Here is a 57,671-nt window from a genome sequence, read left to right as displayed (position 1 = left end):
TCCACAACTGAAGCGTTGACTGAGTTCAAGTAAGCTTCAACTGTTTTGCTGTCGTCCATGATATACACTTGTGCAAGAAGTGTGTACGCTTGGTCAACTTGAGTGTTGTCAAGCAAGAAGCGATCCATTTTACCTGGGATAATTTTGTCCCAGATTTTTTCTGGTTTGCCTTCTGCTGCCAATTCTGCTTTGATAGCTTCTTCAGCTGCTGCAATCACTTCGTCAGTCAATTGAGCTTTTGAACCATATTGCAAGAGTGGCAATGCTGGTTTGTCAACCATTGCACGGCTTTCGTTGTCTTGCTCGATTTTGTGGTTGATTTGCGCCAACTCATCTTTAACGAATTGCTCATCCAATTCAGTGTAAGAAAGAACAGTTGGTTTCATCGCAGCGATGTGCATTGAGATTTGTTTTGCAAGAGTCTCATCTCCACCGTCGATAACTGAGATAACACCGATACGGCCGCCGTTGTGTTGGTATGCACCAAATGCTTGAGCATCTGTTTTTTCAACCAAAGCAAAGCGACGGAATGAGATTTTCTCACCGATTGTTGCAGTTGCGTTTACGTATGCTTCTTCAAGGGTTTCACCTGAAGGCATAACCAATTTAAGAGCTGCTTCGTTGTCAGCTGGTTTGCCTTCTGCAATTACTTTAGCAGTAGTGTTTACCAATTCAACGAATTGAGCGTTTTTCGCAACAAAGTCTGTTTCAGCGTTAACTTCAACAACTGCTGCTACGTTACCATCAACGTAAACACCTGTCAAACCTTCAGCTGCTACACGGTCAGCTTTCTTAGCTGCCTTAGCCATACCTTTTTCGCGAAGCAATTCAATCGCTTTTTCGATATCGCCTTCTACTTCAACCAATGCTTTTTTCGCGTCCATAACGCCAGCACCTGATTTTTCACGCAATTCTTTAACGAGAGCTGCTGTAATTTCTGCCATGTCTATTCTCCTTGTTTGTATTTATAAAATAGAGGAGCGGGCTCAGCCCTGCCCCTCTAGGATTGTTTTTGTTGTTTGATAAATGATGTAGAATGTACTCGGACTAAAAAGCTAGAATTTAGATATATCTAATGCTTTTCTTAACGTCTTCGTTACTTATTCAATTGTACTCAGGCTAAAATCTTAGTGAAAAAGATAAAAATCCTTGTATGCAAGCATACTGCGTCAGTTTCCTATTTTCATACAGATTTCTAAACGCCTTCGTTACTTATTTTCCTTCTACAACTTCAACCAATTCTTCGATTGATTCTGTAGATGCTGGCTCAGCTGCCAATTCAGCTTCAACTGCTGCTACGCTGTCTTCACCTTGGTTGCCTTCGATGATAGCGTCAGCCATTTTAGCTGTGATCAATTTAACAGCACGGATAGCGTCATCGTTTGCTGGGATGATAACATCGATATCATCTGGATCAGTGTTTGTGTCAACCATCGCTACAACTGGGATACCCAATTTTTTAGCTTCTTTAACAGCGATTTGCTCTTTGTGTGGGTCAACGACGAACATTACGTCTGGAATGCGTGGCATGTCAGCGATACCGCCCAAGAATTTTTCAAGACGAGCACGTTGTTTGTTCAACAATGCTACTTCTTTCTTAGGAAGCACTTCGAAAGTTCCATCTTCTTCCATACGGTTGATTTCTTTCAAACGAGCGATACGTTTTTGGATTGTACCCCAGTTTGTAAGAGTTCCACCCAACCAACGGTGGTTGATGAAGTATTGACCAGCGCGGATAGCTTCGTCTTTAACAGCTTCAGCAGCTTGTTTTTTAGTACCTACAAACAAGATAACTGCGTCGTTTGCTGCAGCGTCACGGATGAATTCGTAAGCTTGGTCAGCCAATTTTACAGTTTGTTGCAAGTCGATAACGTGGATACCGTTACGCTCTGTGAAGATGTACTTAGCCATCTTAGGATTCCAGCGACGAGTTTGGTGACCGAAGTGTACACCAGCCTCAAGAAGTTGTTTCATTGAAATTACTGCCATGAGTATTTCTCCTTTTTGTTTTTTCTCCTCTCCCGAACTTCGACTTGCAGCCCAACCTTTCGGCAACAAGACCACAATTGGTCCGAGATGAGTATTTGTTGCACAGCAACTCCATCATCATACCAAAAAAGCTGATGATTTTCAAGTAAAAATCATCAGCTTTTATTGTGAATCTTAAAAAATCCTACCTTTTCTTCTATTCAAAGTAGGTTTCGGCAACCACCGCATAGGTCCCTGCAACAACATCCATTTTTTCTAACTGACCGTTAGCATTGATCCTGTAAAAACCTGCTGCTGGGGCTACATTAGGATCGGTCCCTTTCATATTTGGACTGCTGTGGTCTTCTCTAACCTCAATGTAAACCAATCCATCGGATGACTGAACATTTGTAACCACGTGTGATAGAAAATCATCTTTCGTAAAAGGTACGCCATATCTTGTAGCTGCATGTGCCTTGGCCCAGTTTGCTGCCTGTTCGACTGTCAAATTCTTGGTGTCTACAGATGTATTAGGAACAGTTGCTGAGCTAGTTTCAGTTGCTACTGTTGAACTTCTACCGAGGACCAAGTTTTCAAAGAAAGCTTGTAATTCCTGGTTCTTAGTTGGTCGGAAATACAAACGCTTCTCTGGGTTGCCTTGATTTTGCTCGGTAATCCAAGCAATCAACTGACTATCTTTAATCGTAAAGAGATACAGATGAGCCAATTGTGATTTTGAAGCTTCAATATCCGAATAGATCCCAACTACTGCTGTTTTTCCTGCCTCTACTTGACCAGTTTCACTCCAAACTAGGTCAGGAGTTTCTCCTAGAAAATCAGGAGTCATTTGCTGCCCTGAGCCACTGAGAACACCTGAGGGCAAGGTCACACCAAAAAAGTTTCCCGTACGATTTGGGCTATAGGATACATAATTTTGGGGAGGCGAGAATGAAGGTCCCCACTGGTCAACCACAAAATTCCTCAAAGCCTCTGCCTTGCCAGCATCCCAAGGACCGACCTGACTACTTGAACTGCTGGACGTAGATGTTGTGGAACTTTTAGTTGATGTACCGGAACTAGTACTTGTCGAGCTAGAGCTAGCCCTTTCTTTAGATGAGGACACTGCCTCCTGCTTCTGATTTCCGCAAGCTGTTAACATACTTGCAAGAACCATCACAACAAAACTTGATGCAATCAAATTCCGCTTCATTTCCTATCTCCTTTTTCACACTAATCATCCACTCGGTAGAAGTTTTTGACTAACGCCTCTAGCACTTATGGAGTTCTGGACATTTGCTTATATCTACATTATCGACAAATGTTCATTTTCCACTTGACCAATTTCACTATTTAAGGTACAATATTCTTTGTTATGGCGGTATAGCCAAGTGGTAAGGCACGGCTCTGCAAAAGCTTGATCGTCGGTTCAAATCCGTCTACCGCCTTTATTATAGGATTTTATCCGAATTTATACAAGTCAAAAGCCCGATTTTTCGGGCTTTTTTGTTTTGTTATTTGGTAAAATTCAGTTAAAACAGAAAAAGTTTTTGGACAAATTTTGGACACCCAAAATATCAACAAACTCCCCATAGCTTGTCGCTATGAGGAGCATGGATATATTACAACTCAGCAATCTGGCTCAAATTAACTTCAGCAATGGTATCATTACCAAACATAGAGATAACCATCTTCACCTTGTTGTTGTCAATCTCTGCCACCTTTCCTTCGTAACCAGAGAAGGCACCTTCGATAATCCGCACAACATCTCCAACTTTGACATCAATATCAAATTCTTGAACGGTTTGCCCCATAGACACCAAGATTTGATGAATTTCTTCTTCCAAAAGTGGAGTTGGTTTTGAACGGTTACCGTGTGAACCCACGAAACCTGTAACGTTTGGCGTGTTACGAACCACAAACCAAGCTTCATCGGTCATAACCATCTCAACCAAAACATAACCAGGGAAACGGTTTTCTTCTACTTCCTTGACCTCACCGTTCTTTTCAACCTGAACAGTCTGAGTTGGAATTTCTACACGAAGGATGTTTTCCAACATGTTATAAGTGTGGGCACGTTGGAGCAAGTTTTCCTTCACTTTATTTTCATATCCTGAGTAGGTCTGTAAAACAAACCAGCCTTTATCAAAACTATCGTACATTGTTACTTCCTTTCTTTGGAAACACGGAATTTTTAGACGCTAAAAAAAGCCCGAAGGCTTTCGCTTTTCCTTATTATATCACTTCCATTTTACAAATGGCAAGTATTTTCTAGAAAAGATTGATCAAGCTCATGATTCCTCGTGACAAAATCAAGTCAAAGAGGTAAACCACCGCTACGAAAAAGGCAGTATATTCCACTACAGACACGAAATCCGTCCAGCTCTGCTTACGAGTTGGCCAAGACGTATCTTTTAAAATGCGGATAATGTCTTTGATAAATTTCATGCGTGACTCCTATCTGGTTTCCTTGTGAACAGTGTATTGTCCACAGTGTTTACAAAATTTATTTACTTCTAACCGTGTTGGCTTGGGATTGCTCGAAAGGCTGATTGAATAGTTTCGAGAACCACAAACAGTACAGGCTAGGCTTGCTTTTTTTAGTGCCATAAAGCCCTCCATCTTTTTCATTCTACCATGTTTTTATGGATTTGACAACTCTCCAAACCAAGACGTGATGTTATCCCACAAGGTTTTTGCTCGTTCTGGTAACTGGGCATCGATTAGATTTTGTTTGGTTTGCTCAATCAAGTTTCTCGCCTGATCTGAAATTTCTTGTACCTGTTCTTGACCAAGGCTTGATTCAGTTTGCGCAGCTTCATCTGGAGCTACTTCTACAATACCATTTTGTGCATAGGCATTTTCTACTTCGAACTGAGTTCCAGCAGTATATGGCAAGATTGAATTGGCTACAGTCTGGAAGACCGACGGAGCCTTCCAGTAGCTACTGCTATCTATATAATGATTTTCATCTGTCTGCTCAAAACCAACCCACTGACTGATGACCAAATCAGGTGTGTAGGCAATATGCCATTGATCATTGACAAGATGGACATCAAAACTCGTTTCGGTTGTTCCTGTTTTCCCAGCAATATAATAATTGGCCGCATCTGCTGTCACTCCCGTACCATTGGTATAGGTTCCAAGCATCATTGCTGTCATCTTATCTGCGACAGAGCGGTCAATCACCTTGGTACTTGTTTCTCGATGCTCTGCTAAAACCTTTCCACTAGCTGTTTCAATACGAGTGATGAGGTGGGCATCCTTCATCACACCCTTATTCGCAAAAGTAGCGTAGGCCTGGGCCATTTGCAGAGGATTAGTCTCCACTCCAGAACCAATTGAAACACCCAAAACTTTCTCGACATTTTCCATATCAAGTCCAAACTTTTGTCCATACTCGAAGGCTTTGTCAATCCCCAAGGTGTTCACTATATAAGCTACTGGTAAATTGTAAGAGAGAGCCAAAGCTTGATACATTGGAATGGTATCAGAAGTCGAATAATCATAGTTATGCAAGGTGTAATCGCCGTAGGTTTCTGTATGGTTATCCAGAGCCATATCAATCGACCAGCCCGCCGCTACTGCTGGAGCATAGGCAACCAGAGGCTTGATTGTTGAACCAGGACTGCGCTTGGCTTGTGTTGCAAAGTTGAAAGTCCGAAAGACCGCATCCTCTGAACTGTTAACTCGACCAACCAAGGCGCGAACTCCACCAGTCCTAGGGTCAAGAGCTACGCTGGCAGCCTGAGCATGGGTACCATCAAAACTTGATGTTGGGAACATAGTCTCATCATTAAAAATCACCTGCATGCTGGCTTGAGAATTTTGATCCATCTCTGTGTAAATCCTATAGCCGTTATTAATAATGTCTGATTCTTTCAGTCCGTATCGCTCAATCGCCTCAGCAATCACAGCATCAAAATAGGATGGATAGGAATAATTGCTTTGTTTCCCTGTATAGGTATCTGAAAGCTGACTGGCTAGGTCTACTTGGAAACCTGCATCTGCAGTCGCTTGATCAATATAACCAGCATTGACCATGTTTTGCAGGACTGTATCCCGACGATTAACTGCATTTTCTAGAGAATAATAAGGATTATAAATCTCAGGTCCCTTGAGCATACCTGCTATGACGGCCGCTTGCTCAAGAGTAAGATCACTGGCTGGAATACCGAAGTATTTTTGGCTTGCATCTTCCACTCCCCAGACCCCGTTCCCAAAATAGGCGTTATTGAGATACATGGTCAGGATTTCTTGCTTGCTGTACTTTTTATTGATTTCCAGAGCCAAAAAGAATTCTCGAGCCTTTCGACTGATGGTCTGATCCTGAGTTAGAAAGGCATTTTTTGCCAATTGCTGGGTAATAGTTGAACCACCTCCAGACCGACCTAACGTCAAGGCAGCCAAAATTGTACGCTGGTAATTAATGCCTGAATTTTTGTAGAAGCTCCGATCTTCTGTAGCGATGACGGCATTCTCTAAATTATCGGAGACAGCATCCAGCTCTACATAGGTCCCCTTCTGACCTGACAATGTCCCAGCTTCCGCACCATCTTTATCGTAAATAATCGTTGTAGCTTTTAGCGCCTGCTGTAAATCACCAACATTAGCTGTCTTTGCAAGGAAAAATAGATAGCCACCTACTATAAGAACTGTCAGGACCATTAAAATGATTAAAATTTTAGTCAGTTGGTAACGGCGCCAAAATTTACGAATCGGCTCCGGAATACGTGATTTTTTCTTTGGTTTATCAACAGAGCCACGATTTCCCCTGCGGCGACGGCTAGGTCTGTCTTCATGATCAATTTGGAAATCTTCTGGAACTTCAATCGGCTGATGTTGCAAATCGTCCATACTTTACCTCTTTCTAGTGAATTTTGTACCATTATACACCATTTCGTAAAAACTAGCAGAAAAAAGCCTGCGATAACTTGTGATAACAGACAGGGAATTTTTTCCAAAAATATGATAAAATAGGGTCATTCTGAACAAAGAAGAGGATTCCCATGACACAAGTATATGACATTACCATCATCGGTGGCGGACCTGTCGGTCTCTTCGCCGCCTTCTACGCCCACCTCCGTCAAGCCAAGGTCAAAATCATTGACTCCCTGCCCCAACTGGGTGGCCAGCCTGCCATTCTCTATCCTGAAAAGGCCATTTTGGACATTCCGGCCTTTCCAAGCCTGACGGGACAGGAATTGACCGACAACCTTCTTGCCCAACTAGCTCCATTTGACACCACCATCTGCCTCAATGAAACCCTGACTGCTATTGAACCTGGGGAAATCATTACCCTAACAACCAACAAGGGCAGCCACCAGACCAAGACCCTGATCATCGCCATGGGTGGCGGTGCCTTCAAGCCGCGTCCGCTAGAGATTGACGGTGCCGACAGCTTTGACAACGTCCACTACCACGTGTCCAACATCCAGCAGTATGCCGACAAGGACATCGTCGTCTTGGGTGGCGGTGACTCTGCGGTCGATTGGTCCCTGGCCTTTGAAAAAATCGCCAAGACCACCCAGATCGTCCACCGTCGCGACAACTTCCGAGCCCTCGAGCACAGCGTGGAAGAACTCAAGCAGTCCAGCGTTACCATTCACACACCTTTTGTCCCTAAAGGACTTTCTGGAGAAAATGGCAGAGCTGCTGCTATTGATTTTGACAAGGTTAAGAGCGAGGATAAGCTCACCCTGTCTTTCGACCACCTCTTTGTCAACTACGGTTTCAAATCATCTGTCGGTACGCTGAAAGAATGGGGATTGGAACTCAATCGCCACCGCATCGTGGTCAACAGCAAACAAGAAACCTCTGTCCCTGGTATCTATGCTATCGGTGACTGTTGCTTCTACGAGGGCAAGGTTGACCTGATTGCAACTGGACTGGGCGAAGCTCCAACCGCTGTTAACAATGCCATGAACTACCTCAATCCAAATGAAAAAGTGCAACCCAAGCACTCGACCAGCCTATAAGATGAAAATTGACATTCGCATTCCCCAAGCCTTTCCTCAACTGACTGTCAAGGAAGTCTTGGAAGATTATTTTCTCATTCCTAGAAAAATCCGCCACTTCCTCCGCACCAAGAAGCATGTCCGTGTCAACGGTGAGCTGATTAACTGGCAGAGCCCGATTACCGCAGGTGACCTACTGGAATTGACCTTTGACCAGGAAGATTATCCTGAAAAAAGTATACCTCTAGGACAGGCGGACTTGGTGGAGGAACTCTATCAGGATGAGCATTTGATTATCGTCAACAAGCCTGAAGGCATGAAAACCCACGGCAATGAGCCGACGGAAATCGCCCTGCTCAACCATGTATCCGCCTATGTCGGCCAGACCTGCTATGTGGTCCACAGGCTGGATATGGAAACCAGCGGAGCCATTCTCTTCGCCAAAAATCCCTTTATCCTGCCCATCCTCAATCGGCTTTTGGAGGACAAGGTCATCTACCGTGACTACCTAGCCCTCTGCCAAGGCCAGCTAAAAAAGACAGACTGGACCATTACCGATAAAGTCGGACGGGACCGACACGACCGCAGAAAGCGGGTGGTCGATAACCGCAAGGGGCAGACAGCTCTTACCCAGGTCCGCCGCTTGAAGACCCTTGGCAAAAGTAGTCTAGTTTCCTGTCGTCTCCTGACAGGAAGGACTCACCAAATCCGAGTTCATCTAGCCCACCACGGTCATGCTCTAATCGGCGACCCGCTTTACAGTCGAGTCGCTGCCCCTCGCCTCATGCTCCACGCCCAAAAACTCAGCCTGACCCACCCGCTGACCTTAAAAGAAATCAGTGTAGAAGCACGGTCGGAGACTTTTGATAGAATAGTAAAAAAGAGCTGAAAACCAGCTCTTTTCTTCATATCCATTACTCAAATATATTCCCCAACTCTACATCAACTCGGTTTTCCTTGACATTGATGTCCGTCACGGCTAAGAGGGATTTGTAGTTTGCTACGTTGCGGTCCCCTTTTTGGTTTTCCGCAAAGACAGCTACGCCAACCAAGGTTGAGTCAAATTCAGAGAGTAGACTGATCATACCATTGATGGTACCACCATTTTTCAAGAAGTCATCAACGATCAAGACACGGCTTCCTGCCTTCAAACTACGCTTAGACAGGAACATCTTTTCGATACGGTCGCTAGATCCTGACACATAGTTGACAGAAACAGTTGAACCTTCTGTGATTTTCAAATCACGACGCACAATCACAAACGGTACATTAAGGACATTGGCAACAGCATTAGCCAAAGGGACCCCCTTAGTCGCAACTGTCATGACCGCATCAATCTTTTCATCTTTGAAAGCATCTGCAATGATACGACCGACATTTTTCAAAATATGCGGTGTAGACAACAAGTCAGATGAATAGATATAACCGCCTGGCAAGATACGATTACTTTCGGCCATCTGATCACGAAGGGCCTGTGCAATTTCGACAGACTCTGTCTTAGAGATCGATGGAGTAAAAACAACTCCTCCACTGGCACCAGTAATGGTTTCAATATGCCCGATAGAGCTTTCCTCAAAAGCCTTTTTAATGATGGCAATATCCTCTGAGATAGATGACTTGGCAGATTCATACTTTTCCGCAAAGGTATTCAAACTAGTTAATTCATAAGGGTGGTTGATGAGGTAATTGGAAATGACAACCATACGCTCACTTCTTCTTAATTTCATAAAATCATCCTCTTTCACTTTTTTCTATTATATCACAACAAACTACAAAAAGCGAACTTTTTTGATTAAAAAGTCCGTCTTTTTCGTATTTTGTTTTCTAGTCACCTGTACCATTTGGGAATATGTAAATAAAAACCTTCGTACCATTCCGAAATAGCAACTGATTGCTTAATCATCAGTGGAATTTGTTCGGAATCTTGATGTTCTGCCCAAGAAAGTGCGCCTAGACTGTTTACTGTTAAGTATAGAGCTAAAAGTCTCCAAAATTCCTCTGGAATAGTGCCGTCAAAATAGGCATCTACCTGACCACGCGCAAAGGCTGGAGACAAATCTGCCGTGAAAATCAAACGGTTGAATTCTTCCCAGGGGTCCCCTATGTCGTAGCGATCAAAGTCTAATATTTTCAGTTTCCCATCCGCACCCAGTAGGAAGTTACCTGTGTGAAAATCTCCATGATGGTAGGCAATTGGTCTTCCTGCCAGCAAGTGACGGTTGGCTTGAACAAAGTCTATCATAGCAGAACCATTTGGGTAGGAATGACTAGCTGCTTGGTAGGCAGCTAATTTATTGTCAATCTTAGCCTGATAAAAACTGTTCCAGTCCCGTTGACTTTGGTCAATCGGTAGGGCATGCAAGGTTCGCAAAAACTGCCCTGACTGACAGCCCAAATCATATAAGACAGAATCAGACAAACTAGAAGCCACTTCATTCATATCCTGACCTTCTACCCATTCATAGAGGGTGTAGACTGACAAGTCATCCGCCCAAAAACTTAGTGGCTCTGCCACAGGCAAGTCTTGTCCAAACAAGCTTTGAACCAATCGAAATTCTGCTTGCTTGGTCTCATAGGCTGTCCGCTCGGCTATTCGCAAAAGCCCATAGCGACCATCTTCTAGCTGAACCTGGTACTTTTGGTCCGCGGACCAGCCTTTGGTGAGGGGCTGTCGAGACACTATCCTAACTGCCATCAGTCGATATTGGGTTTATAGAAGGCGCGGTTGTCCATGGCGAAAATGCGATTGGTCATCTCGCCTGGGCCGACCTTGTCCAAGGCCGATAGCATCATCATCATTTCCGCATCAATATTGTCAATCATGTGGAGGATTTCCGCCTCCATAATCTGCGGACGGACGGGACTGCCATACTCCAGCAAACCGTGGTGGCTGAGGATAACGTGGCGAAGAACAGTCACTTCCTCCAGACTGTCGTCGATACCCAATTCCATCAGGATCTTGGTAATCTCTTCATCAATCAAGGAAATGTGCCCAATCAAATTGCCACGGACAGTGTAGCCAGTATTGTCTGGACCAGTCAATTCGATAACCTTGGCTAGGTCATGGAGCATAATCCCTGCGAAAAGCAGGCTCTTGTTGAGCTGAGGATAAATATCACCAATTTTATCAGCCAATCGGACCATGGTCGCTGTATGGAAGGACAAGCCTGAATAGAAGGCGTGGTGGTTGGTCTTGGCAGCTGGGTAGGAATAAAATTCCTTGTCGTACTTGCTGTAAAGAGCACGCACAATCCGCTGCCATGTGGCATTTTCGATGCGGAAAATCATCTGGCTCAAATAGTCCTTGGTGTCCTTGACATCAACAGGCGGCTTTTCCTTGAAATCCGCAGGGTCACTCGGCTCGCCTGCCTTTGGTAAACGAAGAACCAGTTGATTGACCTGGGGGGTGTTGTTGTAAACCTCACGGCGTCCCTGCATGTGAACAACTGTCCCAGCAGTAAAGTCCTTGATTTTCCCTGGTTGGGCATCCCAGACCTTGCCTTCAATCTCGCCCGTATCATCTTGGAAGGTCAGAGCTAGGTAGTCTTTACCAGCTCGTGTTTGACGGACTTCAGCAGTCTTGATCAGATAGAATCCTTCGAAGAATTCATCTTTTTTCATTTGGTTAATTTTCATTATCTTCCTCATCTAATGGGGACAGGCCAAGCAGTCCCTTGGTTTGGTCATCTTCGTACAGGTCAATGGTACGAAGACTACGCTCGATAGCGTTGGTGCGAGTTGTTAGGAGTTTGTCAATATTGCTGCTGGCTTGATTGAGTTGTTTCTGAGCCTTAAGCAAGAGGTCAGAAAACTTGCCAAATTCCAGCTTGACATTGCCCAAGACTTTGGAAATATCATCGGCCGACCGTTGAATGTTGAGGGTCTTAAAGCCGACGGAGAGGGAATTGAGCAAGGCAGACAGGGTGGTCGGGCCTGCTACTACGATATTTTCCTGACGGCGAAGCTCATCAAAGAAAATGGGATTGCGGACCACTTCCGAATAGAGTCCCTCAGTTGGCAAAAACAACACGCCAAAGTTAGTGGTTTCAGGCGGATTGAGGTACTTGCTCTGAATATCTTTGGCAAAACGTTTAATAGCCGCCAAAAGATTTTTCCGATGGAGGTCAATCTGGTCCTTGTCCCCACTTTCGTAAGCATCTTCCAAGCGATAATAGTCCGCCAACGGAAACTTGGAGTCAATCGGCAGATAGATATAGTCTCCCTCGGTCCGTCCTGGTAGCTTGACCGCATACTCCACGCGCTCATTCGAGCCTGAAACCGTGGCAAACTCTCGCTCATATTGGCTAGGTGTCAAAATATCCTCGATAATCTGTCCCAGCTGCAATTCACCCATGATGCCACGGGTTTTGGTGCCAGACAGGACCTTGTTCAGACTACCCACATCACGCGCCACCGTCTGCATTTCACCCAGACCACGATTGACCGATTCCAACTGCTTGGACACCGTTTCAAAGGAGGCTTGTAGGCGGGTTTGCAGGGTTTTCTCCAGCTTTTCCTCAACCGTCTGCCGCATTTCTTCCAGGCGTTTTTCATTAGACTCCTGAATGGCCTGCAAACGGCGGTCGGTGGCATCTCGCGTTTCCAAGTGGCTCTTATTCAGCTCTTGGCGAATGTCAGTTAGCTGTTGGTAAAGCTCCGTGCGGAGTCTTTCCACTTCCTGATGAATGGCCTGCTGCTGCTTGAGGGTTGCGTTTTCTAGTTGATAGCTGAGCTGGTCAGACAAGTTGTCAGCTGTGTCTTCGGCTTGATCTTGCAAAAGCAGGGCCAAGCTCTGCCATTTTCCATAAAGAAAAACTAAGGCAAGCAAGACCAGTATCAGCAAAATAAGTAGTACAATATCCATCTAATCCTTGTCCTTACTGTAGATCAGGACCACGTAACCCTGATCCAGTTGAATGTCTATGTCTCTATCTATAAATTCGTTAGAAGCATAGCATTTTTTGAAAAAATAATTGCTGGCATCCAGTGGGTACTTGGCATGACGAATGGTCAGGCGGCTTTGGTCCGACGGTATAAAGGAAATATACTTCATACCAGCAATCGGTGACAAACAGTGCTGACCTGCAGGTCGAAAACGGACGATGTTCTGCCTGTCCACCAATTCAATCTGCTCCATAAAGGCAACCAAGTCGGGTTCAGCAGCCAGAAAGAGATTGGCCATCATATGATCCATGCGACCACCCAAAGCACCGTATATGCGTACCTGAGCCTGCGGATAAACCTTGAAGACCTCCTTTAAAGCCAGCTCCAAGTCTGTATCATCTTTTTCAGCAGGAGCTTGCAAAAAACGCTCTGCTAGATCCTTTATCCGCCCTAATTCTTCAGGTGTCACCGAGTCAAAATCACCGATAGCCCAGTCAAGAGGCAGAGAATGGTCCAGAAGACGAAGAGAGCCTGCATCTACCCCCACATAGAGGTCGGCAGGCTCAGGAAGGCAGTCAAAGGAACCGCCTGCAATGACAGCAATCTTAATCATTGAGGACGGCTCTCAATTTGGCAATGTTGGCATCCAAGTCTCCTTTGAAGAGATAGGAACCAGCCACAAAGACATTGGCACCCGCATTTTTAGCTGAATGAATGGTCTTATCGTCAATTCCGCCGTCCACTTCGATGTCAAAGCTCAAGCCTTTGTCTTCACGAAGTTTGACCAAGGCCTCAATCTTCTCAGTCACTTCTGGAATGTAGGCCTGTCCACCAAAACCTGGGTTGACCGTCATGAGCAGAACCTGATCCACCAAGTTGAGCACAGGCTCAATGGTCACAAGAGGAGTGCCTGGATTGATGACCACACCCACCTTCATACCAGCAGCACGAATTTTTTGGAGGGTCCCATGCAAGTGAACCGTTGCTTCTGCGTGAATGGTTAAAATATCTGCACCCGCACGGGCAAAGGTCTCAATATGATTTTCAGGATTGGACACCATGAGATGGCAATCAAAAACCAGCTTGCTATGAGGACGCATGGCCGCTACCACATCCGCCCCAAAGCTAATATTTGGCACGAAATGACCGTCCATGACATCAATGTGCACATACTCCACACCTGTCTTTTCTAGACGCTTGAGCTCTTTTTCAAAATTTGCATAATCTGCCGCCAAAATAGACGGCGCAATCTTATAATGTGACATAGAGAACCAACTTTCTATTTGAATTTCTTACTTACCTTGGTATAGGTTTCACGCTGATTTTGGATTTCGCTGAGGAATTGGAGATAATTATCAAAGCGACTTTGGGAAATGGCAGAGCTGGCAACAGCTTCTTTGACTGCACAATCCGGCTCATGGGTATGGGTACAGGTCCTAAATTTGCAGTCCTGGCTGCTTTCCGCAATCTCTGGGAAACAATCTGTCAGAGCCTCAGCCTCCTTGACTTCATAGTCTAGGGATGAAAAACCTGGCGTATCCGCAATTTTCCCACCGAAGACATTGTAGAAACTGACCGCACGAGTGGTATGGCGACCCCGCCCCAGACTATCTGAAATTGCCCCTGTTTCCAAGGCTAATTCTGGTGCAATGCGATTGAGAAGAGTCGATTTGCCAACCCCTGTCTGCCCCATAAAGACCGTCACCTTATCCTGCAATAATGGCGTCAATTCCTCCAAACTATAGACAAATGGATAGCCAATTTTCTCATAGATAGCCTTGAAGGCATCCATCTCCGCCCGATCTTCCACCAAGTCCATCTTAGAGATATAAATAATGGGATCCATGTCCTTCTGTTCCAAAAGCACTAGGAAACGATCCAGTAGATTGGCATTAAAATCAGGTTCCTTGGCCGACATGATAACCACCGCCTGATCGATATTGACGATAGGAGGTCGAACCAAACTATTTTTCCGCTCATGAATCTTTAAAATATAGCCTTCTGAATTTTCCTCCGCAGAAAAGTCCACAAAATCACCCACGTAGGGCGTTTGGCCTTTCTTACGAAAATTTCCTCTAGCTCTGGTTTGATAAACCTGTCCATCCGCCTCGACATAGTAAAAACCAGCCAAGGCCTTGATAATTCTTCCTTGCAATGAAGACTCCTTTGTGTGTACTTGTTCCTATTATACCAAATTTCCTAGGAAAAAGGGAGCAAAGCCAAATCCTGCACAGCTAGTATTTTCTTGCCAATGGAAATATATACAATAGAAAAAGCCCTCAAACGAGAGCTTCCTTGGTATACATAGATGGACTAGTCTCTTTTGCGTGATGTGGCAGCTAATCCCAGACCTGAAAGGCCGAACAAGACGCCCCCTAAGACTAGGAGCATAGAGCTGCTATCACCTGTTTTTGGCAAGGTTTTGGCAACAGGTTGTGATACTTCCTGTGGTTTAACAGCAGTAGTGCTTGGAGCGGACTTGTCTACCGTTTTCTTATCAGTTGCTGCCACTACTTGAACCTTGCCAGCTGTCTGGTCAGTTAAGGACGAGGCATCTGTTAGCTGTTCAACTGGTTTGTCTGTCGGAGTTTCAGCTGGTTGTTCGACTGGTTGTTCAGCTGGCTGTTCGGCTGGTTGTTCAACTGGCTGCTCAACTGGAACTTCAGCTGGTTGTTCAACTGGCTGGTCAGCTGGTTGTTCAGTTGGCTGTTCAGTTGGTTGTTCAGCTGGGGTTTCAACTGGTTGTTCGGCTGGTTGTTCAACTGGCTGGTCAACCGCAACCTTATCATAAAGAATCTCTGCAACAAACAGAGAGCTTGACCCGGTAGCAACCTCGTCATAAGTATAAGTATACTTATTGTCGGCTCTTGCAATATACCCATCTACTGCGATCGGTGTAAGCGTGATAGATTCACCTGGATTTACGACCGCATTGTCTAGTAAAAGGTCATCACCACCAGCCACCCTGTGAGCAACAGTAAAAATTACTGGATCTTTGGTTGTTGGAGCAGCGTCTTTAATCATCCAGAACTGTACCCATACAAAGCCAGCAGAGTTTAGGGTCTTTAAGGCTTGATCGTAGGTGAGTTCATGAGTTGGATTAGTGTATTGATCTAACTTCCATCCCTCAACTTTTGGTGCGGAGATTGTCTTTGTCTCCCCTGGGTTGATGGTAATATAATAATGGGACAATGGACCATCAGATCCAGAGATTGCAATTACTGCTACCGAAATTGGCTGTTGCTGATTTGTTTCAGCATAAACAATATTTTGAAAAGCTGGAACAGCTACGGGTGCTATAACTCCGCCAAGGAGTGTAGTGCAAGCAAGGGTTATACCGATTTTTTTTGTGACTATTTTTTCATGTTTTTCCAACTTCCTTTTTCATTTTTATCCAAAAAAACCTGCTACAATAGGGTTTGTACCTGTTTTAGTTAAGGGTCGTTTGGTAAAACAATCAAAGTTGTCAATAGAAAATATTCAAAATGCTGATTTGACGGGTTTTTCAAGCCTTATCAAGTTGGCATTTTTTTGATTTTTCTATGTTTTAGTTAACGACCGTTTGCTAAAACACATATATTCGCTTACAGTTTATCATTTTCTCCTGTTTCTGTCAAAGAATTATGTGCTTTTTGACGACGAAATGGGGTATTATTTCGTTTTAAGACTTGATAGATGGTCGCTGTTGAGATATTGAGCTGCTTGACCATGTCTCGAACGGTTGTTTCTTCTACCACATAGCTCTGAATCACTTGTTTTTCCTTTGATTTTGAAATACCCTTATTGCCCAATTTTACACCACGTTCTCTGGCCTTACGCAGACCATCTTTTGTACGGTCAGAAATAGCTTGGAGTTCCCATTCTGCCACATAGCCTAGCATGAGGCAGAAGAATCGGCCTGTCAGCGAGTCTGTTTCGATTTGTTCGCGGAGGGATTGCAGGCGGATATGATGGCTGGTCAAGTCTGAGATGATAGCAGACAGATGGAGCATCTTTCTGGTTAGGCGGTCTAGCTTATAGACTACAAATCTGGTCTCTATCCCGCTTTCAGCACAGGCTTTGGCTAGCTTGATAGCTTTTTGAAGTTGTGGGCGGTCTTGATGACCTCCCGATTCCTTTTCCATGTAGAGTCTGTCACAGAAGTGTAGGGCTTCTTTTTGCACTTCTAGCCCCAGTTCTTGCCGATTGTCCCTCGAACTCACACGAGCGTAGCCAATGACGACAGCACCTTTTTCTTGGTATTGCTTGATGATTTTCTTCACATTTTTCTCCTTGTTCTACTATTGTAGCGGGGGTTGGTATAAAAGGTCTGATGAACATGTGATCATGGTTTGATAATCATTCCATTTTCCCCTAGCCAAGTCAAGAAAAAAATAGTATAATAAAAAACAAGCGGAGGTGGTGGAACGGCAGACACGCATGCTTCAGGCGCATGTGCCCATCGGGTGTGAGGGTTCAAATCCCTTCCTCCGCATTATTTATAAAGGATTACCCCAAGTCAAAGTTGATGACTTGGGGTCATTTTTATATCTTCTCACGCATACTCAATGAAAATCAAAATCAGACTAGCTCCAAAAGTTTGGGGAACCTTTGGAGATTGGAAATAGAGCGAACGTAGTTCATTTCTACTTATGCAGATAGAACCCTGTTACTATTTTGTTTCAAGGTAACAGGCTGAAAGGCTCCGCTGGAGCCTTTCACTTATCAAATCAAGGCAACAACGTCTGATTTTGATTTTCGAAGAGTATTAATTGCTCTCCCCAATCGGTACCACCCCATCATAACGAGAAAGGACATCATCGGACACACGGTGGGAAATATGAATGAGCGTCTTATCAGCTAGTGAGGTAAGGTAATTTTCAATCACTGCATAGGTTTCCTGATCCAAGGCAGACAGACTTTCATCCAGCAACAAGATATCCTTATCTTGCAGCAAGGCACGGATCAAGAGCAGGCGTTGCTTTTGTCCGCCAGACAGTCCGCTATCATCACTAATTTCCTCGCTCAAAGAAACATAACTTGGGAAACGACTGTCAAGGTTCATGGTCTTAATGAGGGACATCATCCTATCGTCTGGAACCTCCCGTCCCATGGTCAAGTTGTAAAGAACAGTATCATGGAAAAGGGCTCCCTCTTGTGGCAGATAGGCAATCTTGTCTTGAATGGCTTGGTAGGATAAGTCTGAAAGAGAGGTTTTATCAACGTAAATATCCCCTGCTTGCAGTTGGCTATTCTTGGTCAAAATCAGAGCCAAGGAAGATTTGCCAGAACCACTTTCCCCAAGAATTAAATACTTCTTGCCACGTTCAAACGCTACGGTCAGGTCTTCAAAGACCTGCTTCTCACCGATAGCATAACTAGCCTTGACCAGTTGAATACTCTGGAAAGCTGAAGCAAGTTCCTGTCCCTTCGTTTCTTGACCCAAAGTAGATAGCTCAAACTCTTTCTTCAATTCCTTAACGGCATGCCTGTCCAAAAAGGCTGCCGCAATGCTATTTATGGGATCCACCAACTGCTCTGAAATGGTCAGAATAGCCGTCAAACCTCCGATGGTCAAGGCCCCAGAAAAGACTTGAAAACCACCGATAAAGATAATCGAAAGCGTGGTCAGATAAAAGACCAAACCGACTAAGAGCCGCATGGTTACTGTCGTTCGATTGGCCTGATTGACCTTGTCATTGACTGCTTGATAGCAATCGTTCAGACCATCTAAAACTTGCTGTCTTTGGCGGCTATTTTTCACTTGCAAATAACTCAGAAAGACATCTGAAACCCTTGTATTATAGACCTGCTGACTGTCCGAAATCGCTTCCTGATTGAGCCTTCTCCGTTTTTTAAACAAATAGGGAATCACAACTGGCAAGAATGAGATCAGAATCAAGAAAATAGCGGTCAGACCATCCAAGCTAAGAAGGGCCAAACTGGCAATGCCAAAGGTACAAGCACCTTGAAAAATCGTAAAGAAAGCGTCGTAATAATCTTCTTTCACCGTCTCCAAATCATTATTGAGCTGGGAAATATAGGCCCCTGCCCCCTGCTCAACAAACAGTCTAAAAGGTAAATCAAACATTTTCCCAATAAAGGTCGCCTGCAATTGGAAACCTACTTGATTGAGATAGCTGACATTGGCAATCTGACGAATGTATTCAAAAATCAGCATGACAAGGACAGTTAGCCCCATCAGCACAAAATAGGATACAAAGGCCTGTCTATCTCCAGCTGCAATAGCATCAATAATATAGCGATATTGGTACAGAAAGCCAACATTGAGCAGGGCTACTGCAAAAATACAAGATAAGGTTAGCCAAAAATTCCTCTTTTTCATTTCTTCTCCACCGTTTGATAGATTTCTAAGCAAACATTTGGTCGCTTTCATCTATATTATAGAATAGGAATTGGAGACGATTTTATTCGTCCCCTATATGCAACTATTTCTCGTTCACTATTTTTTCAAGTATCGTTTCATACCAATCTGCTATATTCTGGCTATCGACCGCTCGTAAAAGTCCAATACACTTTCTCATCTCCAAAATAGCATTAGAAGTTCCGGTATTTTGATAATCATAAAAAGCCTTACCAAATTTAAACAAAATGCGTTCAAAAATTTCTGTCTCGTCGAAAAGCAAACCTTCGATAGTCTTTTCAAGAAAGATTGCGTCGGCAAGTTCCTTATGTTGAACGCTGACTAGATAAGCACTAAGTAAAATTTGAGAAACTGCCAATCGATGTTGTTTCATTTCACGGTAAAACTGTGTACGACCAACTAGTTCCCTGCAAAAAAGCATCATAGTCTGGTGTTCTAATTCATCCATGGTATTGGCAAATAGCAAGAGCTCGTAATAACTCCAGTTGTCCACTTGAAATAAGTAATCCGTTAAAAAGGCTGTATCTTCTTTCGAAACAACTACTGTCTTATCTAAGTCGCTCAGTTTATACGCGATTAAAATAGCATTCAACCGATGAAACTCCCTACGAGAATCTCTTTCTGCTTTTGCTAATTGTTCAGACAAGATTTTCTTTATGGTTACAACATCTCTGATATAGATGGATTGTTTTAGTTGTTCCAAAATTCTAGTCAGCTCATCTTTTTTGAAATCCTGACTGGCATACACGAACTCGTCCACATCCACATTCATTTCTGCCAACACACCAAATAATTTACTAACAGTATTGTCGGATTCCCCATTTTCAAACCGAGAAAGTTGAGAAGTAGAAATATGTCCCTTGGCGACCTCCGCCAAACTCTTCCCCTTTCCCTCTCTTATCAATTTTAATGTCCTACCAAAACGATTCATGCATCACCTCTACACTCACGATTAAAAAATCATTTGTAAACATAATTATTATACCACAACTCCCCATGTTTGTGTCCATTTTCACATAAAGAAAAAGAAGCTAGGCATAAAGTCCAGCCTCGCTTCTCAGAGTTCGTGTCAACATCTCAGCGCAGTGGTTGATTGGGTTTAACAGTCCAGTGGACTGTTAAAGGTTGGAGATAGGATTTGCAAAGCAAATCACAACAGGTCGTGTTGCACACTCCAAATCTGACCATTACGACTGTTGCGAACAAAGTTCGCTTTATTTCCAACCTCAAAAGGTTCACTGAACCTTTTTGTAACGAACCTTGTTCGCTATATCTCCAACCTCCAACAGTCACTACTCTGACTGTTTTGTAGCGAACAAAGTTCGCTCTATTTCCAACCTCAAACTGTCTCCCAGACAGTTTGAGCTATGCGGGGGTGGGACTAAAACGGTCTGGGAATAGACCGTTTTAGATCGACAACTTGAAATGAAGACTTGTTGATGAACTCTTTTTTGACTAGTCGAGTTCTTATACGAAAACTAAAAAGAATGCAAAAATTCCCTCCCTATGATATAATCAAAGCGAAAAAATTTTTATGTTAGGCTACTAGCTCGTCCCTAGTAGTCTTTTTCTGTACTAAAAATTCAGAATACCTTATCTGCTCTTTTAAAAGGATATAGCCATTGATTCGCTCTTCCAGCAACTCAATCTGCTTCTGATAAAAATCATAAATCTCTAAGGACTGCTTTAACATGAAGCGATGATGGTCAGAGAAATAACCATCCAAGGCTTCCAGAAGCTGCGACACTTTCTTCTTCAAGCTGGTATAAACTGATCGATGGACAATGCGTGGTGTGATAGGCGTCCCATCAACCAGTAGCTGAAGGAGATTACGTCCAGATAGTCCCATTATATCTTCAATATAGGTTGTTAGCTTGATACCACCTGACTGAAGAATTTTATGGATACGATTGGTTTCGCGATTGCGACTTTCCACATAATGTTTTCGCTGTCTGGTCAACTCCCTCAATTCTTGAATGGTTTCATCGGGAACGAAACTCCGAGGAAGCAGACCAATCCGTGTTAATTTAGCAATCCAGTGAGCATCCTTCTTGTCGGTTTTCTGACCTGGAATAGCCTTCATGTGGGCTGGTTGAGCCAGTATCAGCTCGAAGTCATCACATAGAGCATGCCAGACAGGTCGCCAATAAACACCTGTGCTTTCCATACCAACAGCTTCCACACGAAATTGACTGAGAAAATCGTGGCAAGCACGTAGGCCTTTAGTCGTTGTATCAAATGTAGCCATCTCACGCTTTGGACGAGTTGAGGTGAGTGGTCCATGTAGGATACAGACGACATTATTGGCTTGATGGACATCAATACCTGCACAAGATTGATAGAGAACATCCATGACAATTCCCTCCTTCTTAAAAATTAGAGAGCTTATCTACCGAATTTTAGTCGTATTTTTATACTCATGCCTATCGCATATTTTGGGGTGCTCGTCAGTAGAGTGGATCAGTTTTTCCCTCGATGACTAACATCATTAACTCGTCAACCACAAAGCCCTCACTAAGATTATACACCTAGTGAGGGCTTTATGTTCGTTTTCATTATTCTGTGGGTGAGGGCGGAGCCATCATGGATGTCTTTCCCACTCCCTATTTTTATTCTGTCGTTTCAGTCGCTACTTTGAAAAAATCTTTGTATTTCAAAAGGTAGCCTTTTCCTGTGGATAGGTCGTATTGGACCAGTTTGAGTTCTTCTGCCGCTTTTGCATCACGCTCAGCCTGACCTACACGGTCCTTATGAAGCACTTCTGTCAAGAGGGCATAGTAAGGACTGACCTTGTTGTTGGTCGTCTCCAGCATCAGTGCATTCATGTCGCTAGAATTGACCAAATCATAATGGTAGTCTTCTGTTTCAAAATTACTCCACACGAAATAATCTGTCTTATATTGCAGACTTGGGTCCGTCACGAAAGCAGACTCTGGATACAAACCTGGTAGGTGGTCACCATAAAAAACAACGGTCACTTTCTTATCCAAGGTCTTAAGCTGATCCAGAAAATCTCTGGTTGCCTGATCCGTAAAGGATAGAAGACGAACATAGCTGGTCAAGTTTTCATTTTCCTCAGTCGTGAAGCCCTCACCCGATGCTGTAATACTTGCAGGCTCAGCTGAGTTCCACTGCACATGGTTCTGCATGGTAATAGCCGACACAAAGCTGGTATCAGCAGAACGTACCTGATCCAAAATCAAGTCATAGGTCTTCTTGTCACTGACAAAATTCCCCTGATAATCCTCAGCCGTCACAGTAAGAGGATACTTAGCACTATTGAGAGTGTAGAATTGCTCAATCCCCAGCTGCTTATAGATAGAATTTCGGTTGTAACTGGTATCGTAGTAAGGATGGATGGCGATACGATTATCTGCTGGATAGAGGTCGCTGATACTTGGCAACTTCTTCATATTTGGTGCTACATCCAAATAGACTGACGAAATAGAAGAATTATAATTGTAAAATGGCAAACCACTATAAACCTGAAACTCAATATTGGCAGTCCCACCACCATAGTGGTCACTCTTCATCAAGCCACTGGTAGTCTGACTCATGATGTACTCAATATTTGGAAGGACATTCTGGCTAAGGGTCACACCCGGAATCCGACGCGGGTCAGCCAAACTCTCACTAAGAATGTAGATTACCGTCTGGTCAGTCAATTGACCTGTCCGTTCTGCATTGATTTCCTCAGCCAAGGCGGTGTACTTCTTCACAATAGCCTTCATGGTCTTCTCAGAGTAATTCTCAGGCATTTCCATACTGGTCTTGCTGAGTTGCTGTAACCAGAGGAATGAAAGAGTGCGATAACGAGCCACAAAGGCGTAGCCCTTCCAATCTACGTTCCGCCAGTTATTGACCTGAGAAAGAATAGGAATCCAACCAGCAATCTTGTGGTCTTTTTCATTGCGAATTGCCCAGCCCATTCCTAAAATCAAGGATACGATAACTGAAACTCCTGCCAGCCGTTTCCAGATAGAAGCGACAATCCTTCCTTGGAAGTACTTCTTGTGAATACGTCGGTAGATAAACACAAGGAGGACTATAAAGACGAGCGATACCAAGACAACACGTAGACTGATGAAGCTGAGAATCATCCCCAAGTTCCCGACCCATTTGAAATCATTGGGGGTCAATGGCTCCGAACGATAGCGAAATTTGAGGAAATTGGCCGCTATCAAGGTCACATTTAAACCAGCAATGACAGCAACCGACAAGATTTGACGGTTGATGACCAAGCTGATGATAATGTTTAGGAAAAAGAGGCAGGCAATCTGGAAGACAATAGCCCCTGGAAAGAGATGACGTGTGAAATAAGAACCCGTTCCGCCAGCCATAGAAGCCTGATAACCAATATGCGACAACATAGCCAGTGCCAAACTGATAAAGAGCATGCTGTGAACGTTGGTCCGATTGGCCTTAAACTCTACAAATGCCTTATGAAGATAGCGAAGAAAAATGTAAGTCCCTATAAAATGAATAGGTGCAAACAGCGGTGTCTGGCTGAAAAACTCTATATAAGAACCTTTCTCAACCAAACTCTCATAATGACTATCTTTCCAGTAAGATATAGCGAGTGGACTGAGAGAAAGCAAACTGGTCAAGAACAAATAGCCATCCGGTACCAAGTGATTGGCTGACCACTGGCTTAATTTTTCTCGAATTCCCGTCTTCTTCCGCCATAAAAATGCCAACAATACGGGAAGAGCCAACATCAATAGAAGCTCGAATTGAAAGAGATTATTCCGGAAAATATTCCAGGGTTGATACTTCTTGGCATTGAGCCGATAAACCAGGTTAACAAGATATAGAAAACCTAGAAAATAGCCGACATACTTGGCAAAGTTTTTTGTCTTTACAAACTTCTCGTATGTATCAAGCAAGACCAATACATAAAACGTAAAAATAGAATAGGCAAGTAAGGGCAGGGGGATAAACCAGAGCGGGAAAGATACTCCACTTAGCAATAGAGCCCGCCCCATCGCCAGCAAAACGGTCATAATCATAACCAGAATAAATTGCTTGCTTGCCTTTGGATTGATTTGTTTCATAACATTTCTCTCTTAGGAAAGATTTGATTTTCGGTAAATAAAGCCGTAGTACATCGACCAGACTAGCCATCCAGTCAAGCTAATCGCGATAACTGGCAATAACCACCACTGTTGCTTGTAGGATAGAATTAGGGTATTTTGCCCCGGTTGGCTGGTAACTGTTGGCACACCGATTGTGGAAAGAATCATATCTTCTCTATCTAAAACGGTATCATTCAAAACAAGCTGACTATCTTGGTAAACAATAACTGGTACCGCAGTTTCTTCTGCTTCTGACGCCGTCCAAGTCACCACCAGCTGATTGCCATCAACTTCTTTGATAAAGTCTTGATTTGGTAAAATCACTTGGTCACGATAGGTAAAATAGGTATTGTCCGACTCTTCATTGGTCATATGTTCCGTTCTATCTGACAAGTCTGGTACATAGTCTGGCGTTGATTTCTGAGCAATGTGGATAAATTCGCCCAAGTATTTAGAATGGAAAGAAGCTCGTAACTCTTCCGTTGTACCGTACAAGGTCGTATGAATTCGTTTTTGCAGGAAGGTATCGCTATAGTAATGCCCATTGATTTCCTTATAACTTTCATTCCAGAGGAAACCAACCGAAACAAGCAAAGAAATAACAGTCAAACCTGAAAAGATTTTCTGCATTTTTTCTGACAAGCCTGAAACCTGTACCCCCACAACTGCCAACAACAAGGCATTGGCATAGAGGAAGAAACGGAAAGGAAATTGAATCAATTCGACGAGTGTAATTCCTTTCCCTGCAAACAACTGCCAAGGGAAGAGGTTGGTTGATAAGATCAAAAACACTGCGTAGGTCAGAGCAAGACCAGCCAGAACCAGCGATTGTTTCTTCCAGTTTTTCACCAAGAAATAGAGATAGATTCCAAAGAAAATTGGCAAGGGATAGGGATAGTACAAGAAAGCTGTTTTGAGCCATGTTACGGTATTAAGGACAAATTTCTTATTAACAAACGGTGGCACCAAGGTGTTGGTCGCGTTGATATAAACAAGCGGCAACCAAATGTTGATGGTCAGAAGCAAGAAAATTCCTACCGAAAGGGCTACTTGCCCAATAATCTTCATTTTTTGGTCTGATTTCCACCAACCAATAAGGAAGAGAACACCATAGGCAATGACTAAGAACAAGGTCGATAGCATATGGACCTGTAACATAAGACCCACAGCTCCTGCCATGAGGAAAATGGGTACTTTTTTCGTCTGCAAGAAACGGACTGCAGGGATTAAACAAAGCGGAAAGAGAGCCACTCCCCAGCTGGTAAATCCTTGGGTTGCCCACCAATACTGGATGGAGTAGGTCGTTACAAAGAACATAGACAGGAGAATAGAGTGGGCATATTTGACCTTGACCTCACGCATGAGGAGATAGAGGGAGGTCGCACTCAGAGTTCCCAAAAGAAGATTGGACAAAATCTGATAGCGGAACCAGGTCCCACTCAAGAGTACCAAAGCTCCCTGTAGATAGGCAAAATAAGGCCCGTAGAGAGCATTGACAATCCGTCCTGACTGCTGATAACCATACAAACTGATAATGTAGGAGAAATTCCCCTCCTTCATCTGCATAGCTGCATCATAGAAACGATTGTAGTGGAAAATCAAGTCCGCACCTGTCACCATGCCATTAGTTAGCAAGTGGGGAACCAATAATAATAAAGAAAAGCCCACAAATAGGCCAATGGCAACTAGATGGGGATGCTTTTTTAACATATTTTTGAACATAAGGATACCTTCATAAAAAAAGAGGGAAACCCTCTCTTGTTTTTGTAAATATTCTGCCAATTTGCAGATAATATTTTTCAAAAGTTAGTCACATTTCAGTATAGCAAGCTTTCTCCCCACTGTCAACGAACAAGATAGATAGAAAATTGTTTTATGGAAAATAAAGATTGACCAAAATTCACAAAGTATGTTCTAGCCTTACCCAAAAACTGGAAATTAGACTGAGACAAAGAAATAAGGTATCTCCATTATACGACGTTATACAAAGAAAAGCCCTTGGAAACTTGTGTTCCAAGGACTTTGTCTTCAATCTTAAAGCTAATACTTTTTTTAAAATTTTTCTTTAATGTCAGCTTTTAGCTTGTCAAATTTTTCTTTAATGTCAGCTTTTAGCTTGTCAAATTTTTCATGACGGGCTTCTTTTTTATCCGCAATTAAACGTGCTTTAGCCTGATGAGCTAGATCTTTTTGGATTTTGAGGGCTGATTCTACTTCTGCTGAAACAGTCGCAACATCCCATCTTTCAATAATAGTCTGATATTTCTCAAAAATACCATTTAAAACAGATTCATCATTTTCTTGCACAAGTGCAATAATAGCGACTTCCCCGTTAGTCAATTTTTCACTAACGGTTGTAATTAGCTCCGATTTAGCCAATTCTTTATCTAAACCAATAGAAGCTCCAATCGTTCCACCAGCTACAAAACCAAAGAGAACTCCAAGCGGTCCACCTAAAATTCCAATGAGACTGCCTATGAGACCGCCTTCGAAATAATCGCTCCCTACAGAATTCATTAAATCAAAGCTGTCCTTCACTTTAACGATTCCATCCTCAGCTTTCACAATTGAAACTTGGGCTAATTTTGTATTTTCAGTTTGACCAAATTGTTTTAATTCTGAAAATGCTTGAAAAGCCTCACTTTCAACATGAAAAATTGAAACAACGATATTTTCCATAACGTATACTTCCTTTCCTATTTAAATAAATGGATTGGGTCCATGCCCTGTGTATAACGACCTATACAACAGTTATTATAACACATTACCGTACTATATACAATACAAAGTACCAAATAAAGATTGATTGCAGATTTCTCCACAATCAATTCTTTTTATAAGCCAACTTCCTGGAGGCTGTCAGACAAACGCGCGAAGTCAGCCATGGAAAGTGCTTCTCCACGGACACTGGCTTCCAGCTCTGCCATGCCAAGTGCCTGCGTCAGCTTGTCCTTAACTTCTTCGGACTTACCGAAATGGTTGGTCAGGTTGTTCCATAAGGTCTTGCGGCGGTGCACAAAGCTAGCCTTGGACACCCGGAAGAAGAAATCTTCGTCCTTGACGCTCACCAGGGGTTGCTCGCGGCGGACCATTTTGAGAATGGCGGAGTCCACGTTTGGTGCAGGCACAAAGACGGTGCGAGGCACGATGAAGGCCACCTTGGCAGTCATGTAGTACTGGACCGCAATAGACAGGCTACCGTAAGCCTTGGTGTTTGGCTCGGCAGAAATGCGGTCGGCCACCTCCCGCTGCATCATGACCACGAACTCGCTGAAGGGAATCTTGCTCTCAATCAGATGCATGAGGATGGGGGTGGTGATGTAGTAGGGCAGGTTGGCCACGACCTTGATAGGCAGGTCAGGATTTTTGAAATTCTGAATCTGGGTCTGCAGGTCGGTCTTCAAGATGTCTTGGTTGACCACAGTTACATTGTCAAAGCGACCCAAGGTGTCCGCCAAAATCGGAATCAAGCGATCATCAATCTCAAAGGCCATGACCTCAGCAGCACTCTCTGCCAAAAACTCGGTCAAGGCTCCGATTCCAGGACCAATCTCGATGACATTGACATTCTGGTCAATCTCAGCCGTGTCCACAATCTTCTGTAAAATATTAGTATCGGTCAAAAAGTTCTGACCGAAGGATTTCTTAAAGGTAAACCCGTGGCGTTCAAGGACGGCACGAGTAACGTTTTTGTCTGCGATTCTCATGTGTGTTCTTTCTAATTTTCAAGCTCAACTAAAAGTTGTTGTTTCAGCTGTTCTAATTTTTTATCTGAAGGTCGTTTTTCATCAGCGTACATTTCTTCAAAAGGAAGCCACCAAACTGGACCCTTACCTTTGTGTCCATGATTTCCTAAGTCCCCCGACCTTCTTGGAAAAAGATGCCAGTGCAAATGACTTTCGCCATTCCCTAGACTTTCAATATTCATTTTTTCTGCAGAAAAAGCTACGCTGACAGCCTGCGATACATCTGCCATTTCAGACAGATGCTGTTTGCGAAAATTTCGTGGCAAATCGTGAAGTTCTATCACATGCTCCTTACAGAGAAAGAGGGTATATCCTTTGAAATACTGGTGGTCACCGATAACAACATAGCCCGTTTCCAATTCTTTGACAAAGTAAAGATTAGTCCCTGATTTAATCATTTCGATTCGTTCACAAATTAGACACATTATTGGCCTCCGTTTTCTATTCTTACATCTCACTCAGATGCTTTGTGACGCTAAACTTCCGCATGGTTGCCACCATTTCTAGTTTCTTCTCCAAAAAGTTCGTGTTGAGTTTTTTCTTTTGAGCTTCTCTAGGCAGGTACATATAGAGGCATTGACTGCCTCTGCGGAGTTCCTCATCACCAAAGTTTTGAGTTAGCAGCTCCTTTAATTTTTCGATATGCAACTCATCGTTGGTAAAAACCAAATGAATGCGAGAATGATCGTAAGCCTGACCAAAAGGATTTTCAATAACAGCTTGTGCCAACTACATCTGATTTTTGATAATAATTGCTAAATCTGCACCAATTTTTTCTTTAATCGTTTGATGAATAAGCTGACTGAGCTTCTCATCTGGCAAGTCTGTTTCACAAACAACATTTCCACTTTGAATATAGGTTTGAACAGAAGTTAAACCAACTTCCGTCAAAATTTCCGCCAGATAGGACATCTTAGGAATTTTATTCTTGCCAACAGGGGTAACACCTCGAAGGAGGACGACTTTTTTCATTTGTTAATCCCCCTCACCCATAATGATCCTTTAAAGACAAAATATACAGCTTATCTGCTTCTACCATATAAATCAACCGATTCTCCGCATCAATCCGTCTCGACCAGGCTCCTTGATAATCATACTTCAAAGGTTCTGGCTTGGCAATGCCTTCAAAAGGATGTCGTTGCATATCCTTGATAATCTTATTGATTCGCTTGAGTGTTTTCTTATCCTGACCCTGCCAATAAAGATAGTCTTCCCAAGCATCCTCTGTAAAATGGATTCCCATGCTAGTCCGCCTCTATCAGATTGCGTTCTTGGGTTTGCCCCGCTTTGACTTGAGCCATACCACGCAAAACTTTTTGAGACAGATAAGTGTTCCGAGCAACAGCGAGGGTTTCTTGTAAACTATCCCACTCACTCTTTGAGAGTACAACAATATCTTCCTCTGGATTTTTATTAACCACGACCAAAGGCTCAAACTCGTCATTGACCTTTTTCATGTAGTCCTTTAAGTGATTTCGAAAATGGGAATATACAATAGCTTCCATAAGCAATACCTCTCATCATTTCTAGGCCTACTATAGCATAGAAAAAAAGAGTTGTCAAACTTATTGTACAACTCTTTAACGATTCTCCACCTTCCATTCGCCGTCTTCAAACCAGTAAAAATTCTCTGTCAGCTGTGGCTGTTCAAAGATTTCCAGCATGGTTTCAAAACCGTCTGCCAGCTGAACATTCTTCAAATCCTCACGTTCAATCCAGAACACTTCTCCCTCATCTGAAGATTGGATAGAGCCTGTAAAATGGCTGGTTTTGTAGCAAAATACCAGATAACGATAGTTGTCAGTCGGATCCGTCCAGTTTTGAATGCCACAGAGTTCGAGATTGGATATTGTCAAACCTGTTTCTTCTTTGACCTCACGAATGACGGAGGAAACAATGCTCTCGCCACGTTCAACATGGCCCCCAGGAAAAGTCACACCAGGCCACTTTTCAGACTTCCTATCCTGGACCAACACCCTCTGACCGTCTGTAATCATACACATATTGGTTAGGATGACTTGTTCTCGTCTAGACATTCCCTATCTCCCCAAATCATCAAAATAATAGAGATTCAAAAATTCTTCCTCAGTAACTGGACATTCAAAATTGTAAAACCAGCGATAGACTTCCAAGGCTGGTCCATCAAACTCTACCTTGTCGTCCATTTCTTGCACACCGGCAATATGAAACAAACGGCTCTGCTTCCAAATCCCATCCGCATTAACATAACCATCTTCGACCAGATCACGCAAATAGTCAAGTAGCGCTTCCGTGTTAACCTGCTCATCCTCCCAAACAAGGACATCAGCCGGCAGCAAGTAGATCACTTCTTCATAAGATGAATAATTTTCATAAGAAGGTTCAAACTCGTTTTTAACCAAACACTTAACAGCGTAGACCCTATCCATGATAGCTCTCCATAGCCTCCTCAACTTCCGCCAGACTTATCCCAAACAGCTCCAAGCGTTTGAGTAGTTGCTTGCCGTTGCAGTAGCCGATGCGGAGCTGTTCTCCCAGATGCTCCCTCCGCTTGCGACTGTCGCCACCCATAAACAAGCCTAGGCGCATCAGATCGGACTTGGTGATGTCAAAATTATTTTCATCATCGTAGTAACCACGCACGCCTGCGAGGGCTTTTTCCAAGTCCTCAAAGCTGGCGTGCTCAATGCCCAAGGACCGCCCTTTTGTTTTGGACTGGGGCCTGGCCTCGTCCCGCTGTAAAAAGGCGTGTTTGACCGTGGGAATAGCCTGCATAATCATCTTCCGAATCCGCTCCCCATTGTAGTCTGGGTCAGTAAAGACAATAACGCCCCGCAGGTTATGGAGTTTCTCAATGCGTTCCAAGTCATCGTCTGATATGGCAGAGCCTCTGGTTTCGTAGGTATCCACCTCGTAAAATCGTTTTAGGTTTGCTGTATCATCCTTGCCTTCAACAACGAGGATTTCCTGTATCTTAATTTTCTGTGTCAATTCTGAACAAGCTCCTTGCATTCTCGTAGGTCGCTTTCGCCACTTCTTCGACCGACTGGTTGCGAAGCTGGGCCAGCATATCCACCACATATCTGGTGTAGCCGGTGCGATTTTCCCGACCACGCTTAGGAACTGGGGCCAGGTAGGGCGCATCTGTTTCGACCAGGATTTTTTCTAGGGGCAATGCTTGCGCCGCTTCCTGAAGTTCGACGGCTTTCTTGAAGGTCACCACTCCCGAGAAGGAAATGTGCATGCCCAAGTCCATAAAGGCCTGAGCCTCCTCCAGCGTGCCAGAGAAGGAATGCATGATGCCTCCACGCGGACCGACACCGACTTCCTTGATAATCTGGTAAGTATCTTCCAAAGCATCGCGAGTATGAACCACAAAGGGCAAATCCAACTGCTTGGCCAATTCCATCTGTCGCTTGAAAACACGAGCCTGGGTATCCTTATCCGCCGTCATCCAGTAGTAGTCCAGCCCAATCTCCCCCAGGGCAATGACCTTGGGATGTTTGAGTGCCTCAAGCAAGTAGCTTTCTACTTCCTCATCATAGGTGCCAGCCTCTGTCGGATGCCAGCCCAATGTCAGATAAATTTCAGGGTGCTGGTCAGCCAGTTCCATAGCCCTGTCAATGGTTGCTCGGTCAAAACCGACTACATTGTGGAGGGTGACCCCCATTTCCTTGGCAAAGTCTAATTCCTCTTGAACCCGACCGTCAAACTGCTCTACGTTGAGGTGGGTGTGGGTATCAAATATCTGTATCATGGTTCTATTGTACCATATTTCAAGTCATTCTTTTCCAACGAAAAAACCAGCAGACTCGAGTTTCTGCTGGTTTTAGTTGTATTCTTATGCTACTGTAAGAACTTTACGTCCCTTACGGCGACGAGCTGCTAACACGCGACGGCCGTTTTTAGTTGCCATACGGCTACGGAAACCGTGTTTGCGTGCGCGACGGATTTTACTTGGTTGAAAAGTACGTTTCACGATGAATACCTCCTCTTAGATTCTTGTATTCGTTTAGCCGGCTAGTTTTGATCAGTTACTAAACATACCAAACTATTTTATATAAATTCTGGGGGTTTGTCAAGCTACTTCATAATTATTTTTTAATCCCCAAATTAAATCTAAGTCTCTTGTAAGCATCTCAAGCACTTACTCTTCTCTTTTTTTCTGTACAAATGACGCCAGTGTTGCCAAAGCCAATCCCAACACAGTCGCTACTACGCCTGTCTGTGCAGCTGTATTTGGCAAAGCATTCACCTTTCTGGCTCTTGTAACTTTTGAATCAACATGGTTGGTTTGTTCAACTGTAGCATTAGTTGGTTGAGCAGACGCTTCCTCTCTCCTATTTGCATCCAATTGCCCACCATTACCTAGGCTACCAACTAAGACGCTATCAACTGAGCCAACTGGGCTAGTGTTATTACCAGAAACTGAAGCCGTATCACCGGCACTTGTGCTACCTTCACCAATTTCTGGACTTGCGCTATTACCTGAAACTGAAGCCGTATCACCGGCACTTGTGCTACCTTCACCAGTTTCTGGACTAGTGTTATTGCCTGTTCCTGAAGTTGTGCCACTTGGTTGAGGCTTTTCATCATTTCCTTCATAGACAATAGCATAGTTAGAGAAATGGCTTACTTTGAAAGATACCAGATTGAAAGTTTTATCCCACTCGTATTCCAACTCTTCTACTGCACCTGTTTGTGGTAAGTAGTAAATCACCTTGGTCACCTTACGATTTGGTGAAACAGGTAGGGTAACAAAGGCACCTTTACTGGACTGGATTTGGACAAATTGACCATCTTTATCAAGCGTCTTGATGTCAAACATATCCACATCTTCACGTTTGAAACTCTCAGGTAATTTTTCAAAAACAGTAGCATCCTCTACCTTGACAACTTGAATGCTACTTACTGCACTAACATCTGCCTCTGAGAAACTTACATAAACATCCTCAACTTGACCAGATAGAACCTTAGTCGTACCGTTCGCATTCTCCGTAGGTTGGCCCCCATCTTCTTCTATCGCCATCGCAAATACATAGAGACCCTTACTGTCCTTACTTCCCTTCACTAATCGACGACCATCTTCTAAGACTGGTTTTAATTCTGTCAATTCTCCCGTAGAAGGCAAGTAGTAATAAAGACGATCTCCCTCTCTCAATTCATATTCTGATAAGACCCAATCAGCATTTACTGTCGGTAGATTATTTCCTTGACGGTCATAGAATTGAATTTTATTTACACCTAAACGACGGTTTTGCAACTCTTTTGGCAACCGCCCTAGCGAGCCATAGACCCAACTACGCCCAATCGAACCAATCTGTGTCCGTTCCTCTCCTGATAGAAGGAAATTGGATTTGAAGACCTTATCTCCGCTGATTTCCAAGGTCCAATTTGGAAGATTGGTAATCTCTTCTTTCCAGCCATCAAAATAAATTTCCGCACGTTTTAAAGAATAGCTACCAATGTGGTTTTCTGTCACAGAATCAAACAGAGAACCTGTAAGCCAGCCTGTCACAACAGGATTTGATGAATCGGAATAGTCCTGTTCCACAGATAAATGGTAGTCAAAGGAATTTCCAAAATTTCCCGAAGTTGGTCGAATATCAAAGTCCAACTGAGTTGTTCCAGACGAGATTAGACTAGAATTTGAAGTTTTTACTTTTATAGCACCATTTTCACCAACATAAATCTTGTCAGATTTTTTTAACTCCAATAAATTTGGCAGGCTATAGGCCGGATTCTCAATCTGGAATAAATAACCTCCAAAAGCTAAATGATAATCATCATAGGCTCCCGAACCCAGACGATTTAGGTTCAGGTAACCATGCATATAATCTTTGACCGTAAAGGTAATATCTACCTCACCTGTTTCCCACTGGTCTGTACTGAAATAAAAACTATCTCTTTCATCAAATTCAAAGGCAGTACCACCTAAAGCTTGTACATTGAACACCCTATCGAATTCCAAAGAAACCGTTTCTGTATAACTCTGCTCACTCTTTTTCTTTTTCAGCTCTGCCAAGTACTCGGGGCTTATTTTCACCTTATAGACCAACTGATCTCCCACTTGGAGCTTATGCAAGACCCTATTGTGATAAAAGCGCCCCGAATCATCGGGAAGAGCGTTGATGGAGTGGCTCCAGGATGGGTCAAGAGCAGCAAGTTCATTTCGACTACCATCGGTACCAATATGGGTTAGGGAGGTAATTTCAATGTGCTTATAGTCTTCATCTAGGACTGTCACTGTCGGCATCAGTTGGGCCAACTTATTCCTATTGGCTTCACTAATGTCTACTTGCTTCTTCCAATCTTTTGCAGAGAAATAACCATAACTGGTATCAAATTCCAGTTTCTTCTCACCAGCCTCTGAAAACTTCTCTGCAATATGAAGTATGGAACGTCCTGTCTTTTTACCCGCCTTATCATACTCGGCACCAAAAAAGCCATAAGAAAAGTCTTGTAGCATAACCCCATGAGAAACTTCTGGCAGGCTGTCATAAATCAGGGTATAAACAACATTTTCCCCTTTTTTCACGGTCGTCTTATCAACCTTAACCTCTACTAGATTTGGCTCTACAAATTGCGTATTCGTTTCAGCATAAGGTTTAATCACAATATCTGACAGATTGTTTATCTTCTCAAGACTAGCTGCATCCAATTCGTAGGGTTTGCTTTCCAAATCTGTCAAACCGATTTCCAGGCGATAGGTTCCAGCAGGTACTTCTCTAAAATAAGCATAGGCTATTTGGGTAGTTTCTGGGATGCTTGTATCAATTTCAGTACCAATAAAATCACCATTAGACCGATAATGTGGACGCTTCTCAATCGTTGCTGTTTCAACATAGGCCTCTCCGCTATCTTTATTGATTAGCTTATGAGTAACGACTGCTGGTTGCTCAACTTGCTCAAAAGTAATTTCCAGACCGACGTTCGCCTTCCTGTACTCCTGTTCATCCTCTGCATTCACAGCAATATCCGCTATGATTGGAGCAGCTTGTTCGGAAGTTTCTATGATCAGTGTTCTTTCCTCTGGCACACTTCTCTCTGTTGGCACCCCAGCTTGCTCTCCCTCTAGTTCAGAAAGACCTGCCTCGACTTCCGTCTGTGGTGCAACTTCTACAGGAGTTGGAGGTTCGGTCTGGTCAGAACCTGTTTGTCCTTCTTCACCTACAGTTGGTGCTTCGGTCACTACAGAGCTATTCTTAAGCTCGGTAACAATAGGTTCTGGACTGGTCTCTTCTGCGTGGACAGACAAGACTTGCCCCATCGTCACCGTACCTACAGCCATCGTCGCAGCCCCCATCAACAACATCAATTTTCGCTGACGTTTATAGGCATACTTGTATTTCTTTTTTCTTTTCATATATTGCTCCCTCTTTATTGTTTGGTTTCACCTATCCCGTCTACTCCTTTCTAGTGGACAGGTATTTTCATCTATTATTATATATACCCCCCGAAAATGCAAGAAATTATCGGCTACCAAGCAAAAATTTTTGTAAAAAACGAACAAGAAAAAGCCAGCTCCCTATCACAAAGAAACTGGCTAGCAAATGATAGTCATTTCGTCCATCGTTGATTACTTGGTTTCCTTATTTCCAACTTCAAATAGTGTCATCATTATTTGAACTCCCCTTACCTGATTTTGCAGAAGTGACTTGTTCCACTCTTTTATCTCCCCAGTCCATTGACTGGGCAAGTAATCCGAGGGATTGTTTCAAATCAATAACTAAAAATAAGAAAGCATAGCGGAAACCATTTGTTGGAAGGAAGATATTCTGGAACAGGCAACATCTTTATCTGGTTCAACGACACAAGAAGAGTTGTGAGATACAAGATTCTAAAATTGTTTGAATAGACTGGACCTTGGGAAAACTCCTTTTTGACTTTAGCCTATCACTTTATTGAAAAAAGACCCTATCCAATAAATATTGGAGTAGGGTCCTTAACTTAATGGTATTGAGGCTCAGCCTCTTTTTAATCATGATTTCCTTCAATATCCACTACGACGTAGCGATTCGGTTCACTACCTTCTGAATAGCTTGTCAAGCCATCCATTTTAGAAATAATACGGTGGATAATTTTACGCTCACTGCTAGACATTGGATCCGTATGGTAGGCTTCTTGTTCAGCCAAGACACGCTCCGCCAATTTTTGTGCATAGCCTTGAAGTACTTCTGCACGGTGTTCTACATAGTCATTCACATTGATAGTGATGTAGAAATTGCGCTCATAACGGTTGTATAGGAAGTTCTGAGCCAATAGTTGCAAGGCTTTTAAGACCTTACCATGATAGCCGATGACACGTCCTGGTTCATTGGTATCCACTTGGATATTGATTGTACGGCGATTATGACTTGTATCAATACGCGCTTCAACATCCATATCATCCAGAATTTCTTGTACATAAGCTGTCACTTCTGAAACAACTTGTTCAATATCATACTGAGGCTCAATCTTAATATCTAAATCAGCAAAATTATCTGCTTGATTTTCTGAGACGACTTCTTGATTTACGTCTTCCTTAGCAGATGTTGTTGCATCTGTAGTAGTTAGTAAATCTTCTGAAAGAATTTCAATCCGACCTGTTTCTTCCAAAATCGTTGTCGCTTCTTTTTCATTTTTCAAAATCTGCGCTTTAATATCATCATCAAGCGTTTGACCAGACTTTTCAAATTCTTTCACCGCTGCAACAACTTTTCCTAGGTCAATCGTAGCCTCTGAAACGCTTTTTACTGGTTCATTGAGGTCATTAATTTCACTTGGAACGCCACGAACTGCTTTCTGATTAGCCTTAACAACCGTTGTTTCATTGATGACATCAATATCCACAATCGCTGGCTTTTTACCGAAACCAAGGAAACCTTTTTTCTCACGCGCAACCACAGTAATATGTGCTTTTTTTCGAGGAATATTTAGCTCTACCAAGCCATTCTGGATGGCCTCTTCAACACTTGCTCCTGTAAATTTCATCTTCTCTCTCCTAGTTTTCCTATTTCTTTTTCTGTGCTTTTTTCTGTGCCCGTCGAATTTTTGCCTGACGTTCTTTTTCCGCATCAATTTTCGCTTGACGCTCTGCTATTATTTTAAACGGATTATTGAACACCAAGGTTTGAGCAACCTGATAGGCATTTGACACTGTCCAATACAAAGCCACCCCACTAGCAGCTGCCACAGCAAAGAAAAAGATCATCACGGGCATGACATAGGTCATAATTGTCATAGCCATATTCTTCTCAATTGCTGATTTATTGGTCAACCATGAGCTAAGGAATGTAAACACTGCAGCCAGAATCGGCAAAATAAAGAACGGATCCGGCTCCCCAAGATTTAACCAAAGGAAGTGACCTACTTTCAAGGCTTCAACACGTGTCAGAGCTTGAAAGAGGGCCAAAAGGATTGGCATTTGAATAAAGAGCGGAATCATGGACGCTCTCATGCTGACGCCATTCTCTTTGTAGAGAGCTTGCGTTGCTTCATAGAGCTGCTGGCGACTTTCCATATCCGTTCCTGGATACTCCGCTTGCAACTTTTTCAGCTGAGGTTGAAGCTCCTGCATCTTCCGTGAGGAATTCATCTGTATTTGGAACAAGGGCAACAGAAGGGTTCGAATTAAAATGGTAAAAAGTATAATACCGATTCCAATTTGACCGTTGATAGATAGGAACTGAATAATGCTGGCAAACCAGTAAATTAATCTATCCCACGCATCTGTAGATTGACTGGTCACTGGCCCTGTTCCGCAGGCTGTTAAAACAATTAGAGATACTACCAGTAGACCTGCCCATTTAACTTTCTTTTTCAATCACAACACCTTCCTGATATAGTTTAGCTAGTTTCAAAACATGGATGAGGTTTTGCTTCATTTCTTGATAGGACAATTCCTCTACACCTTTTCGAGCAATGATAACAAAGTCATCTGCTACCAGTTGATGTTGGCATTCAATTAAGATGTGACGAATCCTGCGCTTAATTTTATTTCGCATGACAGCGTTTCCCAATTTTTTGCTAACAGATAAGCCTACTCGGAAATGCTTCTGCGCTTTAGGTAATCGGTAGACAACAAACCTCCGATTGGCGACATTGTTTCCTTTTGTAAAAATGTCATTAAAATCTCGTTCACGCTTGACACGATAGCTTTTTTTCAAACTGCCACTCCATCTTTCAAAATTACTTCTATTATACCATAAAATTCAAAAAAGCCAATAAACATACCGTTTAGAGGCCTTTCGAAGCGATTATTTGTGCTTTTGCTTGCTGAATTTGCCAACGAATGGATTCAAATCCAGTTCCACCTAGCGAATTTCTGCGCGAAACTGCCGTTTCCGATTCTAAAGCTGTATAAATATCCGGTCCAATAATCGATGAAATTTCCTGATAACGTTCCAAAGGAACATCCTGTAAATAATAGCCTGCCTTGCTACATTCCAAGACCAGTTTTCCAACAATCTCATGCGCTTGGCGGAAGGGCATACCCTTGTTTGCTAGATAGTCTGCCAATTCAGTCGCATTTGAAAAGTCCTTCTCTGTCGATTGAGCCATCCTTTCCTTATGGACTGTCATAGATTGCAACATCCCTGCCAAAATATCGATAGATACTAAAATCGTTTCCGCACTATCAAACATGCCTTCCTTGTCTTCTTGCAAGTCCTTATTATAGGTTAAAGGTAGGGATTTCATGACTGTCAGTAGGCCAACTAAGTTCCCATAAACTCTACCTGTTTTTCCCCGAATCAATTCTGCCATATCTGGATTTTTCTTCTGAGGCATGATGGAAGAACCTGTTGAAAAGGTATCAGATAAGGTGACAAATTGGTATTCATGTGAACACCAGTTGATGATTTCTTCACACAAACGTGACATGTGCATCATGAGGATACTGGCATTTGACAGAAATTCCAAGATAAAATCACGGTCAGACACAGCATCAAGAGAATTACTATAGGGCTTAGCAAATCCCATCAAATCAGACGTCATCTGACGGTCAATCGGAAAGGTTGTCCCTGCCAAGGCCGCCGCACCAAGTGGGGAGATATCAGTGTGTTGCATGTTGAATGCAAAGCGCTCACTGTCGCGGCTGAACATGTTGTAATAGGCTAACAAGTGCTGAGCAAAACTAATAGGCTGGGCATGTTGCAAGTGAGTATAGCCGGGCATGATTGTTTCCACATGCTCCTGTGCAAGGTCTAGTAAAACCTGACGTAGATTGGTCAGTTTATCTACAGCTTGAAAGAGGGTGTCCTTCAGATAAAGGTGCATATCCGTCGCTACCTGATCATTACGAGAACGGGCTGTGTGGAGTTTACCTGCAACTGGACCTATTTTCTCGGTCAATAGACTTTCGATATTCATGTGAATGTCTTCGTTACGAACATCAAACACTAACTTGCCAGCCTCATACTCCTCTAGCAATTCTTCCAAACCAGCTTGAATGACCTGAGCTTCTTCTTGATTGATAATCCCTGTGGCTCCGAGCATCTTGACATGGGCTAAAGAACCCTGAATATCATACTTGGCCAGTTTTTGATCAAATCGGATGGAAGCTCCGAATTCTTCTACCCATTCCTCAAGACTGGCTTCAAAGCGACCACCCCATAATTTCTTTGCTTCCATACATTCCTACTTTCTAGTCTTTTTTATGAATTTCTGCATTGACCTTGGTTGGTAATCCCCAAAGCTTGATGAAACCAACTGCTGCATCTTGGTCAAAGGTATCTGCACTGGTATAGGTTGCCAAATCTTCGTCATAAAGTGAATTTGGAGATTTCCGAGCAACCACTTTGGCTGATCCCTTATACAATTTCACTTTTGCGGTGCCATTAACAACTGCCTGGGTCTGAGCAAGATAAGCTTTTAAGGCATCTGTTGCTGGATTGAACCACAAACCATTGTAAATCAAGTTAGAGAGTTCATTTGAAACAATCGGTTTAAAATGCGATACTTCGCGCACCAAGGTCAAATCTTCAATTTCCTTATGAGCAGTCAAAAGGGTAATGGCTCCTGGACACTCATAAATTTCACGCGATTTGATTCCGACCAAACGATTTTCCACATGGTCAATCCGACCTACACCATGCTTACCAGCAATGACATTGAGTTTTTGGATGAGATTTGCCAGGCTGAGCTTTTCTCCATTTACAGTAACGGGTACGCCCGCCTGAAACTCAATATCGACATACTCAGGAGTATCTGGTGCATTTTCTGGTGCAGTTGTAATACCAAAAGCATCTTCTGGCGCTTCATTCCATGGATTTTCCAAGACTCCACACTCATTGGCACGGCCCCAAAGATTTTGGTCAACGGAATAAGGACTATCCAAATCTGCTGGGACTGGTACACCATTTTCCTTGGCGAAGACGATTTCTTCTTCACGCGCCCACTTCCATTCACGGACAGGAGCTACGACCTTGAGGGTTGGGTCCAAGGCTGCAATGGCTACCTCAAACCGCACCTGGTCATTTCCCTTACCAGTACAACCGTGGGCGATAGTGGTTGCTCCTGTCTTATGGGCCATTTCCACCAACTTTTTGGAAATCAAGGGACGGCTGAGAGCCGATACCAGCGGATATTTTTGCTCATAATAGGCATGAGCTTGCAGGGCTGGTAGGACATATTCTTGAGCGAATTCTTCTTTCACATCCAACACATGGGACTCAATGGCACCAATGGACAGTGCTTTATCATGAATGAATTCAAGATCTTTCCCCTCACCTACATCCATACAAACCGCAATCACATCATAATCTTTTTTCAACCAAGCAATCGCAACTGAAGTGTCTAATCCACCAGAATAGGCTAAAATCAATTTTTCTTTTGTCATAAGCATTCTCATTTCTACTGTTTTTTTATAAAACTTAGTGACTATTATAGTGTATTTTTATACTTTTTGCAACATAATTATACACATTTTTAAAAATTTTTTGTATATTTTCAACCTTGATTTGAAAAGGAACAAAAGAAAAAACTGACCGAAGTCAGCTTTTAGCTCAATAATTCTTGAATTTTTGCGATGTCCAAACATCCGCAAGATACTTGTCTAACACTTCCAGATTTGCTATAATGAATAACCAATCTAAAAAAAGGAGCAAAACATGGAAACTTGGAACGCCTACACAGCCGACGGTCACTTGACCGACCATATCCTCACACGCGGAGAAGCCATTCCCGACGGCCTCTACCACCTAGTCGTCGAGTGCATCATCCGCCACCGCGACGGCAGCACCCTCTTCATGAAACGCGACAGCACCAAGCCCTCCTACCCTGACTATTATGAAGCGACAGCAGGAGGCTCGGCCTTGTTTGGAGAAATAGCAGAGCAGGCCATTTTACGCGAAGTCCGCGAGGAAACTGGCATTGAGCTGACAGCTGACCAACTCCGCCACCATACACATTTTGTTGCCCATGACGACCAGTGCATTTTCCACTGCTACTGGGCCGAAACCAATTGGGACAAATCGACCATCCAGCTCCAAGTCGACGAAACCAGCAATTATATCTGGATCCCACAAGAAGACTTAAAAGACTTCCTAGAAACTGAACTGGTTATTCCAAGGCAGAAGGTCTATGTGGAGAGGTTGTTTTTAGAAAGCTAAATTCCCCTAACAGACAAATCCCCGCCGTCACAGGACAGCGGGGATACTTTTATTTCAAACCTGCAACTAGGTCAGTAATATCAGCTGGTCGAGTACGACAGCAGCCTCCAACTACCTTGGCACCCAGTTCGTGCCATTCAAGTGTGTTGTCCAGAAGAGAATGGCTGTCGTCTGCTTTTTCCTTCCAAGTTTGAGTGGCTCCATCATAGACTTCTCCAGAATTTGGATAGGTCACAAATGGTTTATCCGTTTTTTCTCTCAACTGACTGAGAAAGGCTGGATAGAGCGAGGGAGCCGTACAGTTAAGACCAACCGCCAAAATCTGCTCACTACCGTTAACCAGCTCTGCTATTTTTTCAATAGACGTTCCGTCAGAAATCGACTGACCGTCCTGTGATGTGAAGCTGATATAGGCTTCGACATTTGGGAAATCATCTGCCAGCAACTCTACCAAGGCCTGTGTTTCGAGAACATTTGGAATGGTTTCCAAGGCCAAGAGTTCTGCCCCCTGTTCTAAGAGGAGTTCCATCCGACGACGATGAAAAGCCTTCAACTCCTCCAAACTGATGTTGCCATAATCACCTGTGTACTCCGAACCATTGGCTAGATAGGCCGCATAAGGACCAACGTCACCTGAAATGAGAGGATAGGTTCGTTGTACTTTTTCAGCTTCAGACAATTCGGCCCAAACCTCGTCACGCGCCTCTTTCGCCAAATCGACCGTCAAGCGAATGAGTTCTTCAGCCTCTGCTTGTGACAAACCAGCTTCCGCCAAACCTTCAAAAGTTGCCTGATAGGTTGATGTCGTGACCAAATCCGCACCTGCACGAATATAATCCTTGTGAATATCCTTGATGTACTGGGGATTTTCCAAAAGATATTTGGCTGACCAGAGCTTACCTGATACATCATGACCTCGAAATTCCAATTCCGTCCCAAGAGCACCGTGTAAAATGATGTATTCCTTTTGTTCTAATAATTCCTTAAAACGACCCATAATCTCCTCCTACCACTTTTTAAAGCGGATATAGTGATAAATATAGCAGCCAATCATGAATGGCACACCAAAGTAAAGACCAGCACGCTGCGAAGGATCCCAGCCGATTCCGATGATAGAAATAACCAGCAAAACAACTGTAATCCAAGGCAAAGTCGGTGAAAATGGTGTCTTATATTCCAATTCATCTTCACTGTGAGTTTTCAAAAATTCACGACGGAAACCGATTTGTGCCAATGGAATGGCCAACCAAGCAATCACAACTGCAAAACCAGCGATAGAAACCAGGGCCAGGAAGATGGTATCTTCTGCATAAATTGACGCAATCAAAGCAATCACAACACCAATCATGGACAAGATCATGCCACGCATTGGAACACCGTGTTTATTAATTTTTACCAATTCCTTGCTAATCATGCCTTCATTTGCCAAAGACCAAAGCATACGGCTTGAAGCGTATAGCCCTGATGTAGAGGCCGATAAAATAGCCGTCAAGATAATAAAGTTCATAATATCTGCAGCATAAGGGAAGCCAATCTTGTCCAAGACAAGTACGAATGGCGCTTCTGTCACACCTGCTTCTGACATAGGAAGTAGAGCTGCCAAAACAACAATTGTCAAGACAAAGAAGATAACCAAAAGACCAATTGTTGATTTAATAGCTTGCGGTACAGCTTTTTGGGGATTATCTGTCTCCCCTGCCGCAATTCCGATCATTTCCACACCTGAAAAGGCATAGTTTACAGAGAGCATAACGGAAATCAACCCAACTAGGCCGTTAGGAAGTAAGCCTTGTGCTGTAATATTAGTAAAGAGCGGCGCAGCATTGGTTCCCTCAAATGGCAAAATACCAAAAATAGCCAAAGTCCCAAGCACGATAAAGGCTGCTATGGCATAGACCTTGATAGACGAGAGTGCATCCTCTGCCTTGGCAAACCAACCAACAAATAGGGTGTTCAAACCAAAGACAATCACTGCAAAAATCGTCGCAAAAATCCAAATCGGTACACTAGGAAACCAGCGTTGCATGAGTTGAGCTGCTCCGACGAACTGAGAAGCTAGAGCAACGACCCAGCAAAGCCAATACATCCAGGCCACCATGAAACCAGTACCTGGACTGATAAACTTGGTCGCATAAGTATGGAAAGATCCAGTCACCGGCATTGCAACCGACAATTCACCCAAAGAGAACATGACCAAGTAAACCATGACAGCTCCGAAAAGATAAGCCGCAACAGCTCCAAAAGGCCCAGCCTGTGCAATGGTATAGCCTGAACTCAGGAACAAACCTGTCCCGATAACCCCGCCGATGGACAACATCTGCAAATGGCGACTGTTCATCTCTCGATTAAAAGTACCCTGATTTTCAAAATTATGATTTTCCATACACTCTCCTAAATTCTTGTGATTATTCTATCATATCATGGATTTTCAGAAAATCGTTATACCGTTTTCAAGCTTATTTCTATAGTTTTAAGCTATAACAAATCCCCACCGCCATATGACAGTGGGGATTATTTATCTTACAAACTCTTCAACATATTCTCAATATGCTGAATTGATTTTTCACGGCCGAGATAGAGAATTTAATAATCCCGTAACTTTTTAATTTCTTGATATATGTCCTTTCGGAATTTTCCAAGAGATGCATTTTTTATATCCTCTTCAAAAATCACATCACCATAAATCATTCTATCTATCTCGTCATCTGTTAGGGATAATTATACTCCATTGCAGTGCCCAATTTGGAACCTGGCAAGACGGCCTGATTGCAACACGTTGCATTGTCAAATAAATCTGATGAATCAAGTCTAGTCATGTTTATACTTAAAGTTGATAAGGAATTAAATCTCAACTTTCTCAAAATACGGATATGCTGATGTCATAACAAAAAAATGTTTAGCTAAAAGTCGAAACATTGAAACTAGCTTTTCTGAGTCAAGTGTTATGTTTGATTGTTAACAATTCTTTGCTTAGAATTAGCTGAATTACAGTTCCAAATTATATAGATCCTACAAACTTTTAACATAAACTATTCTTATTTTACCTAATAGTCCGAATTAACCAAAATAAATCCCTAAATTTACTGCCTATAACTATGATAACGACTAATACTAAATTTCCAAATAATCTTATAAACAAGTAAAAAGATGATATAGCCAGCAGAAATAGTCCCTAAATCTGCTAAGAAAGGTAACGATTTTGTTATTGACATCAGTGGGAAATATCCAATAAATGCATATGGAATGAACCATAATAATTTTGATAACCAGCCAGGATAAATACTATTTGGATAGCGAGTTGTTTCATCCAGTCTCCAAACAATAAAGTTAATGGAATACACATCTTTGATAAAAAATGTTAATGAGTTAACAAAAAGGTGGATTGCTGCGTAACATAAAATACTACCTATTAGTAAAAGGATGATTTTCAGTATAAACCAAGCAGATAACGTTTCAAATTCTGTAAGCAGTGCCATCCAAAATATTATCAGACCAATACAAAACTCACCAATACTTTCAAAATCTATCTTTGAAAAAATGATGAGTAATAGAGTGTTTACTGGCCTAAGTAATAAGACATCAAATGTTCCTTCTCTGACATAATCTCCAATAAATAAGGTGTTGATGAAAATGAAATTCCAGCCAGCTCTGGCCATTGTTACAAATCCAAACAAGAGTACTAACTCATTTGTAGACCATCCAGGAAAATTTGATAGATTATCTAAAAATACTTTTAAAACATAGATTGAGATAACAGTGTTCACGCTATAGCCTATTATTCCAATGACGGCATCTTCTCTATATTGGATATACCTCTTCCATTGAAGTTTCATAAAATGAATATACAAGTAAAAATATCTTGTCATCACTAACCTCCATAATAGTTCATCACTTTAAATAGCTTCTTCTGATACATAGAAATAAATAAAGCCAGAAGGAGAACCCAAAACATCTGTAAGCACAATTGTTGTAAAACATATTGGGCTGGTAATAAAGCCGATAAAATAGATGAAGGAACTGATAACATAGCATAGAAAGGAGTTAAAACAATAAGTTTTTGCAACATTTCTGGAAAAAAGCTAATAGGTAATACTGATCCACCGAAAAGCATCAACAAGGCATCGTAAAATTCTAAAACACCTAAAATCTGATTAAAACGGATAGATAAAAGTCCTAAGAGATAGCCAAATAAAAACGAAATCAATAGACCTAATAGAGCCGACATGATAAATGATAGCACCATTTCAGGAACAAGAGATATTCCTGTAACGAATGAATAAAAGACAAGAGCAAACGTCAAGGGAGTGACTACAAAAATCAAATCATAAACAAATGAACCTACTTGTCTAAAAAAATGCATCCCCATAAAACTATGGGATCTTAAAAAATAGACTGCCGTATCACCTTTTTGAATCATCTCTGAAATAATGGAGGCGGTACGATGATCTGGAAAAAGAATGAACATCATCCTAGAAATTACTGCATATAGAACGAGTTGAGATGATGTGTTTTCAGTGACTACACTGGTCCAAACCGAAATCTGAATGGCTACAACCAAAAAGGCACCAAGAATTGTCAAAATAGTACTCACCCTATATGATTTTCGTCTCTTAAATTCTGCTATTGTATAAGCTAATACATTCACCTTGATGTCTCCTTATCCAATAATAATATATCCGCTAAACTTGCATCTGTAATATGATAATCTCTGATTTTTTGGTCTTTGACAAACTCTTGAAGTAAATCTAATTTCTCTTCTTCAATCAACATTTCAGTCATTGAAGCATTTTGCTGGATACTGACAGCAAACTCTCTTGCCTCATCTTGTGCAAGAAAACCAGGTATTATCACTTTTCTAAGTTTTCTCCCCTCCTTAAAATCAGAAATAGTCCCTTGGTATTTCAATCTCTGCCCATCTATTAGATACATTTGGCGAGTTATTTTTTCAACATCATCAAGTTCATGCGAGGCAAGAAGAATAGTTGTACCCTCTGTTTGATTGATTTCTCTTAGAAAATGAACAATAATTCGCTTAGAAACAATATCAAGACCTACTGTTGGCTCATCTAGAAATACAATCTTTGGTTTATGTAGAAAACAAGCAATAAATTCGCCTCTCATTCTCTGACCGAAAGAAAGTTCTCTAATTGGACGACTACAAAAATCCCTTACTTCCATCAAATCTATTAAATAATCCAACCATTGATTATTTTTGGGATTATTACCATAGATACGGCAAAGCATTTCAAAGGATTCTAACAGACTCAAATCCCACCATAATTGTGTTTTTTGACCGAAAACAACTCCAATCTCACGTACATTCTGTTTGCGACACAAGAAAGAATCCTGTCCAAAAAGATAAGCAGTGCCATTCGTTGGTCTAATCAACCCAGTCATTATCTTGATGAGTGTCGATTTTCCTGCACCATTTAGTCCAATTAGACTGACACAATCTCCTTGATTAAGTGTTAAAGAAATATCATTTAGGACGTATTTTCGTGTATCCTCTCTTTTAAAAAAGCTTTTAAAAGTAATTTTACCAACTTGATAAGCATGTGAAATACTTTCTAACCTAACGATTTCCATAAATAATCTCCTTCAAACTCAAAACTGAATATCTCAAATAAAATAAATAAAACATCCGACACTGAAAAATACAATCCTTCTCTTTTAAAAAGTCTTAAAAATTCTAGTAAACTATTGTTATTTTCTTCATCTTTCCTATCTCTTTATTACATTTATTTCCCATTATAACCTAAACTGTAATTTTTTTAAAGCACAATAAAAGGAGTTGAATTTTTATCCAACTTCCTTATTACTTATTTTTTACAAACTCTTCAACATATTCTCAATATGCTGGATAGATTTTTCACGGCCGAGTAGGTAAATGGTATTTGGCAACTCTGGTCCATGCATTTCACCTGAAACGGCGATACGGATTGGCATGAAGAGGTTTTTGCCCTTGATACCTGTTTCTTTTTGAACAGCCTTGATTTGTGGGAAGATGTTATCTGGTTGGAAATCTTCGTCCGTCATGGCTTCCAATTTTTCCTTAAGAGCATTGAGGACAGTCGGAACTGTTTCGCCTGCCATCACTTCTTTTTCCTCGTCTGTCAATTCTGGGAAGTCAGAGAAGAAAAGGTCTGTCAAACCAACGATTTCATCCGCAGATGATAGTTGTGGCTTGTAAAGTTCCACCAATTTTTCTGCCTTGTCTGTCAAGCGACCAGCTTCTTCCAAGAATGGCTTAGCAAGATTGAAAACAGTCTCCAAATCAGCATTTTTGATGTACTCATTGCTCATCCAGTCCATTTTCTTCTGGTCAAAGGCAGCTGGTGACTTGCTGAGACGATTTTCATCAAAGAGTTGGATAAATTGCTCACGAGAGAAGATTTCCTCTTCACCACCAGGGTTCCAACCCAAGAGACCGATAAAGTTGAAGACAGCTTCAGGCATGTAACCCTTACGACGGTAATCTTCGATAAACTGAAGGGTGTTGGTGTCACGTTTGGACAGTTTTTTACCAGTCTCTGAGTTGATAATCAAAGTCATGTGACCAAATTCTGGTGCTTCCCATCCTAGTGCTTCATAGACCATGAGTTGCTTAGGTGTGTTGGCAATGTGGTCGTCCCCGCGGATAACGTGCGAGATTTCCATCAAATGATCGTCAATAACCACGGCAAAGTTGTAGGTTGGGTAACCGTCACGTTTCTGGATAACCCAGTCACCACCGATGTTGCCACCTTCAAACTCAATCTCACCCTTAACCATGTCATTCCACTTGTAGATACCAGCTTCGTTGACAGCCAAGCGGACAGTTGGGACAATGCCAGCCGCCTCACGCTCTGCGATGTAGGCAGTTTTTTCATCCTCAGACATGCCAAGGTATTCGTTGATGTAGCGAGGTGTTTCGCCTGCAGCTTCCTGACGCTCACGCTCCGCCGCCAACTCTTCTTCGGTCACATAAGACTTGTAGGCCTTGCCTTCTGCCAAGAGCTCATCCACATACTTCTGGTAAATATCCAAACGCTCTGATTGACGGTATTGCTCATGAGTTTCTGGACTCTCATCCCAGTCAATACCCAACCAACGCAGGTTTTCTAGCTGAGAACGCTCGCCGTCTTCCACATGGCGTTTGCGGTCTGTGTCTTCGATACGAATAAGGAAAGTACCGCCGTGATGACGGGCAAAAAGATAGTTGAACAATGCTGTACGGGCATTTCCGATATGCAACAGTCCTGTCGGACTTGGTGCGTAACGCACACGAATTGGTTTAGTCATGTTTCTCTCCTGTAAAATTTTCATACTCAATGAAAATCGAAATCAGACTAGGCGATGCAGACGAAGATAGAACTGAAGTTCATCAAGTCAAGTCAACGACGTCTGAATTTGATTTTCGAAGAGTAGCAATCAAGAACATTATAGCATAGATAAGCATAAGAAGATAGAAAAATCAGCCTAAGCAGACTGATTTTGAGGTGTTTTTTGGTTGCGTGCCAGCCAGTAGAGGACGTATAGGACCAAGATGCCAGTTGCCGTTAGGAAAAATCCGCTAATCTGATTGACAGTCAAGATTAAGACCAAACCCGAAACCAGTAGTCGAGTAAAGGCTTGACCTAGCATAAAATAGGTCGATACCGCTCCGCCGATGGTCGCCAACTGCTCCTCTGGCATAGAATTGACAAACTTAGCGTTAAACTTAGGTCCACTAGCTCCTGAACTAATCCCCATTGTAGTAAGGAAGAAGAAAATAATTGGCAGTTGATGTAGCAACATTCCGACAAAAACGCCAAGAAGAGAGAAAGTGGCTGCCACTTCTAGCGTCACCATGCTGGTCTTTTTGAAAAGGGTAAAGACCAAGGTCGAGCCCAGAATATGTCCGATAAAGAAGATCAGAATGGTCAGGGCAAGGGTTGTTTCAACATTGAGGAAGACGAGACCTGGGTCTTCGCTAATCAGCAGGACCAGAATAGGATAGAGAATAGCTCCGCAGGCATTGATAAGAGGGCTGGTAATCAGGACCAGGCGGAACTCGGGAATCTTGCGAAGCTCCACGATTGCTTGCTTGAAAGAAACTAGAATGCCCGATCCCTTGGTTTTTTGCTCAGTCTGGCTCGGCTGCTCTGCTATTTTCAAAGGCTGCTCCGTCAGGAGTTTGCGAAAGGCTGGCGTCAGCAGCTGCATGATGAGAAGGGAGGCTAAAAAGGTGCCGGCGTTGAGAAAGGCTAGGTTTTGGTAGGAGAGGAGGCCGACCAAGAGGGCAGAGAGGGCCTGAAAGGCGATGTTGAGGAGGCTGGTCACGGTCTGGCGAAAGGCCGAGTACTGCTCCCGTTCTTCTTTGGGCGCTACGCGTAATCCCAGAGGTGTATAGAGGCCGTTTTCATAGAAGCCAGCGAAGTCTGCAAAGACATTGAAGCTTGCGGCCACCACGACAATCCAGAGGGCTGGCTCAAAGCCCATGCAGAAGCCGAGGATGAGGTAGAGTACAACACGAAAGAGCAGGGTCAACTTAATGGTACCGATTTTGTTGACCGTCTTGTCTGCCAGATAGCCTGTAAAGAGTCCCATAAAGCTAGGGAAAATTTCCGAGAAGGTCACAATCGCCAGAGCCAGACGGCTGTTGGGCACCAGCAAAACATAGTTCATCAAGGCCAGATAATAGACCACATCGCCAAAATTGGACAACATATCCGCAGTCAGTACCCATAGGTAGGTAGCATTTTTCAAAATCTTTCTCATGATAATCCCTTTCTTTTGAGCAATTTCCAGAATATTCTGACTTTTTATCCTGCAGAGGAGCCTGAATAGACTGCTCTCTGTTCACTCTAGGTGTAATAGATATTCAAAGTGGAGAAGGCCATATCTCCTGTGATATGTAGCATCTTTTCTCCCATACCAGTTGCATAGTTATTGACAGCAGACATGGAACTATCTAGCTCCACGACCGCCTGCCAATTTGCCGGCAGATAAAGATCAACCGATGAGAAAGCTGCATCGATATGAAATTCAGCCTTATCTCCCAGAATAATCGCCTGATCAAAGTAAACTGTACTAGAGCCGAAGGCTACTTCCACACTATCATGGAGAAAATTATCGTCATGAATATAGCGAGTTGAAGAGCCAAAAGCCGTTTCCCGTCCCTTGTCGCCAATCACCCCTGTGACAGCTCCATGAGTCAGTCTGCGCTTCCTTGGTTTAAAAATTAGTTTCAGGCCAAGGCACAGCAGGACAAGTGACAGAACCATATTCCAGGTCCCGAACTTCACCCAATCATAAACTGAGTTCACCGCTATAAAAGCCAGACCGAAACAAAAGACACTGGCAAGCCAATCCAGCTTCACCAAGCGGTGAAAACCAGTCACAAAGGTTAAAACAAACCAGACTGTTGTCCAAAATGGCAGAGCCAAATGCAAACCCAGTGAATCCCTAACTAGGACCAATCCTGCCAAGACCAGCAGAGCAATTCCTAAACCATATTTTTTCATCTTCCTACCTCATTTCCTGTAACTTTTCTTTAAGCAAGTGGTAATAGTGCCGCGACACATGAACTTCCTTGTGGGTCTTGTAGAAGGCAATCCGACTGGTACCCGAGAAGGACTTGTCCAGCGAATAGACCGCTTTACTGTTGACAATGGTTGACTTGGCCACTCGACAAAAGTAGATTGGCAAGTATTCTTCCAGCTCATAGAGCTTCATCTTGACCTCATAGGCATCGTCGCCTGTATGGGCATAAATTTTGGTCCCATCCGTTTCAAAGAAAAGTATGTCACCCAATGAAAGAAAATACTCACTACTCCCCTTGTAAAAGACAAGCGAGGGACGGCTAACTTGTTGCAAAGCTTGCTGAATCTGTTCAATCTCTGGTCCCAGCTGACTGGTTCGGATAACAACTTCAACCTGATCTAAGCTGTCATCAAATTCAATCCTAACTTTCATAGCTCCCTCCTTTTTGATAGGTCTATTATACCAATTCCAACCACAATTACAAGGGCATTTCAGTAAGTGGTAAAATTAGACAGGTAAGTGGTAAACATCAGACATATAAAAAACCAGCCGTAGCTGGTTGAGTCTTAAAAAATGGCATCAAGAAGTGACGTACTTCCACCACCACCGTCACCACCTGCACCGACAATATGATTGCCAATGACCTGAGCAAAGGTCTCAATGTTCAAACTCTGTACATAGATTTCTCCATAACCAGTAAAGGTATTAACGATTCCTTCACCTGTACCGATAGATTGGAGAAAACCATTTTCCATATGGATATTGTAGTCCAAATCACGACTCCAAGCAACCACATGAGCATTGTCAATGGTGATACTTCCACCATCCAAAGTTAGCTTCTTAATAGAACCAAACGCATTCGCCAAAAGTGTGCCATGCCCCTCTGTAGTCATCACAAAGAGTCCACCCTGACCGCCAAAGAAAGCTTTCCCAACACTCTGGCGTTCCATTTTATATTGAGCAGAACCATCAAGAGCAAGGAAGGCACCATCATTTAGTCGATATTGCTCTGCACCAAGTTCCAAGGCAATAACCTGACCTGGCGTTGAAGGCGCAAGTGCAATTTTTCCATCGTTACTATTGGAAATGGCTTGCGTGATAAACATAGATTCGCCTGATACCATTGACCGACCGATGGCCCCCATCAATTTACCAAAACCTGAACCACCACGCGCATTGAGCTTGGTATTCAAGGTCACACTCGGCGTATGGTAGACCATGCTCCCTTGTTGAATATAAGCTGATTCACCAGCTTCTAAGGCAATTTCCACCAAAGGAAACTGCATATTGCTATCAATCGTGTATTTCATACGGTTGTCTGACATAGTTGCCTCCTATTTTTTACGAAAGGTCCTGTTAACCACAGGATAGCCATAATAAACCTAGAACAAGCTAAAATAAACCAAGCATCATTTATCTCTCTGCTTGTTCTGTTGTGATAATACAATTTTATCTCATTCAAAAAAACTTGTCAAGGATTTCTCGGCCATTCAGATAAAATTTACAGGAAAAACCGAACTTCCTGAGCCTTCCTATATAACTTCTGTCATACGACCCGTATCCACATCATAAACCGCACCAAAAATTTCAACGTCGTCAGGTATGAGCGGAGATTGTTTCAGGAGGGCGATATCTTCCCGCACGCTTTCTTCAATGTCTGTAAAAGGAAGAAAGTCCTGACCAGCCACATCCACTCCCAAATCCCGCTTGAGTTGGGCCGCAAAGTCCTCATTGGTAAAGGTCTGTGCACCGCAGTCTGTATGGTGGAGGACAACGATTTCCCTTGTGCCGAGTTGCTGCTGAGAAATGACTAGCGAGCGAATCATGTCCTCCGTCACGCGCCCACCCGCATTCCGCAGAATGTGAGCATCCCCCAGAGCCAAGCCCAAGGCCTGCGCCACGTGAAGCCGTGAGTCCATACAGGTCACGATAGCCACCTTGGTCTTTGGACGAAGAGGCAAATGGTAATCACCATGTAGGTCAACATAGGCCTTGTTGGCCTTCATAAAGTTTTGAAAATAAGACATAGGACCTCCTTGTCTGATAAGAATTTCTGAATTTTTCAGAAATAGGTTAGACCTAGCTTATCACATTCCCGACTATTTGTCGCAAAAAGAGGAGTAATAAAAAGCTTAGCATCACTTCTCAGAGTTCGTGTCAACATCTCAGCGCAGTGGTTGATTGGCAGATTTGTTCGTGCTCAACACTCCAAATCTGACCTAATCAACTGTGCGGGGGTGGGAAGACGAACTCTTTTTACCTGTCAAGTTCTTTCCCACTCCCCCGAATATTTTCGTCACTTAAACACTTTCTGTAAGACTTCGCCAATGGTGGTCACGCCGATAACAGTGATTTCCTTTGGTACCTTGATTCCTGTCAGGGAATTTTTAGGGGCATAGACCTTGGTAAAGCCTAGTTTGGCGGCTTCGTTAATCCGTTGTTCAATCCGATTGACGCGACGGATTTCCCCTGTCAGACCGATTTCGCCTATAAAGCACTCTTGTGGGTTGGTTGGCTTGTCCTTGTAACTGGAGGCAAGGGCAACTGCGACCGCTAGGTCAATGGCTGGTTCATCCAGTTTGACCCCGCCTGCTGACTTAAGGTAGGCATCTTGGTTTTGGAGGAGCAGGCCTGCCCGTTTTTCCAAAACCGCCATAATCAAGCTGGCACGGTTGAAATCCAGTCCTGTCGTGGTCCGCTTGGCATTGCCAAACATGGTCGGCGTCACCAGAGCCTGCACTTCCGCAAGGATTGGGCGGGTGCCCTCCATGGTCACGACAATCGCAGAGCCAGTCGCCCCGTCCAGACGCTCTTCCAGAAAGACCTCACTTGGATTGAGGACTTCGACCAAGCCCTGCGACTGCATTTCAAAAATGCCGATTTCATTGGTGGAGCCAAAGCGGTTTTTGACCGCCCGCAAGATACGGAAGGTGTGCTGCCGCTCGCCCTCAAAATAAAGAACGGTATCCACCATGTGCTCCAAGGTCCGCGGTCCAGCCAGGGTTCCTTCCTTGGTCATGTGGCCGACGATAAAGGTTGCGATATTGTTGGTCTTGGCAATCTGCATGAGTTCATTGGTCACTTCACGGACCTGACTGACAGAGCCTTGCACGCTAGAGATGTCAGGACTCATAATGGTCTGGATAGAGTCGATAATCAGGAAATCTGGCTTGATTTTCTCAATCTCGGTCCGAATGCTCTGCATATTGGTCTCCGCATAGAGATAGAACTCGCTGTCAATGTCGCCCAAACGCTCGGCACGGAGCTTAATCTGCTGGGCAGACTCTTCCCCCGACACGTAGAGAACGGTGCCAATAGTCGAAAGTTGGGTCGATACTTGCAGGAGCAAGGTGGACTTGCCAATCCCTGGATCGCCTCCAATCAGGACCAAACTCCCCGGTACCACACCGCCACCGAGGACGCGGTTGAACTCCTCCATGTTGGTCTTGGTGCGGGCCACTTGAATAGAGGAAACTTCATTGAGTTTCATGGGACGGGTCTTCTCACCTGTCAGGCTGACCCGCTCGTTCTTGACTTCAGCGACTTCCACTTCCTCGACAAAGCTAGACCAGGAGCCACAGTTGGGGCAACGGCCCAGATACTTGGGCGAGTGGTATTCGCAGGATTGACAGACAAAGGTTGTTTTTTTCTTAGCGATGATGATTTCCTCCTATAGAGTGTATTCTAGGATTTCGCAGTAGGCTATAGTTTCTTTGGGAACAAACTGGCGTATCAGCATACCGTGACAGACGATAACGATTCGGTCATAGGCTTTGTATTTTTCAAGAGCCTGTAAAAATCGCTCTCTCATCTCCGCAGCAGTCTCATAGCGAACAGGTGAAGACTCAGGCACCGCTCCGCCATTTTCCCAAAATAATCGATGAGCCAAGACGGCCTCATCTTGACTGGCATTTTGCCCCGTCAGGTCTGGTCGCCACTCATGAAAAAAGGGTTCGACCAGAAGAGGTAGTTGCTGGGCCTGAGCAATGTAGGTCGCAGTCTCCAAGGCCCGTGTGACGCTTGAAGCAATGACTACTTGAGCTTGGGAAAAGATAGGATTACTAGCAATTTCCTGAGCTAAAGTCCGCCCCTTTTCAGTTAAAGGAGCCAAATCCCGTCCAAAACCCGCATACAGTCGAGGGTTGTCATGTCGGTCAAACATACTGTAGTCAGGCTCGGAATGTCGTACAAAGAGAATCTGCATAGTAGTCTATTTCCCCGTCGATCCAAATCCACCTGTCCGAACGCCGTCGGCCTGATCGCCGTCAGCCAAGAGGAAGGGGGCAAAAACAGCCTGCACAATTCGCTCGCCAGCTTCCACCACGACAGTTTCCTCGGTGATGTTTCGCATCTGGGCAAAGATATGACCTTCATTGGCTGGATTGCCGTAGTAGTCGCCGTCGATGACTCCGACTGAGTTAATCAGGACCAATCCTTTCTTGCGAGGGTTGGACGAACGGTCGTAGAGATAGAGGACCTCATTGGCCTGCATATAGGCCTTGACACCCGTTGGAACCAGCTTAATCTCACCTGGCTCCAAGCTAACCGTCTCCGCAGCTTTCAAGTCGTAGCCTGCTGCATGGGCTGTCTCACGTTTTGGCAATAAGTTTTCATCAGTAAACTGGCTAACCAGTTCGAATCCACGGATTTTCATATTTTTCCTTTCGAATGCTTATTTTGAGGATAAATCTTCTAGTAATTTTTCAAAATCAGAATTTATCTTTTGGGTTTTATTAAAAATTGCATATTCTGACCGAGCTTTCTCCTTGGCTGACTGCCTTGTAATTTGACCATCCCCCTCTAAAAGTTCATAATCTTGAAAGGCTAAAAATCGATCAATGCTATCTGCCAAATCTTGCATGGTCTGAGTTTTTCCTTGCTCAATTTGTCGCTCCAGATAGTCAAAGTAGCCCGAAATACTACGTTCCAGCGAACGAATTTCCTTTTCGTTCAGATAATTTTTAGCCACAAGAGCGTCCGATTGCAAAATACGTCCGTCAGGAGAGTGCTTCCAGGTTACCAACCCCATGTTCGCTTTGGTGTGGTCTGCCTTTTCATAAATAATTTCTGCAGCTGTTTTACCTGTAATCGCATAATGAAATTTATTTTGCACATGAGCATAGAATTGCTTAGTCATCAAGCTATTAGCGTCATAATCAATCGCAATCTCTGCAAAAATATCTGTGATTTGTAACCAAATTCGTCGTTCACTAGCACGGATAGAACGAACTCGTTCTAAGAGCTCACGGAAATAATCTTTTTCCAACAGGTTTTCGCCTTGCTTCAAACGCTCATCATCCATTGCAAAACCTTTAATCATGTATTCTCGAAGCACAGTTGTTGCCCACTGCCTAAACTTAGTAGCCTTTTGAGAATTGACACGATACCCGACGGAAATGATGGCATCGAGATTGTAATAATCAACCTGCCTGATGACCTCGCGAGTCCCCTCGATTTGAACTGTTTCCATTTTGGAAATAGTTGCTCCCTCATCCAACTCACCTTCTTCAAAAATATTTTTCAAATGTTTGCTGATAGCTGGTACACCAACATCAAACAATCTTGCCATTTCCTTCTGACTGGCCCAAATCGTCTCGTCACTGACAATAACACTAGCCTTTTCTTGGTCATTTTCTGCTCGGTAAATTAAAAATTGTAATTCCTTCATATTTGCCTCTTTAATTATTTAGAGCTCACTCCCCACTACAAATTCATTCGCATTTTTCGTCACAAATGCAAAAAGTGTGGTTAAGGGAAAGGCATACTCGTCATCAAAGCGAGCTGCACGTAGCCACAAGTCTTGGTTAACCTTACGAAGATAGACACTGCGAGGGAAGGTGAATTCTTCTTCCAACTGAGGCGACAGCAGGCAAATGGCTCCGTCTAGTGATTTCCCTTGGGAGAGTATGGCATCTTGACTGACTTCCTGTTCCAACAAGGCCAGGCGAAGATAAACTCCCAGATGAGCTGGTGGTAATTGATAACCCATCTCCACAGCTCTCTCCTCTATCTGAGGAGCAGTTGCTTCCCGATCAAATCCCATATCAGCTAGGCTAACAATCTCAACCAAGCACTCTTGCTACTCCTCCACTATTTGATATGCCGAGTGAGCTAGGTAGATTTTGAAATAGACAATATGTAAAGACCCCCAGTTGAGAATTCGTGGATTTACCTGTACACTAGAATAAAAAAACAATCAACTTCTAACAGGAATTACCACACTCAATTGGAGGTCTTATATGTTTCATTTTACCACACTTTTCATCGGAATGGATGTTCACAAAGAAAGTTTTTCACTCTGCTATTATGATATGATGGCGAATCAATTCAAACATAGCACTAAAGTTGGTCCAAATGTTAGCTATATTGTGAACTATGTGAATGAGCTTCGTCGTTTATATGGTCAAGATGCAGAAGTGTTATGTGGCTACGAAGCCGGATGTCTTGGATTTACCCTATATCACCAGCTACAAGCTCACGGGATTCCCTGTATCGTGATGGCGCCTACAACGGTGATGAAGGAAGGATCTAAGCGTGTTAAGACTGATAAAAAAGATGCAGCTCAGCTCGCAAAAGCTCTGGCCTTTCGTAGCTATCGGCCTGTT

56 protein-coding genes, 2 tRNA genes and 2 pseudogenes (1 of these 60 running past the window's edge) are annotated in these 57,671 nt (G+C 43.1%); 6 read left to right on the top strand and 54 right to left on the bottom strand.

Annotation, left to right across the window (positions count from 1 at the left end; genetic code table 11):
* From tsf to P7J49_RS03720, 3 genes are all read right to left on the bottom strand, one after another.
* Nucleotides 1-944: the 5' portion of a translation elongation factor Ts gene (tsf, locus tag P7J49_RS03730; RefSeq protein WP_408569468.1), read on the bottom strand. 97 nt of this gene lie to the left of the window's left edge; only the first 944 of its 1,041 coding nucleotides appear in the window; its start codon is at nucleotides 942-944; the stop codon falls past the left edge of the window.
* Between the two features lie 268 nt (nucleotides 945-1,212).
* Entirely contained in the window at nucleotides 1,213-1,989 is a 777-nt protein-coding gene (gene rpsB / locus P7J49_RS03725; protein WP_012775356.1) for a 30S ribosomal protein S2, read from the bottom strand.
* Nucleotides 1,990-2,185: 196 nt separating this feature from the next.
* Nucleotides 2,186-3,178 carry a DUF4767 domain-containing protein gene (locus tag P7J49_RS03720; RefSeq protein WP_408569465.1) on the bottom strand — a complete coding sequence of 331 codons (993 nt, stop codon included), beginning with the start codon at nucleotides 3,176-3,178 and terminating at the stop codon, nucleotides 2,186-2,188.
* A gap of 164 nt (nucleotides 3,179-3,342) precedes the next feature.
* Between P7J49_RS03720 and P7J49_RS03715 the strand changes: the two genes are divergently transcribed.
* Nucleotides 3,343-3,413: transfer RNA gene (locus P7J49_RS03715), tRNA-Cys, on the top strand.
* 174 nt (nucleotides 3,414-3,587) lie between these two features.
* Here P7J49_RS03715 and nusG read toward each other — a convergent pair.
* From nusG to pbp2a, 4 genes are all read right to left on the bottom strand, one after another.
* Nucleotides 3,588-4,127 (bottom strand): transcription termination/antitermination protein NusG, encoded by a 540-nt coding sequence (gene nusG / locus P7J49_RS03710; RefSeq protein WP_408569463.1) that lies wholly within the window; start codon nucleotides 4,125-4,127, stop codon nucleotides 3,588-3,590.
* Between the two features lie 109 nt (nucleotides 4,128-4,236).
* Nucleotides 4,237-4,413: a preprotein translocase subunit SecE gene (secE, locus tag P7J49_RS03705; protein WP_002940255.1), complete on the bottom strand. Its 177-nt coding sequence runs from the start codon at nucleotides 4,411-4,413 to the stop codon at nucleotides 4,237-4,239.
* A 9-nt stretch (nucleotides 4,414-4,422) separates the two neighbouring features.
* Complete coding sequence (gene rpmG / locus P7J49_RS03700; RefSeq protein WP_002940258.1) at nucleotides 4,423-4,575, bottom strand: 50S ribosomal protein L33; 153 nt, start codon at nucleotides 4,573-4,575, stop codon at nucleotides 4,423-4,425.
* Nucleotides 4,576-4,608: 33 nt separating this feature from the next.
* Nucleotides 4,609-6,822, bottom strand: coding sequence for a penicillin-binding protein PBP2A (gene pbp2a / locus P7J49_RS03695; protein ID WP_408569462.1), 2,214 nt, complete (start codon nucleotides 6,820-6,822; stop codon nucleotides 4,609-4,611).
* Nucleotides 6,823-6,974: 152 nt separating this feature from the next.
* On the opposite strand from pbp2a, the gene P7J49_RS03690 reads away from it, so the two are divergent.
* Both P7J49_RS03690 and P7J49_RS03685 read left to right on the top strand, forming a co-directional pair.
* Nucleotides 6,975-7,943, top strand: a complete 969-nt coding sequence (locus tag P7J49_RS03690; RefSeq protein ID WP_408569460.1) for an NAD(P)/FAD-dependent oxidoreductase — start codon at nucleotides 6,975-6,977, stop codon at nucleotides 7,941-7,943.
* Between the two features lies 1 nt (nucleotide 7,944).
* Entirely contained in the window at nucleotides 7,945-8,811 is an 867-nt protein-coding gene (locus P7J49_RS03685; protein WP_408569517.1) for an RluA family pseudouridine synthase, read from the top strand.
* Between the two features lie 25 nt (nucleotides 8,812-8,836).
* Here P7J49_RS03685 and purR read toward each other — a convergent pair whose 3' ends face one another.
* From purR to P7J49_RS03640, 9 genes are all read right to left on the bottom strand, one after another.
* Entirely contained in the window at nucleotides 8,837-9,649 is an 813-nt protein-coding gene (gene purR, locus P7J49_RS03680) for a pur operon repressor (RefSeq protein WP_408569458.1), read from the bottom strand.
* Nucleotides 9,650-9,750: 101 nt separating this feature from the next.
* On the bottom strand, nucleotides 9,751-10,617 hold the full coding sequence (locus tag P7J49_RS03675; RefSeq protein ID WP_408569457.1) for an aminoglycoside phosphotransferase family protein: 867 nt from the start codon (nucleotides 10,615-10,617) through the stop codon (nucleotides 9,751-9,753).
* Nucleotides 10,617-11,558: a 3'-5' exoribonuclease YhaM family protein gene (locus P7J49_RS03670; RefSeq protein ID WP_408569455.1), complete on the bottom strand. Its 942-nt coding sequence runs from the start codon at nucleotides 11,556-11,558 to the stop codon at nucleotides 10,617-10,619. The genes P7J49_RS03675 and P7J49_RS03670 overlap by 1 nt, the downstream gene beginning before the upstream one ends.
* Nucleotides 11,548-12,786, bottom strand: coding sequence for a DNA recombination protein RmuC (locus P7J49_RS03665; protein WP_044685615.1), 1,239 nt, complete (start codon nucleotides 12,784-12,786; stop codon nucleotides 11,548-11,550). The genes P7J49_RS03670 and P7J49_RS03665 overlap by 11 nt, the downstream gene beginning before the upstream one ends.
* Nucleotides 12,787-13,419, bottom strand: coding sequence for a thiamine diphosphokinase (locus P7J49_RS03660; protein WP_408569453.1), 633 nt, complete (start codon nucleotides 13,417-13,419; stop codon nucleotides 12,787-12,789).
* Complete coding sequence (gene rpe / locus P7J49_RS03655) at nucleotides 13,412-14,071, bottom strand: ribulose-phosphate 3-epimerase (protein ID WP_408569451.1); 660 nt, start codon at nucleotides 14,069-14,071, stop codon at nucleotides 13,412-13,414. The genes P7J49_RS03660 and rpe overlap by 8 nt, the downstream gene beginning before the upstream one ends.
* 14 nt (nucleotides 14,072-14,085) lie before the next feature.
* Entirely contained in the window at nucleotides 14,086-14,961 is an 876-nt protein-coding gene (gene rsgA / locus P7J49_RS03650) for a ribosome small subunit-dependent GTPase A (RefSeq protein ID WP_408569450.1), read from the bottom strand.
* A gap of 158 nt (nucleotides 14,962-15,119) precedes the next feature.
* Complete coding sequence (locus P7J49_RS03645; protein WP_408569448.1) at nucleotides 15,120-16,181, bottom strand: LPXTG cell wall anchor domain-containing protein; 1,062 nt, start codon at nucleotides 16,179-16,181, stop codon at nucleotides 15,120-15,122.
* A gap of 209 nt (nucleotides 16,182-16,390) precedes the next feature.
* Nucleotides 16,391-17,068, bottom strand: coding sequence for a recombinase family protein (locus P7J49_RS03640; protein ID WP_408569446.1), 678 nt, complete (start codon nucleotides 17,066-17,068; stop codon nucleotides 16,391-16,393).
* A 130-nt stretch (nucleotides 17,069-17,198) separates the two neighbouring features.
* Between P7J49_RS03640 and P7J49_RS03635 the strand changes: the two genes are divergently transcribed.
* A tRNA-Leu gene (locus P7J49_RS03635) sits at nucleotides 17,199-17,280 on the top strand.
* Nucleotides 17,281-17,553: 273 nt separating this feature from the next.
* Here P7J49_RS03635 and P7J49_RS03630 read toward each other — a convergent pair.
* The 22 genes and pseudogenes from P7J49_RS03630 to P7J49_RS03525 form a co-directional block, all read right to left on the bottom strand.
* Complete coding sequence (locus P7J49_RS03630; RefSeq protein WP_408569444.1) at nucleotides 17,554-19,131, bottom strand: ATP-binding cassette domain-containing protein; 1,578 nt, start codon at nucleotides 19,129-19,131, stop codon at nucleotides 17,554-17,556.
* A gap of 103 nt (nucleotides 19,132-19,234) precedes the next feature.
* Nucleotides 19,235-20,101 (bottom strand): helix-turn-helix domain-containing protein, encoded by an 867-nt coding sequence (locus P7J49_RS03625; RefSeq protein WP_408569442.1) that lies wholly within the window; start codon nucleotides 20,099-20,101, stop codon nucleotides 19,235-19,237.
* 681 nt (nucleotides 20,102-20,782) lie between these two features.
* A pseudogene (locus P7J49_RS03620) lies at nucleotides 20,783-21,523 on the bottom strand (IS110 family transposase); the annotation flags it as partial.
* Nucleotides 21,524-21,779: 256 nt separating this feature from the next.
* On the bottom strand, nucleotides 21,780-24,224 hold the full coding sequence (locus tag P7J49_RS03615; protein WP_408569440.1) for an LTA synthase family protein: 2,445 nt from the start codon (nucleotides 24,222-24,224) through the stop codon (nucleotides 21,780-21,782).
* Between the two features lie 12 nt (nucleotides 24,225-24,236).
* Complete coding sequence (locus P7J49_RS03610) at nucleotides 24,237-25,967, bottom strand: hypothetical protein (protein WP_408569438.1); 1,731 nt, start codon at nucleotides 25,965-25,967, stop codon at nucleotides 24,237-24,239.
* Nucleotides 25,968-26,297: 330 nt separating this feature from the next.
* Nucleotides 26,298-26,924, bottom strand: a complete 627-nt coding sequence (locus P7J49_RS03605; protein ID WP_408569436.1) for a DUF1269 domain-containing protein — start codon at nucleotides 26,922-26,924, stop codon at nucleotides 26,298-26,300.
* Between the two features lie 155 nt (nucleotides 26,925-27,079).
* Entirely contained in the window at nucleotides 27,080-27,952 is an 873-nt protein-coding gene (gene rsmA / locus P7J49_RS03600) for a 16S rRNA (adenine(1518)-N(6)/adenine(1519)-N(6))-dimethyltransferase RsmA (RefSeq protein ID WP_044755316.1), read from the bottom strand.
* Between the two features lie 11 nt (nucleotides 27,953-27,963).
* Nucleotides 27,964-28,416, bottom strand: a complete 453-nt coding sequence (locus P7J49_RS03595) for an HIT family protein (protein WP_408569434.1) — start codon at nucleotides 28,414-28,416, stop codon at nucleotides 27,964-27,966.
* A 22-nt stretch (nucleotides 28,417-28,438) separates the two neighbouring features.
* Nucleotides 28,439-28,963 (bottom strand): annotated as a pseudogene (locus P7J49_RS03590) (DUF1697 domain-containing protein).
* A 13-nt stretch (nucleotides 28,964-28,976) separates the two neighbouring features.
* Entirely contained in the window at nucleotides 28,977-29,234 is a 258-nt protein-coding gene (locus P7J49_RS03585; RefSeq protein WP_024383250.1) for a Txe/YoeB family addiction module toxin, read from the bottom strand.
* A gap of 1 nt (nucleotide 29,235) precedes the next feature.
* Nucleotides 29,236-29,496: a type II toxin-antitoxin system Phd/YefM family antitoxin gene (locus P7J49_RS03580; RefSeq protein WP_029693536.1), complete on the bottom strand. Its 261-nt coding sequence runs from the start codon at nucleotides 29,494-29,496 to the stop codon at nucleotides 29,236-29,238.
* 75 nt (nucleotides 29,497-29,571) lie between these two features.
* A complete protein-coding gene (locus P7J49_RS03575; protein ID WP_408569431.1) occupies nucleotides 29,572-30,027 on the bottom strand; it encodes an 8-oxo-dGTP diphosphatase in 456 nt (151 codons plus the stop codon).
* Nucleotides 30,028-30,030: 3 nt separating this feature from the next.
* Nucleotides 30,031-30,399: a hypothetical protein gene (locus tag P7J49_RS03570; protein ID WP_408569429.1), complete on the bottom strand. Its 369-nt coding sequence runs from the start codon at nucleotides 30,397-30,399 to the stop codon at nucleotides 30,031-30,033.
* Nucleotides 30,392-30,982, bottom strand: coding sequence for a ribonuclease M5 (rnmV, locus tag P7J49_RS03565; protein WP_408569427.1), 591 nt, complete (start codon nucleotides 30,980-30,982; stop codon nucleotides 30,392-30,394). The genes P7J49_RS03570 and rnmV overlap by 8 nt, the downstream gene beginning before the upstream one ends.
* A complete protein-coding gene (locus P7J49_RS03560; RefSeq protein WP_408569425.1) occupies nucleotides 30,945-31,727 on the bottom strand; it encodes a TatD family hydrolase in 783 nt (260 codons plus the stop codon). Before P7J49_RS03560 ends, rnmV begins: the two co-directional genes overlap by 38 nt.
* Before the next feature lie 84 nt (nucleotides 31,728-31,811).
* Nucleotides 31,812-31,949, bottom strand: a complete 138-nt coding sequence (gene rpmH / locus P7J49_RS03555; RefSeq protein ID WP_002939016.1) for a 50S ribosomal protein L34 — start codon at nucleotides 31,947-31,949, stop codon at nucleotides 31,812-31,814.
* Nucleotides 31,950-32,117: 168 nt separating this feature from the next.
* Nucleotides 32,118-35,336, bottom strand: a complete 3,219-nt coding sequence (locus P7J49_RS03550; protein ID WP_408569423.1) for an LPXTG cell wall anchor domain-containing protein — start codon at nucleotides 35,334-35,336, stop codon at nucleotides 32,118-32,120.
* Nucleotides 35,337-35,947: 611 nt separating this feature from the next.
* Nucleotides 35,948-36,943: an RNA-binding cell elongation regulator Jag/EloR gene (gene jag, locus P7J49_RS03545; protein ID WP_013730624.1), complete on the bottom strand. Its 996-nt coding sequence runs from the start codon at nucleotides 36,941-36,943 to the stop codon at nucleotides 35,948-35,950.
* A gap of 19 nt (nucleotides 36,944-36,962) precedes the next feature.
* Entirely contained in the window at nucleotides 36,963-37,775 is an 813-nt protein-coding gene (locus P7J49_RS03540) for a YidC/Oxa1 family membrane protein insertase (RefSeq protein ID WP_105095027.1), read from the bottom strand.
* Nucleotides 37,759-38,118, bottom strand: coding sequence for a ribonuclease P protein component (gene rnpA / locus P7J49_RS03535; protein WP_099778278.1), 360 nt, complete (start codon nucleotides 38,116-38,118; stop codon nucleotides 37,759-37,761). The genes P7J49_RS03540 and rnpA overlap by 17 nt, the downstream gene beginning before the upstream one ends.
* 70 nt (nucleotides 38,119-38,188) lie before the next feature.
* Nucleotides 38,189-39,583: an argininosuccinate lyase gene (argH, locus tag P7J49_RS03530; RefSeq protein ID WP_408569420.1), complete on the bottom strand. Its 1,395-nt coding sequence runs from the start codon at nucleotides 39,581-39,583 to the stop codon at nucleotides 38,189-38,191.
* Between the two features lie 13 nt (nucleotides 39,584-39,596).
* A complete protein-coding gene (locus P7J49_RS03525; RefSeq protein WP_408569419.1) occupies nucleotides 39,597-40,790 on the bottom strand; it encodes an argininosuccinate synthase in 1,194 nt (397 codons plus the stop codon).
* Nucleotides 40,791-41,061: 271 nt separating this feature from the next.
* Here P7J49_RS03525 and P7J49_RS03520 point away from each other — a divergent pair, with 271 nt between their 5' ends.
* The gene (locus P7J49_RS03520; RefSeq protein WP_408569417.1) at nucleotides 41,062-41,562 is read left to right on the top strand and encodes an NUDIX hydrolase; all 501 of its coding nucleotides are present in this window, start codon (nucleotides 41,062-41,064) and stop codon (nucleotides 41,560-41,562) included.
* Nucleotides 41,563-41,611: 49 nt separating this feature from the next.
* On the opposite strand, the gene mmuM is transcribed toward P7J49_RS03520, so the two are convergent.
* The 16 genes from mmuM to P7J49_RS03440 all read right to left on the bottom strand — a co-directional run bounded on the left by mmuM (nucleotide 41,612) and on the right by P7J49_RS03440 (nucleotide 57,109).
* Nucleotides 41,612-42,559 (bottom strand): homocysteine S-methyltransferase, encoded by a 948-nt coding sequence (gene mmuM / locus P7J49_RS03515; protein WP_408569415.1) that lies wholly within the window; start codon nucleotides 42,557-42,559, stop codon nucleotides 41,612-41,614.
* 9 nt (nucleotides 42,560-42,568) lie between these two features.
* Nucleotides 42,569-43,945: an amino acid permease gene (locus P7J49_RS03510; protein WP_408569414.1), complete on the bottom strand. Its 1,377-nt coding sequence runs from the start codon at nucleotides 43,943-43,945 to the stop codon at nucleotides 42,569-42,571.
* A gap of 697 nt (nucleotides 43,946-44,642) precedes the next feature.
* Entirely contained in the window at nucleotides 44,643-45,428 is a 786-nt protein-coding gene (locus P7J49_RS03505) for an ABC transporter permease (RefSeq protein ID WP_044689707.1), read from the bottom strand.
* A gap of 2 nt (nucleotides 45,429-45,430) precedes the next feature.
* A complete protein-coding gene (locus tag P7J49_RS03500; protein WP_408569412.1) occupies nucleotides 45,431-46,207 on the bottom strand; it encodes an ABC-2 family transporter protein in 777 nt (258 codons plus the stop codon).
* On the bottom strand, nucleotides 46,204-47,148 hold the full coding sequence (locus P7J49_RS03495) for an ATP-binding cassette domain-containing protein (protein ID WP_052502404.1): 945 nt from the start codon (nucleotides 47,146-47,148) through the stop codon (nucleotides 46,204-46,206). The genes P7J49_RS03500 and P7J49_RS03495 overlap by 4 nt, the downstream gene beginning before the upstream one ends.
* A 240-nt stretch (nucleotides 47,149-47,388) precedes the next feature.
* Complete coding sequence (gltX, locus tag P7J49_RS03490) at nucleotides 47,389-48,843, bottom strand: glutamate--tRNA ligase (protein WP_408569410.1); 1,455 nt, start codon at nucleotides 48,841-48,843, stop codon at nucleotides 47,389-47,391.
* A 177-nt stretch (nucleotides 48,844-49,020) separates the two neighbouring features.
* A complete protein-coding gene (locus P7J49_RS03485; RefSeq protein WP_408569408.1) occupies nucleotides 49,021-50,301 on the bottom strand; it encodes an MFS transporter in 1,281 nt (426 codons plus the stop codon).
* An 86-nt stretch (nucleotides 50,302-50,387) separates the two neighbouring features.
* Complete coding sequence (locus P7J49_RS03480) at nucleotides 50,388-51,047, bottom strand: LiaF transmembrane domain-containing protein (protein WP_408569406.1); 660 nt, start codon at nucleotides 51,045-51,047, stop codon at nucleotides 50,388-50,390.
* A gap of 4 nt (nucleotides 51,048-51,051) precedes the next feature.
* A complete protein-coding gene (locus P7J49_RS03475; RefSeq protein ID WP_029184899.1) occupies nucleotides 51,052-51,498 on the bottom strand; it encodes a LytTR family DNA-binding domain-containing protein in 447 nt (148 codons plus the stop codon).
* Between the two features lie 134 nt (nucleotides 51,499-51,632).
* Nucleotides 51,633-52,391: a TIGR00266 family protein gene (locus tag P7J49_RS03470; RefSeq protein WP_029184897.1), complete on the bottom strand. Its 759-nt coding sequence runs from the start codon at nucleotides 52,389-52,391 to the stop codon at nucleotides 51,633-51,635.
* A gap of 207 nt (nucleotides 52,392-52,598) precedes the next feature.
* Complete coding sequence (locus P7J49_RS03465; RefSeq protein ID WP_408569404.1) at nucleotides 52,599-53,093, bottom strand: beta-class carbonic anhydrase; 495 nt, start codon at nucleotides 53,091-53,093, stop codon at nucleotides 52,599-52,601.
* 269 nt (nucleotides 53,094-53,362) lie between these two features.
* Nucleotides 53,363-54,730 carry a DNA repair protein RadA gene (radA, locus tag P7J49_RS03460; protein ID WP_061366867.1) on the bottom strand — a complete coding sequence of 456 codons (1,368 nt, stop codon included), beginning with the start codon at nucleotides 54,728-54,730 and terminating at the stop codon, nucleotides 53,363-53,365.
* A gap of 6 nt (nucleotides 54,731-54,736) precedes the next feature.
* Nucleotides 54,737-55,270 (bottom strand): histidine phosphatase family protein, encoded by a 534-nt coding sequence (locus P7J49_RS03455; RefSeq protein WP_408569402.1) that lies wholly within the window; start codon nucleotides 55,268-55,270, stop codon nucleotides 54,737-54,739.
* Nucleotides 55,271-55,276: 6 nt separating this feature from the next.
* A complete protein-coding gene (locus tag P7J49_RS03450; RefSeq protein WP_002939955.1) occupies nucleotides 55,277-55,720 on the bottom strand; it encodes a dUTP diphosphatase in 444 nt (147 codons plus the stop codon).
* An 18-nt stretch (nucleotides 55,721-55,738) separates the two neighbouring features.
* On the bottom strand, nucleotides 55,739-56,734 hold the full coding sequence (locus P7J49_RS03445; RefSeq protein ID WP_029186410.1) for a virulence RhuM family protein: 996 nt from the start codon (nucleotides 56,732-56,734) through the stop codon (nucleotides 55,739-55,741).
* Between the two features lie 18 nt (nucleotides 56,735-56,752).
* Nucleotides 56,753-57,109, bottom strand: a complete 357-nt coding sequence (locus tag P7J49_RS03440) for a hypothetical protein (protein WP_408569400.1) — start codon at nucleotides 57,107-57,109, stop codon at nucleotides 56,753-56,755.
* A 196-nt stretch (nucleotides 57,110-57,305) separates the two neighbouring features.
* Here P7J49_RS03440 and P7J49_RS03435 point away from each other — a divergent pair.
* A partial coding sequence (locus P7J49_RS03435; RefSeq protein ID WP_408569398.1) for an IS110 family transposase occupies nucleotides 57,306-57,671 on the top strand: 366 nt, incomplete at its 3' end.

The organism is Streptococcus suis, from assembly GCF_046032515.1.
GTDB lineage: Bacteria > Bacillota > Bacilli > Lactobacillales > Streptococcaceae > Streptococcus > Streptococcus suis_AL.
This window is presented reverse-complemented; position numbering and strand designations above follow the sequence as displayed.

What these genes read in the sequence shown, in the direction of transcription:
- P7J49_RS03615 (WP_408569440.1), bottom strand. Translation starts at nt 24,224, where the DNA reads ATGAAACAAATCAATCCAAAGGCAAGCAAGCAATTTATTCTGGTTATG.
- P7J49_RS03570 (WP_408569429.1), bottom strand. Translation starts at nt 30,399, where the DNA reads ATGGATAGGGTCTACGCTGTTAAGTGTTTGGTTAAAAACGAGTTTGAA.
- P7J49_RS03630 (WP_408569444.1), bottom strand. Translation starts at nt 19,131, where the DNA reads ATGAAAAAGAGGAATTTTTGGCTAACCTTATCTTGTATTTTTGCAGTA.
- mmuM (WP_408569415.1), bottom strand. Translation starts at nt 42,559, where the DNA reads ATGGGTCGTTTTAAGGAATTATTAGAACAAAAGGAATACATCATTTTA.
- pbp2a (WP_408569462.1), bottom strand. Translation starts at nt 6,822, where the DNA reads ATGGACGATTTGCAACATCAGCCGATTGAAGTTCCAGAAGATTTCCAA.
- rpsB (WP_012775356.1), bottom strand. Translation starts at nt 1,989, where the DNA reads ATGGCAGTAATTTCAATGAAACAACTTCTTGAGGCTGGTGTACACTTC.
- rsmA (WP_044755316.1), bottom strand. Translation starts at nt 27,952, where the DNA reads ATGAGAATCGCAGACAAAAACGTTACTCGTGCCGTCCTTGAACGCCAC.
- P7J49_RS03520 (WP_408569417.1), top strand. Translation starts at nt 41,062, where the DNA reads ATGGAAACTTGGAACGCCTACACAGCCGACGGTCACTTGACCGACCAT.
- P7J49_RS03720 (WP_408569465.1), bottom strand. Translation starts at nt 3,178, where the DNA reads ATGAAGCGGAATTTGATTGCATCAAGTTTTGTTGTGATGGTTCTTGCA.
- P7J49_RS03580 (WP_029693536.1), bottom strand. Translation starts at nt 29,496, where the DNA reads ATGGAAGCTATTGTATATTCCCATTTTCGAAATCACTTAAAGGACTAC.
- P7J49_RS03660 (WP_408569453.1), bottom strand. Translation starts at nt 13,419, where the DNA reads ATGATTAAGATTGCTGTCATTGCAGGCGGTTCCTTTGACTGCCTTCCT.
- P7J49_RS03585 (WP_024383250.1), bottom strand. Translation starts at nt 29,234, where the DNA reads ATGGGAATCCATTTTACAGAGGATGCTTGGGAAGACTATCTTTATTGG.
- rnmV (WP_408569427.1), bottom strand. Translation starts at nt 30,982, where the DNA reads ATGCAAGGAGCTTGTTCAGAATTGACACAGAAAATTAAGATACAGGAA.
- P7J49_RS03685 (WP_408569517.1), top strand. Translation starts at nt 7,945, where the DNA reads ATGAAAATTGACATTCGCATTCCCCAAGCCTTTCCTCAACTGACTGTC.
- P7J49_RS03510 (WP_408569414.1), bottom strand. Translation starts at nt 43,945, where the DNA reads ATGGAAAATCATAATTTTGAAAATCAGGGTACTTTTAATCGAGAGATG.
- jag (WP_013730624.1), bottom strand. Translation starts at nt 36,943, where the DNA reads ATGAAATTTACAGGAGCAAGTGTTGAAGAGGCCATCCAGAATGGCTTG.
- P7J49_RS03485 (WP_408569408.1), bottom strand. Translation starts at nt 50,301, where the DNA reads ATGAGAAAGATTTTGAAAAATGCTACCTACCTATGGGTACTGACTGCG.
- P7J49_RS03665 (WP_044685615.1), bottom strand. Translation starts at nt 12,786, where the DNA reads ATGGATATTGTACTACTTATTTTGCTGATACTGGTCTTGCTTGCCTTA.
- purR (WP_408569458.1), bottom strand. Translation starts at nt 9,649, where the DNA reads ATGAAATTAAGAAGAAGTGAGCGTATGGTTGTCATTTCCAATTACCTC.
- rpe (WP_408569451.1), bottom strand. Translation starts at nt 14,071, where the DNA reads ATGTCACATTATAAGATTGCGCCGTCTATTTTGGCGGCAGATTATGCA.
- P7J49_RS03505 (WP_044689707.1), bottom strand. Translation starts at nt 45,428, where the DNA reads ATGACAAGATATTTTTACTTGTATATTCATTTTATGAAACTTCAATGG.
- P7J49_RS03525 (WP_408569419.1), bottom strand. Translation starts at nt 40,790, where the DNA reads ATGACAAAAGAAAAATTGATTTTAGCCTATTCTGGTGGATTAGACACT.
- P7J49_RS03445 (WP_029186410.1), bottom strand. Translation starts at nt 56,734, where the DNA reads ATGAAGGAATTACAATTTTTAATTTACCGAGCAGAAAATGACCAAGAA.
- P7J49_RS03610 (WP_408569438.1), bottom strand. Translation starts at nt 25,967, where the DNA reads ATGTTCAAAAATATGTTAAAAAAGCATCCCCATCTAGTTGCCATTGGC.
- secE (WP_002940255.1), bottom strand. Translation starts at nt 4,413, where the DNA reads ATGAAATTTATCAAAGACATTATCCGCATTTTAAAAGATACGTCTTGG.
- nusG (WP_408569463.1), bottom strand. Translation starts at nt 4,127, where the DNA reads ATGTACGATAGTTTTGATAAAGGCTGGTTTGTTTTACAGACCTACTCA.
- P7J49_RS03470 (WP_029184897.1), bottom strand. Translation starts at nt 52,391, where the DNA reads ATGTCAGACAACCGTATGAAATACACGATTGATAGCAATATGCAGTTT.
- P7J49_RS03595 (WP_408569434.1), bottom strand. Translation starts at nt 28,416, where the DNA reads ATGTGTCTAATTTGTGAACGAATCGAAATGATTAAATCAGGGACTAAT.
- P7J49_RS03605 (WP_408569436.1), bottom strand. Translation starts at nt 26,924, where the DNA reads ATGGAAAATATCGTTGTTTCAATTTTTCATGTTGAAAGTGAGGCTTTT.
- P7J49_RS03480 (WP_408569406.1), bottom strand. Translation starts at nt 51,047, where the DNA reads ATGAAAAAATATGGTTTAGGAATTGCTCTGCTGGTCTTGGCAGGATTG.
- P7J49_RS03455 (WP_408569402.1), bottom strand. Translation starts at nt 55,270, where the DNA reads ATGCAGATTCTCTTTGTACGACATTCCGAGCCTGACTACAGTATGTTT.
- argH (WP_408569420.1), bottom strand. Translation starts at nt 39,583, where the DNA reads ATGGAAGCAAAGAAATTATGGGGTGGTCGCTTTGAAGCCAGTCTTGAG.
- gltX (WP_408569410.1), bottom strand. Translation starts at nt 48,843, where the DNA reads ATGACTAAACCAATTCGTGTGCGTTACGCACCAAGTCCGACAGGACTG.
- P7J49_RS03550 (WP_408569423.1), bottom strand. Translation starts at nt 35,336, where the DNA reads ATGAAAAGAAAAAAGAAATACAAGTATGCCTATAAACGTCAGCGAAAA.
- P7J49_RS03675 (WP_408569457.1), bottom strand. Translation starts at nt 10,617, where the DNA reads ATGGCAGTTAGGATAGTGTCTCGACAGCCCCTCACCAAAGGCTGGTCC.
- rpmG (WP_002940258.1), bottom strand. Translation starts at nt 4,575, where the DNA reads ATGGCACTAAAAAAAGCAAGCCTAGCCTGTACTGTTTGTGGTTCTCGA.
- P7J49_RS03575 (WP_408569431.1), bottom strand. Translation starts at nt 30,027, where the DNA reads ATGTCTAGACGAGAACAAGTCATCCTAACCAATATGTGTATGATTACA.
- P7J49_RS03475 (WP_029184899.1), bottom strand. Translation starts at nt 51,498, where the DNA reads ATGAAAGTTAGGATTGAATTTGATGACAGCTTAGATCAGGTTGAAGTT.
- P7J49_RS03670 (WP_408569455.1), bottom strand. Translation starts at nt 11,558, where the DNA reads ATGAAAATTAACCAAATGAAAAAAGATGAATTCTTCGAAGGATTCTAT.
- P7J49_RS03440 (WP_408569400.1), bottom strand. Translation starts at nt 57,109, where the DNA reads ATGGGATTTGATCGGGAAGCAACTGCTCCTCAGATAGAGGAGAGAGCT.
- P7J49_RS03495 (WP_052502404.1), bottom strand. Translation starts at nt 47,148, where the DNA reads ATGGAAATCGTTAGGTTAGAAAGTATTTCACATGCTTATCAAGTTGGT.
- P7J49_RS03465 (WP_408569404.1), bottom strand. Translation starts at nt 53,093, where the DNA reads ATGTCTTATTTTCAAAACTTTATGAAGGCCAACAAGGCCTATGTTGAC.
- P7J49_RS03450 (WP_002939955.1), bottom strand. Translation starts at nt 55,720, where the DNA reads ATGAAAATCCGTGGATTCGAACTGGTTAGCCAGTTTACTGATGAAAAC.
- P7J49_RS03625 (WP_408569442.1), bottom strand. Translation starts at nt 20,101, where the DNA reads ATGAATCGTTTTGGTAGGACATTAAAATTGATAAGAGAGGGAAAGGGG.
- P7J49_RS03560 (WP_408569425.1), bottom strand. Translation starts at nt 31,727, where the DNA reads ATGATACAGATATTTGATACCCACACCCACCTCAACGTAGAGCAGTTT.
- P7J49_RS03690 (WP_408569460.1), top strand. Translation starts at nt 6,975, where the DNA reads ATGACACAAGTATATGACATTACCATCATCGGTGGCGGACCTGTCGGT.